The organism is Microcoleus sp. POL10_C6 (assembly GCF_036701585.1).
Taxonomy (GTDB): domain Bacteria; phylum Cyanobacteriota; class Cyanobacteriia; order Cyanobacteriales; family Microcoleaceae; genus Microcoleus.
In genome coordinates, this window is the sequence record NZ_JAUBRB010000003.1 from 131,229 (window position 1) to 188,899 (window position 57,671).

General features: G+C 46.5%; 44 protein-coding genes, 1 pseudogene and 1 riboswitch (1 of these 46 only partly in view). Of the genes and pseudogenes, 21 read left to right on the plus strand and 24 right to left on the minus strand.

Annotated features, from left to right (window positions below; all coding sequences use genetic code 11):
• On the plus strand, positions 1-4,132 hold a 4,132-nt coding region (locus tag QUA34_RS02795), incomplete at its 5' end, for an FG-GAP-like repeat-containing protein (RefSeq protein ID WP_333383947.1).
• Between the two features lie 198 nt (positions 4,133-4,330).
• Here the strand turns inward: QUA34_RS02795 and dprA are convergent.
• The 3 genes from dprA to QUA34_RS02810 all read right to left on the minus strand — a co-directional run bounded on the left by dprA (position 4,331) and on the right by QUA34_RS02810 (position 7,174).
• Complete coding sequence (gene dprA / locus QUA34_RS02800) at positions 4,331-5,482, minus strand: DNA-processing protein DprA (RefSeq protein ID WP_333084297.1); 1,152 nt, start codon at positions 5,480-5,482, stop codon at positions 4,331-4,333.
• A gap of 263 nt (positions 5,483-5,745) precedes the next feature.
• A complete protein-coding gene (locus QUA34_RS02805; RefSeq protein ID WP_333383950.1) occupies positions 5,746-6,399 on the minus strand; it encodes a YdcF family protein in 654 nt (217 codons plus the stop codon).
• A 127-nt stretch (positions 6,400-6,526) separates the two neighbouring features.
• Positions 6,527-7,174, minus strand: coding sequence for a DUF2301 domain-containing membrane protein (locus tag QUA34_RS02810; RefSeq protein WP_333383953.1), 648 nt, complete (start codon positions 7,172-7,174; stop codon positions 6,527-6,529).
• Between the two features lie 80 nt (positions 7,175-7,254).
• Here QUA34_RS02810 and QUA34_RS02815 point away from each other — a divergent pair, with 80 nt between their 5' ends.
• Entirely contained in the window at positions 7,255-7,932 is a 678-nt protein-coding gene (locus tag QUA34_RS02815) for a calcium-binding protein (protein ID WP_333383955.1), read from the plus strand.
• A 296-nt stretch (positions 7,933-8,228) separates the two neighbouring features.
• Here the strand turns inward: QUA34_RS02815 and QUA34_RS02820 are convergent, their stop codons facing one another.
• Positions 8,229-8,984: a DUF561 domain-containing protein gene (locus tag QUA34_RS02820; RefSeq protein WP_333330136.1), complete on the minus strand. Its 756-nt coding sequence runs from the start codon at positions 8,982-8,984 to the stop codon at positions 8,229-8,231.
• Between the two features lie 81 nt (positions 8,985-9,065).
• Entirely contained in the window at positions 9,066-9,869 is an 804-nt protein-coding gene (locus QUA34_RS02825) for a creatininase family protein (RefSeq protein WP_333383966.1), read from the minus strand.
• A 189-nt stretch (positions 9,870-10,058) separates the two neighbouring features.
• On the opposite strand from QUA34_RS02825, the gene QUA34_RS02830 reads away from it, so the two are divergent.
• Complete coding sequence (locus QUA34_RS02830) at positions 10,059-15,413, plus strand: PAS domain S-box protein (protein ID WP_333383968.1); 5,355 nt, start codon at positions 10,059-10,061, stop codon at positions 15,411-15,413.
• Between the two features lie 385 nt (positions 15,414-15,798).
• On the opposite strand, the gene QUA34_RS02835 is transcribed toward QUA34_RS02830, so the two are convergent.
• Entirely contained in the window at positions 15,799-16,122 is a 324-nt protein-coding gene (locus tag QUA34_RS02835) for a WGxxGxxG family protein (RefSeq protein WP_333217734.1), read from the minus strand.
• A 322-nt stretch (positions 16,123-16,444) separates the two neighbouring features.
• On the opposite strand from QUA34_RS02835, the gene QUA34_RS02840 reads away from it, so the two are divergent.
• Together QUA34_RS02840 and QUA34_RS02845 are read left to right on the plus strand one after the other, a co-directional pair.
• Positions 16,445-17,089, plus strand: coding sequence for a hypothetical protein (locus QUA34_RS02840; RefSeq protein WP_333084286.1), 645 nt, complete (start codon positions 16,445-16,447; stop codon positions 17,087-17,089).
• 20 nt (positions 17,090-17,109) lie between these two features.
• Positions 17,110-17,853 carry a pentapeptide repeat-containing protein gene (locus QUA34_RS02845; RefSeq protein WP_333330127.1) on the plus strand — a complete coding sequence of 248 codons (744 nt, stop codon included), beginning with the start codon at positions 17,110-17,112 and terminating at the stop codon, positions 17,851-17,853.
• A gap of 183 nt (positions 17,854-18,036) precedes the next feature.
• Here the strand turns inward: QUA34_RS02845 and QUA34_RS02850 are convergent, their stop codons facing one another.
• Entirely contained in the window at positions 18,037-18,564 is a 528-nt protein-coding gene (locus QUA34_RS02850; protein ID WP_333330124.1) for a hypothetical protein, read from the minus strand.
• A gap of 84 nt (positions 18,565-18,648) precedes the next feature.
• Here QUA34_RS02850 and pyrE point away from each other — a divergent pair, with 84 nt between their 5' ends.
• From pyrE to QUA34_RS02865, 3 genes are all read left to right on the plus strand, one after another.
• The gene (gene pyrE / locus QUA34_RS02855; RefSeq protein WP_333330122.1) at positions 18,649-19,224 is read left to right on the plus strand and encodes an orotate phosphoribosyltransferase; all 576 of its coding nucleotides are present in this window, start codon (positions 18,649-18,651) and stop codon (positions 19,222-19,224) included.
• A 213-nt stretch (positions 19,225-19,437) separates the two neighbouring features.
• On the plus strand, positions 19,438-20,724 hold the full coding sequence (gene dcm, locus QUA34_RS02860) for a DNA (cytosine-5-)-methyltransferase (RefSeq protein ID WP_333383972.1): 1,287 nt from the start codon (positions 19,438-19,440) through the stop codon (positions 20,722-20,724).
• 459 nt (positions 20,725-21,183) lie between these two features.
• Positions 21,184-21,666 carry a hypothetical protein gene (locus QUA34_RS02865; protein ID WP_333383975.1) on the plus strand — a complete coding sequence of 161 codons (483 nt, stop codon included), beginning with the start codon at positions 21,184-21,186 and terminating at the stop codon, positions 21,664-21,666.
• A 160-nt stretch (positions 21,667-21,826) separates the two neighbouring features.
• On the opposite strand, the pseudogene QUA34_RS02870 reads toward QUA34_RS02865, so the two are convergent.
• Positions 21,827-22,030, minus strand: a pseudogene (locus QUA34_RS02870) (Uma2 family endonuclease); the annotation flags it as partial.
• Between the two features lie 158 nt (positions 22,031-22,188).
• On the minus strand, positions 22,189-23,562 hold the full coding sequence (thiC, locus tag QUA34_RS02875) for a phosphomethylpyrimidine synthase ThiC (protein ID WP_333383978.1): 1,374 nt from the start codon (positions 23,560-23,562) through the stop codon (positions 22,189-22,191).
• A 7-nt stretch (positions 23,563-23,569) separates the two neighbouring features.
• A riboswitch (TPP riboswitch) is annotated at positions 23,570-23,666 on the minus strand.
• Positions 23,667-23,891: 225 nt separating this feature from the next.
• Here thiC and QUA34_RS02880 point away from each other — a divergent pair.
• On the plus strand, positions 23,892-24,083 hold the full coding sequence (locus QUA34_RS02880) for a DUF4058 family protein (protein WP_333383982.1): 192 nt from the start codon (positions 23,892-23,894) through the stop codon (positions 24,081-24,083).
• 149 nt (positions 24,084-24,232) lie between these two features.
• Here QUA34_RS02880 and QUA34_RS02885 read toward each other — a convergent pair whose 3' ends face one another.
• Positions 24,233-27,610, minus strand: coding sequence for a HEAT repeat domain-containing protein (locus QUA34_RS02885; RefSeq protein ID WP_333383985.1), 3,378 nt, complete (start codon positions 27,608-27,610; stop codon positions 24,233-24,235).
• Between the two features lie 328 nt (positions 27,611-27,938).
• Complete coding sequence (locus QUA34_RS02890; RefSeq protein WP_333330105.1) at positions 27,939-28,112, minus strand: hypothetical protein; 174 nt, start codon at positions 28,110-28,112, stop codon at positions 27,939-27,941.
• Positions 28,113-28,829: 717 nt separating this feature from the next.
• Here QUA34_RS02890 and QUA34_RS02895 point away from each other — a divergent pair.
• On the plus strand, positions 28,830-34,874 hold the full coding sequence (locus QUA34_RS02895; RefSeq protein WP_333383989.1) for an AAA family ATPase: 6,045 nt from the start codon (positions 28,830-28,832) through the stop codon (positions 34,872-34,874).
• A gap of 9 nt (positions 34,875-34,883) precedes the next feature.
• Positions 34,884-36,383, plus strand: a complete 1,500-nt coding sequence (locus QUA34_RS02900; protein WP_333330100.1) for a response regulator — start codon at positions 34,884-34,886, stop codon at positions 36,381-36,383.
• A gap of 263 nt (positions 36,384-36,646) precedes the next feature.
• Here the strand turns inward: QUA34_RS02900 and QUA34_RS02905 are convergent, their stop codons facing one another.
• Positions 36,647-38,869 carry a tetratricopeptide repeat protein gene (locus QUA34_RS02905; protein ID WP_333383993.1) on the minus strand — a complete coding sequence of 741 codons (2,223 nt, stop codon included), beginning with the start codon at positions 38,867-38,869 and terminating at the stop codon, positions 36,647-36,649.
• A 31-nt stretch (positions 38,870-38,900) separates the two neighbouring features.
• Between QUA34_RS02905 and QUA34_RS02910 the strand changes: the two genes are divergently transcribed.
• A complete protein-coding gene (locus QUA34_RS02910; RefSeq protein WP_333383996.1) occupies positions 38,901-39,026 on the plus strand; it encodes a hypothetical protein in 126 nt (41 codons plus the stop codon).
• Between the two features lie 158 nt (positions 39,027-39,184).
• Here QUA34_RS02910 and QUA34_RS02915 read toward each other — a convergent pair whose 3' ends face one another.
• Together QUA34_RS02915 and QUA34_RS02920 are read right to left on the minus strand one after the other, a co-directional pair.
• Complete coding sequence (locus QUA34_RS02915; protein ID WP_333383998.1) at positions 39,185-40,057, minus strand: 6-carboxytetrahydropterin synthase; 873 nt, start codon at positions 40,055-40,057, stop codon at positions 39,185-39,187.
• Between the two features lie 48 nt (positions 40,058-40,105).
• Positions 40,106-40,390: a hypothetical protein gene (locus tag QUA34_RS02920; RefSeq protein WP_333384001.1), complete on the minus strand. Its 285-nt coding sequence runs from the start codon at positions 40,388-40,390 to the stop codon at positions 40,106-40,108.
• Positions 40,391-40,468: 78 nt separating this feature from the next.
• On the opposite strand from QUA34_RS02920, the gene QUA34_RS02925 reads away from it, so the two are divergent.
• Together QUA34_RS02925 and QUA34_RS02930 are read left to right on the plus strand one after the other, a co-directional pair.
• The gene (locus QUA34_RS02925) at positions 40,469-41,968 is read left to right on the plus strand and encodes a cyclic nucleotide-binding domain-containing protein (protein WP_333384004.1); all 1,500 of its coding nucleotides are present in this window, start codon (positions 40,469-40,471) and stop codon (positions 41,966-41,968) included.
• Positions 41,969-42,037: 69 nt separating this feature from the next.
• Positions 42,038-42,178 (plus strand): hypothetical protein, encoded by a 141-nt coding sequence (locus QUA34_RS02930; RefSeq protein WP_333294785.1) that lies wholly within the window; start codon positions 42,038-42,040, stop codon positions 42,176-42,178.
• Here QUA34_RS02930 and QUA34_RS02935 read toward each other — a convergent pair.
• The 6 genes from QUA34_RS02935 to QUA34_RS02960 all read right to left on the minus strand — a co-directional run bounded on the left by QUA34_RS02935 (position 42,161) and on the right by QUA34_RS02960 (position 49,812).
• The gene (locus QUA34_RS02935; protein ID WP_333384007.1) at positions 42,161-42,841 is read right to left on the minus strand and encodes a J domain-containing protein; all 681 of its coding nucleotides are present in this window, start codon (positions 42,839-42,841) and stop codon (positions 42,161-42,163) included. The genes QUA34_RS02930 and QUA34_RS02935 overlap by 18 nt on opposite strands.
• Positions 42,842-43,395: 554 nt before the next feature.
• Entirely contained in the window at positions 43,396-44,358 is a 963-nt protein-coding gene (gene cysK, locus QUA34_RS02940; protein ID WP_333294781.1) for a cysteine synthase A, read from the minus strand.
• Positions 44,359-44,416: 58 nt separating this feature from the next.
• Entirely contained in the window at positions 44,417-44,857 is a 441-nt protein-coding gene (locus tag QUA34_RS02945; protein WP_242716025.1) for an Rrf2 family transcriptional regulator, read from the minus strand.
• Positions 44,858-45,251: 394 nt separating this feature from the next.
• Positions 45,252-47,444, minus strand: coding sequence for an iron uptake porin (locus QUA34_RS02950; protein WP_333264967.1), 2,193 nt, complete (start codon positions 47,442-47,444; stop codon positions 45,252-45,254).
• Positions 47,445-47,736: 292 nt separating this feature from the next.
• Positions 47,737-49,386, minus strand: a complete 1,650-nt coding sequence (locus QUA34_RS02955; protein ID WP_333384011.1) for an HD domain-containing phosphohydrolase — start codon at positions 49,384-49,386, stop codon at positions 47,737-47,739.
• 141 nt (positions 49,387-49,527) lie between these two features.
• Positions 49,528-49,812 (minus strand): 4a-hydroxytetrahydrobiopterin dehydratase, encoded by a 285-nt coding sequence (locus tag QUA34_RS02960; protein WP_333384013.1) that lies wholly within the window; start codon positions 49,810-49,812, stop codon positions 49,528-49,530.
• Positions 49,813-50,306: 494 nt separating this feature from the next.
• Between QUA34_RS02960 and QUA34_RS02965 the strand changes: the two genes are divergently transcribed.
• Positions 50,307-50,579 (plus strand): hypothetical protein, encoded by a 273-nt coding sequence (locus tag QUA34_RS02965; protein WP_333384015.1) that lies wholly within the window; start codon positions 50,307-50,309, stop codon positions 50,577-50,579.
• Positions 50,580-50,714: 135 nt separating this feature from the next.
• Here the strand turns inward: QUA34_RS02965 and psbD are convergent, their stop codons facing one another.
• A complete protein-coding gene (gene psbD, locus QUA34_RS02970; protein WP_333055206.1) occupies positions 50,715-51,773 on the minus strand; it encodes a photosystem II D2 protein (photosystem q(a) protein) in 1,059 nt (352 codons plus the stop codon).
• Between the two features lie 89 nt (positions 51,774-51,862).
• Here psbD and QUA34_RS02975 point away from each other — a divergent pair, with 89 nt between their 5' ends.
• From QUA34_RS02975 to QUA34_RS02985, 3 genes are all read left to right on the plus strand, one after another.
• Positions 51,863-52,105, plus strand: a complete 243-nt coding sequence (locus QUA34_RS02975; RefSeq protein WP_333384017.1) for a hypothetical protein — start codon at positions 51,863-51,865, stop codon at positions 52,103-52,105.
• A gap of 83 nt (positions 52,106-52,188) precedes the next feature.
• Complete coding sequence (locus QUA34_RS02980) at positions 52,189-52,458, plus strand: hypothetical protein (RefSeq protein ID WP_190663726.1); 270 nt, start codon at positions 52,189-52,191, stop codon at positions 52,456-52,458.
• A 23-nt stretch (positions 52,459-52,481) separates the two neighbouring features.
• Positions 52,482-53,153, plus strand: a complete 672-nt coding sequence (locus tag QUA34_RS02985; RefSeq protein ID WP_281363590.1) for an energy-coupling factor ABC transporter ATP-binding protein — start codon at positions 52,482-52,484, stop codon at positions 53,151-53,153.
• 99 nt (positions 53,154-53,252) lie between these two features.
• Here QUA34_RS02985 and QUA34_RS02990 read toward each other — a convergent pair whose 3' ends face one another.
• Together QUA34_RS02990 and QUA34_RS02995 are read right to left on the minus strand one after the other, a co-directional pair.
• Complete coding sequence (locus tag QUA34_RS02990) at positions 53,253-54,041, minus strand: DUF4058 family protein (protein ID WP_333322229.1); 789 nt, start codon at positions 54,039-54,041, stop codon at positions 53,253-53,255.
• Between the two features lie 129 nt (positions 54,042-54,170).
• Positions 54,171-54,413, minus strand: coding sequence for a hypothetical protein (locus QUA34_RS02995; RefSeq protein WP_333322226.1), 243 nt, complete (start codon positions 54,411-54,413; stop codon positions 54,171-54,173).
• Between the two features lie 129 nt (positions 54,414-54,542).
• Between QUA34_RS02995 and QUA34_RS03000 the strand changes: the two genes are divergently transcribed.
• A complete protein-coding gene (locus tag QUA34_RS03000) occupies positions 54,543-54,755 on the plus strand; it encodes a helix-turn-helix transcriptional regulator (RefSeq protein ID WP_333322222.1) in 213 nt (70 codons plus the stop codon).
• 20 nt (positions 54,756-54,775) lie between these two features.
• Positions 54,776-54,988 carry a helix-turn-helix transcriptional regulator gene (locus QUA34_RS03005; RefSeq protein WP_333322217.1) on the plus strand — a complete coding sequence of 71 codons (213 nt, stop codon included), beginning with the start codon at positions 54,776-54,778 and terminating at the stop codon, positions 54,986-54,988.
• A 184-nt stretch (positions 54,989-55,172) separates the two neighbouring features.
• Here the strand turns inward: QUA34_RS03005 and QUA34_RS03010 are convergent, their stop codons facing one another.
• Positions 55,173-56,681, minus strand: a complete 1,509-nt coding sequence (locus QUA34_RS03010) for a UbiD family decarboxylase (RefSeq protein WP_333322213.1) — start codon at positions 56,679-56,681, stop codon at positions 55,173-55,175.
• Positions 56,682-56,790: 109 nt separating this feature from the next.
• On the opposite strand from QUA34_RS03010, the gene QUA34_RS03015 reads away from it, so the two are divergent.
• Positions 56,791-57,671 carry the 5' portion of an NYN domain-containing protein gene (locus QUA34_RS03015; RefSeq protein WP_333384022.1) on the plus strand. 292 nt of this gene lie beyond the right edge of the window, so the window shows 881 of its 1,173 coding nt (coding positions 1-881); the start codon lies at positions 56,791-56,793; the stop codon falls past the right edge of the window.

The following is a 57,671-nucleotide window of genomic DNA, read 5'->3' on the forward strand; positions in this document are numbered from 1 at the left end:
ACCAGGCGGTGGTGGCACTGTAGCAGGCAACCCAAACATATTCCCGATCGGATTACCGAAATCTAATGAAACTCCTTTGGGAATGCCGATCTCTGTCGATCTGCCTCTTAGTGTGCCTCCCACGGTAAGTTTTTCCCAAGCTACTTACAAAGTCCAGGAAAGTTCCACAGGAGTCGTTCAGGCAGAAATTACTCTCACTCGCACTGGGGATCTAGACAAAATTTCCAGGGCGTACATACAACCTGTTACTGGTGGTTCAGCGACTTTGGGAACAGATTGGAAATTTGCCTCCAGTTACTCTGGTCAAGTCACCTTTAACCCAGGTGAAAATACTAAAACTTTCACAATTGACATCTTGCCGGATAGTCAAGCTGAAGGAACAGAAGAAGTCGCGTTTCGGATTGCTAGTGCGGATAATGCCAATATTGGCACTCAAAGCTCTACCACCTTGCAAATTCTGGATAAAGTTTTCACCAACGAACTCGCCGATCTGAAAATACCTGGTTTTGTCGGCCCTAATGCCTGGGGAGACTACGACAATGACGGCGATTTGGATCTGTTGGTGATGGAAGGAGGTAGTTTACAAAACAACTATTATCAATCTTTTCCCCGATCGCAATACATTCCGAAAGTGTACAGCAACGAAGGCGATCAAGGCTTTAAACCAGTTGATATAGGGCTGCCTCCCGTTTATGGAGGTGTGATTCAGGAAAATGGGAAGAATCATGATGCCAAACCTTCTGCTACGTGGGGAGACAGCGACAATGATGGCGATCTCGATATCTTGCTCATAGGCGTAAGAAAAGAGATAAACTCCTCTGGTACGGAGAGCTATATCCCCACCACAACACTGTGGGCGAACCCAAAGATTGAGAACAATCGACCCCCTAACTCAACCGGGGACACCACTAAATTTGCTCCAGCGGCAAGGCTGCCTGGTATGTTCAACGGTTCTGCTGATTGGGGAGACTACAACAACGATGGCAGAAAGGATCTTGTACTCACAGGCGATACGAGTTCAGGCTACATCGCCAAAGTGTTCCGTAACGAACGCATTGACTTTGGCGGTGGCATTCCCTTTAACTACGGCACTAGCTTTGAGGAGGAGACTGGGGTAAACTTGCCCGGTGTTATTGGCAATGCGGCTTGGGGAGATTACAACAACGATGGCAAACAGGATATCTTGCTGGCAGGCAACACCGGTTTAAAAAACAACAACGGTTTAGCAATTTACGTCGCAAAATTGTATCAAAACACTGGCAATGGCTTTACCGAAGAGAGCAACCCACTTCTGCCAAATCAAATCCCCGGCTACCCTATTGATTACGGTGCATTCGGAGACTCCAACAACGATGGCAAACTAGATATCTTGCTAACAGGTGGAAAGATTGGGTCGTCGCCCTATAGCTTTACCACGGTGCTCGTGAACAGCAGCTATGGGGAGACTAAGTTTGGGGGTGGTCAGATTCCATCAAGGCCTGGTGCTGGTTTCGGTACTTGGGGAGACTACGACAATGATGGCGATTTGGATATCCTGCTGACAGAAAGCGATGAGTCGGGTAAAAGTGTCGCCAATGTTTACAAAAATGAGTCAGGCTATACATCGATCGCGGATTCAGGGCTGCCTAATAATGTTGCCAGCCCTAGTTCTTGGGGAGATTACAACAAAGACGGCAGACTCGATATTGCACTCACGACAAGAGATGATTCATCTTTTCCGGGTGGCAGCTTTGTCAAAGTCTACCGCAGCAACACCCCTGATGCGAACACCCGACCCTCTGCACCTCAACCTCAATTTTTACAGTCTCATACTATTTCAGAAGAAGGAGTTGTATTAAGTTGGCGGCCAGCACAGAGTAGTACCTCAATCGACGGTAAAACTCTGGACTCTAAAACTCCTGATCGGGGTTTAAGTTACAACCTGCAAGTTTGGACTACTCGTCCCAATCCCAACGGTGGTGATAAGCCCCCCATTAAAGAGTACATTGTTGGCCCCATGTCCGGTGATGACGGAACTCGGCAAGTAGTGCAGTTGGGGAATGTCAACCAAGCCAAGATCAACCAAAACTATGGGGAGTACAATTGGCTGCTCAAGCCAGATTACTTAATCCCTGGACAAACTTATAACTGGAGTGTACAGGCGATCGACAGTGCTTGGGCGGGTTCACCCTTTGCCCAAGGAGAATTTAAAGCCCCCGATATCAAACCAACCCTCACTATCACTGCTACAGATCCAAATGCGGCGGAAACAATCCCTGCAACCGAAGAACCCAATCCTGGAAAATTCACTATTACCCGTACTGGTGGCAACCTCGCTAAGCCGCTGGATGTCTATTACAAAGTGGATAATCGGCTCGATAATATAACCTACACTCCCATACCTGATACTGCTATACCCGGTATAGATTACCAATTGCTTTCCGAGTCCGGTAATTTCTTGCAATCTAACGAGTCCGGCAACTTTGTCACCATTCCAGCCGGTAAACGCAGTGTCAACATGGTTGTCAAGGTCAACGACGATAACCTGGTAGAAGGCGACGAGAAAGTTTTTATTACCTTACATTCTGACTACTCCCAAAAGGTAGGCGATCCCTCTCGTGCTATTGTGACGATCGCGGACAACGACCCCAATAACCCGCCTGGAGGTACTGTTATTGACGGCTATATCTCCGGTGCCACTGTCTTCCTCGATGCCAACAAAAACGGCATACTCGACACCAACGAACCATCCACCACAACCGATTCAGGCGGTAAATTCAATCTCAACATTCCCTTCGACATTTTCGACACCAACAACAACGGAGAAATCGACCCATCAGAAGGCAATCTAGTAGCCATAGGAGGCATTGACACCGCCACCGGATTACCCCTAGAAACACCAGTCACCGCACCCCCAGATGCGAGTGTAGTCACCCTCTTAACCAGCTTAGTCGCCGACTTAATCGACAAAGGAATTGAACCAGAAGAAGCCCAATCTTTAGTCAAAGCCGGCCTTTCCCTCCCCGCCGATGTTGACCTAACTAGCTTAGACCCTATCTTAGCCACCAACAACAACCAACCAGCGGGCGTCCAAGTCTTATCCGAAATGGTGAAAGTCCAAAACTTCATCACCCAAACTAGCGGTTTGATTGACGGTGCTTCCAGTGCAGCTAACAACGATATTGTCAAAGCTGTTGTCAGTTCAATTACGGCTCAAATTCAATCCGGTACAGTCTTAAACCTGAGTAATCCAGCAGCCTTAGAACCAATCATTCAGCAAACTGCCGCTAAAATCCAGCAAATAGACCCCAGTTTCAACAGTCAACAACTCAGCCAAATTACATCGCAATCCGCGACAGTAATGGCAACAGCCAATCAACGCATTGATGCGGCTGTCTCCAACCCAACAGCAACATCAATTCCTGAATCACTTGCCCGCCTCCAACAAGTAGCCTTGGGCCCAACAACTCAAGACTTCAAATCAGTTGGTGCAGGAAATAAACCTATTTCCCAGGTAGTTGCTGACAATACTGGTACTGCTTTAGATAGCAGAATTGAAGCTGTCATCTTGCCTGTTGGGATTGCCACTCCTGTTGTCAGCGGTGATGCAGATTTGGGCAGCAATTCCCCGAATGCAATTCTCGGTACCAATGGCGACGATATCCTGACTGGCGACAGCGCGAATAATGTGTTGATGGGGATGAGGGGCAATGATTCCCTTGATGGCGGCATTGGAAATGACTCGGTTTTCGGTGGCAAAGGTAGCGATACAATCCTGGGAAGTAGCGGTGATGATGTTTTATTTGGCAATCGCGGTGCTGACATTTTGAATGGCGATGATGGTAATGATATTCTCTACGGAGGTAAGGGAGATGATTTGCTCACGGGCGGTTTAGGAATTGATAGTTTGATAGGAGGAAGGGGAGTAGATAAGTTCTTACTCTCTACCAATTCCGGTACTGATACGATTACTGATTTTGAAGTCGGTAAAGATTTGTTAGTATTGGGTAACGGGTTGAGTTTCTCGCAATTGGCGATTGCTCAAGATAGCGGTGCAACATTAATCCGGTTGGCACAAACAGGGGAGATTTTAGCTTCTCTCAATGGTGTTTCTGCTAGCAGTATTAGTGCGGTCAATTTCGGATTGATTTAAGAGCGATTTCGGGTCAAGCAATTGTTCTAATAGTTCGCTCGATCCCCCCTAGCCCCCCTTAATAAGGGGGGACAAGAGTATTCAAAGTCCCCCTTATTAAGGGGGATTTAGGGGGATCTGGCCTCGGCGGTAAACGAGAGATAAAGAGGGTTTTAGACTTAAGTTGACACCAATGCCCTAAACCGTATTACTTACAAATCAGCACCGCTGATATCGCATTCCTGGTAACTGCGAAACTAATCCCAACAATTCCAACTGCAAAAGTATACTAGAAACTCTTCCCGTTTCTAATCCCGCTGCTTCCACAATTGTATCAAAAGAAATCGGCCCCGATTCGATCGCACTTAACACCTTAGCCAATTCCGGCTCCAACGGCGGCCCTTGCTTCTCAACCGTCGGATTTGGGGGAAATAGCGACAACTGCTCGGCTCTATCCAATTTTGGCATAGCTCCGAGCATTTCCAGCAACCTGTCTTCGCTTAACAGTCGATCGCTACTCGGCAGAATCGGATGAGCACCTTTACTCAGCAACTCCAAACAACCAAAAGAACGCTCATCATCCAATCTTGCCGTCAAAACATACACATCCCGGCAAAAATCATTTGCTTGATAAGCAGTAATTAAAGCCCCAGATTTATGCGGAGCTTCTATCACGATTGTAGCGCGACTTAAGCCAGCAATTATGCGATTTCGGCGCGGAAAATTAGTTCTATTCGGTTGAGTCCCCGCCGGATATTCACTAATTACCAATCCCTGCTGCAAAATGCGATCGCACAACCTCTCATTTTGTTTAGGATATACAATATCTACTCCCGTCCCCACTACTGCGAAAGTCCTTCCTCCCGCCTCCAAACAGCCTGTATGAGCCTCTGTATCAATACCAGCCGCCAATCCCGAAACCACAGTAAAACCGCTTCTAGCCAAAGCCGTACTAATTTTGCGAGTCCACCTTCTGCCGTATTCCGAAGGGCTGCGAGTACCAACCATTGCCACTGTCGGTGTAATTCCTTGATTCTCTTTTACATCAACTAAACCGCGATAATACAACACTGGTGGCGGATTGGGAATTTCCAATAATAAGCGGGGATAATCTGGATCGGCGGGCGTCCAAAAACAGGGATTTTTTATAAGATGTTTTTCGATAAATTCTTGGGGATTGAGTTTAGTGCGTTCTTGCACAATGGTTTCAATTATCTGCTTGCCGAACCCTTCGATTCGCATTAAATCTACTGGTTTTGCCATCCAAGCTTCTGCCAAACTCTTGAAATTTTGGTGCAATCTCTGCAACAAAATCGGTCCGATACCGTTAATTTGCGACCATGCCAACCAGTAAGCGCGTTCTTCTAGCAACGAGTTACCCTCAACTTATCTGAGAATAATTTTATCATCTTCGGTGGAATGAATATAGTAGGGAAACGGCACGGCCCTGTCCTGTATTCCTTGGGTAGGGAAATGGCACTGCCGTGTCCTGTATTTTCACAGATGTCCGGGTAAAGAAATGGCACTGCCGTGTCCTGTATTTCCACAGATTTAAAACTGTTATATATTTTTTTACGAACCGCGAAGGCGCTAATAACGCGAAGAGAATTAAGAGGGAAGTTGACAATTACTGGCTAGGTTTTCCAATCAACGAAACGGGCGTAAATATAAGCAATAATTTCTCCGATCACAGTCCGAAAACCTTCGCTCGATTTCCACCATTCTTGTGGGTTGTAATCTTGCGATTCAGCAGCTATAATCCCGACTTTAATGTCAGGATTCAGGACTTCTTTGAAAACAATCCAACTTCTGCGGGCGTGAGGGCCAAAGGAATAAAGATTAATTGATTCAACTTTTATGGCAGAAGCAGCCAGCCAATCGCGAAGTGCGATCGCCGAAGCAGCAGTGCGGTGTTTGACAACACTCGCTGCTGGTACTGCTACTACTTGGTTTGTATCAAATCCTAGCGCAATAAAAGTCGCGGCAGTTAGTTCGGCATAATTTTTATATTCAGCAAGATAGAAGCCTTTACTTAAAGGAACTCCTGTGGTAATTAATTGGCGGTATTCGCCTTTTTTGAATTCGGCGATCGCACTTTCGATCGCATAATCCGGCAACCAGCCTTCGACAACCAATATATCTGCTTTAATCGGCGCATTTACAGCCAAAAACGGATGGATATTTGTGAGAATTAAGAGCATTAAAATTATCAATCCCGTGCTTGCAATTACCCAACCTTCCCTGGTAATTACCCACATTTCTTGACGACGGATTAGACGAATTCTCATTTTAACTCGATCTAGATGTTTTCAGGTATGGAGGCAGATTCGGCGAGACTGGGGAAGAGGGAAATAGTGGGAAAGTGATAGAATTTCCCAATGCCCCATGCCCCATTCCCAATCCCCCATTCCCAAATTATTGGTGTTTCAGATACTCAAAAACGCTTTTATCCCCAATATCCTGCGACATCGGTTGAAAAAACTTACGTACAGCAAAGATGATAAACAAAGCCGCCCAAACTGCCAGCAAAAATTGTTCATTTTCGGCTGACAAAAATCCAAAAATATGTCCTAAAATTAACAGAGGAACTCCCGGAGTCAAAAACTTAGTTTCGAGGCGATTAAAGCAGAATGCTTCCTTAAAATAAATGCCATTTAAGGCGGCAAAAGTAAAGCCAATTCCCCACAACGTGGCGGGATGTTCGTACACTGCTAAAGCTAGAGGTTGGCTGCTTTGTAGGGCGACAAACAATGCTGCCGCGCCGCCGATCGCCCAAAACGCCTGTAGTGTTCGATGCAGCGCAATCATGTAAATGTGAATAGTTGCCAAGCTGACGCCTAAAGCTATCCAGAAACAAGCAAAAACAGGCGTTACAGCTTGGATTGCCATCGGGTTGTCGCCCTGTTGTAGCACCAGAGTAGTGCCGACCGCAAAACACAGCGCCGCCACCCCCAATCCGGCACGGTAAATCAATACTCCCGTGCGATCATTTTGAGTAATCGTAAATTCGCCGAATTGTCCTTGATAGACTGGCGATTCATCAGGTGATTTCAGTAGTTGCATAATAGCTTCCTCCTATCAGACACGAATGTACTTCTGCCAAGATATACTTTATTGATAAACCGAGCCAGCGAGACCGAGCGATGCCTAAATTTAACAAGCCTAAACTTAACCAGCCTAAAGTTAACAAGTCTAAAGTTAACAAGTCTAAAGTGGACGATCGCCCAAAGCAAAGCCAATCCCTTCCTTCACAATCCGAACTTCCTCCAGTTCAGCTTGATGAAACCATTGTAGCAGGCAGAAGACCGAAACCGGTCAACGACTTTCAGAGCCTGCTGGAGGAATTATCCGAATTGAGAGCGGGGTTCGATCCAGAAATGTTAGCGCATCTCGATAAAAATATGCCATTTAATACCAAGCAATTTGAAACTAAAATCAGTAAGATTTTGGGGTCAAAAAATATTGATTTCAACCTAAAAAATTCACTCAAATATCTAGATTACATCAAGCAAAATATTCAACTCCCCTGCCACGTTACCGGCATAGAAGAGTTTGAATGGGAAGAAGAATATACAATGGGTTCGGGCAGCAAAAAAGAATATGCACGGCTCAAAAAAACTCAACCTTCTTATACTGATAGATTCACAATTAATCAGTTGGAGGATTTGGTGCTTCAGGAAGAAGGCATATTTGTGGAAGTGCAGCGCGTCAGCGATCGCCAAAAGTTTATGTTGCCTTTATCAGAGTTAGAATCAGTTGATGTAATCTCCCGCAACAATCAGTTATTAGATGATTATGCCGTGTGGTTTATCAATTATTAAGGAAGAGTGGGGGATGGGAAGATGGGAAGAGGGGAAGAGGGGGAGAGGGGAAGAGTGGGAGAGTGGGCGATGGGGAGAGTGGGGGATGGGAAAAATCTTCCTTCTTCCTTCTCCCCTCTTCCTTCTTCCGACTTCCATCGGACTGACATCCGTTACATCCGTTACATCCGTCGAGCGAATCCGTTGCCGAACTTCCTTCTTCCTTCTTCCTGACATCCGTTACATCCGTCGAGCGAATCCGTTGCCGAACTTCCTTCTTCCTTCTTCCTTCTTCCTTCTTCCTTCTCCCTTCTTAATTAAATGGAAGCTGGCAAGTGCGAGCGCGAAACCAAAGCCAAAGCTTCAACCAAACTGCGAACAGCCGCAATCATCGCCACTTCGCTATTAAGTTGGCTGACAGCAGAACCAACACCAACACCAGCAGCACCGGCTCCAATAGCGAGGGGTGCGGTGACGCTGGAGATACCGGAAGCGCAGAGTACGGGGACGGATACGGCGCGGGAAATTTCAAAGGCTGCAGCCAAAGTAGGCGCTGCTTTTTCAATTAATCCCAAGGTGCCGGCGTGAATTGGTTGGGCGCTGGTGCCACCTTCGGTTTGGATGATGTTAGCGCCAGCTTTGACTAATTCAATTGCTAACTGCACTTGTTTGTCGAGTGCCAAAATGTGCGGAACTGTCACAGAAAGAGTGATGTTCGCAAATAGCGATCGAGTTTCGCGAGTCAACTGCAAAACTTCCTCAGCTTCAAAGCGGCGGCCTACTGCGTAGAAAGCATCAAAGTTACCAATTTCAATCAAATCAGCGCCAGCTTCTACCGCAGGCACAAACTTTTCCGGTTCCACAGCCGATACACAAATTGGCAAATTTGTCAACTGTTTTGCCATCAAAACCAAATCGCGATCGGCAGCAATATCGACAAAGGAAGCACCGCCGAGATCCGCTGCTTTGACGACAGCAGCAACGTTGGCGGCATCAAAATTATTTAAACCGCTGATAATTTTCAGGGCGCGACCTTGCTCAAATGCGCGCTGCAATTTAGAATTTACACTCATCGTTAGTTTTCCAACTCAAAAAATTTCTTAGACTCATTTTGACACGAATTAGAACAATTTTTGATTTTTAATTCTTAATTTTTAATTACTACGCGGCTGGCGAAATTTGTAAACATCTTTGATAACTTGTGCCCAGCCGTCAGAGAGAGATTCGAGAATCCGAGATCCCTTTTCTTTCGTCGCCGCCGTCGCATCGCCCAACACACCACTTTCAGTCAACTCTCGCGTCAGCCAAGCAAAAGGTAAATTCCCTTCCATACTCAGCAAACTGTCTGTTGGTAAACCCTGCGGGTACTCGCAAACAGCCAGTTCCATTTTCACCTGTTCGGGCAAAATTGACAACATCAAACTCGTTTCTGCATCGCCCGCGTGAATTCCGAACTCCAATTCCTTCGCAGTTAATAATTCAGCAGCCACATTCGGAACGCCCCAAACAAACAGCGGAAAAACAGAAAGATCCTGATATTTTTGATGAATATCCCGCGCCGCAATTTCCATTACCTGTGGCTGTCCGCCGTGACCATTCATTAACACTAATTTTCTAAATCCAGCTTGATAAATACTGTCCGCAATTTCACTGATTACTGCTAAAACAGTCTGAGCACTGAGCATAATTGTACCGGGAAAATGGCAGTGTTCGTTCGACTTGCCATAGTACAAAGGTGGCAAAGCATACGCGGGAATATTTGCCTCTAACTTTGCCAGCGCTTTGCCTGTCACCGCCGCGCTAATTGCCGCATCTACAATTAAAGGCAAATGGGGGCCGTGTTGTTCGATCGCACCTAGCGGCTGAATTATCACCGTGTTTTCCTTATCCAGCATAGACTGAATTTCTGTCCAAGTTAGATAGGGAAAAAAGCGCGATTGTGGAATAAAATTGTGCATATTGTGGCGACAATAGTAAAAGTAAGCAAGGCAATCAATTAACCTGAAAACTAAAAATAAATTCCCTAGATAGCTAGTAGATAAATGATGCTGTCTCTCCGTAGATGCTATAATTTATAGCAGATGCTTTAAGAGGGCGCTGATGTACGCTCGCCAGCTCAGACCGAAAGACATAGATACCACTAATTGATGGAAGCTTGGCCAACCCCACAAACTAATTTAACCGACATTCCGATCGCCGAGGAACTGTCGCGCCGCATTCCTCGATCGCACGATCACAAAGCAGAAAACCGAGCGCTGCAAACGCTTGCCCGACAATTGGCAACCTCACCCCACAGGCTGCTCAAAACACTGGTGGCGATCGCTAAAGATTTGTGCGACGCAGGAAGCGTCGGAGTCTGCTTACTAGAAGAAAATGCCAGTTCCGAACAAATATTTCGGTGGGAGGCATTGGCGGGCGCGTGGGAAGCAGCAGAAGATACAAACACACCCCGCAAATTGCGTTTGTCGGGAACCCCGCTCAATCGCCAAACTCCTCAGCTTTACTTCGCTCCCGAACAATATTTTACCGACTTACAGCAGCTAGAATTGCCGATCGCCGAAGCATTAGTCGTGCCACTGGAAGCAGAAAATCAATCGCTGGGGGCAATATGGATTGTATCTCACGATGCCGATCGGCAATTCGATGCCGAAGACTTGCAGATCGCCATCGCCCTAGCAGACTTTGCCGTTGCCGCCGTACAAATCGATCGCGCCCATCAAACCAAAGAAGCTTTGCGAGAAAGCGAAGAACGCTGGCAGCTAGCCTTGCAGGGCAACAACGACGGCATTTGGGATCAGAACCTGCAAACAAATTGCCAGATTCTGAGCGATCGGTGTTTAGAGATTTTGGAACGTCGGCCCGAAGAAGTCAAAAACTTCAGCCAATATTTGAGCTACATTCATCCCGATGATTTGGAGATGATGCAAAGCAATTGGCAGCAGCACTTAAATCGAGAAACCTCACATTACTGCTGCGAGTACCGCGTTCGCTGTCCCGACGGCCGCTACAAATGGGTTTTAGCCAGAGGGCGAGCAATTTGGGACGAGTCAGGCAATCCCCTGCGGGCTGTGGGTTCCGTGACAGATATCACGGATCGCAAACAAACTGAAATTGCCTTGAAACAAAGCGAAGAACGTTTGAGCGTCGCCATCGAAGGCTCAGGCATGGCAACCTGGGATTTAGACGTGCGAACAAATCGACTAATTTGGTCGGCGACCCATTTCAGCATTTTGGGCTGCGAACCGCTACCGGGTGGCGAAGCAAGCGCGGCTTTGTGGAAAAACTGCGTGCATCCAGACGACTTAAAGCAAGTCCTACAGGCAATAGAAACAGCTCGGCAAACCCGATCGCTCTACTCCCCCGAATACCGCATCATCCGGGCAGACACACGAGAAATCCGCTGGTTGAGCGCGTTCGGCCGCTATCTCTACGACGAGGCAGGCGAAGCAGTGCGGTTTATCGGAGTATTATTTGATGCTACCGATCGCAAAAAGGCCCAACTCGCGCTGCAACAGAGTGAGCAAACCGTGCGCCGTCAACTTGTAGAGATAGAGTCGCTCTACCAAACAACTCCCGTGGGTTTGGCCGTTTTAGACACAGATTTGCGGTTCGTGCGGATCAACCAGCGGTTTGCCCAAATGAACGGCCTGGCCGTCGAAGCGCACATCGGCCGCACCCTGCGCGAAATTGTCCCCGACTGGGCAGACACAGCCGAACCTTTGTTGGGCCACCTTCTAGACACCGGAGAACCGATCCGGAATTTTGAACTCACGGGTAAAACTAGGGCTCAACCTACTGTCGTTCGCACTTGGCTCCAGAATTGGTGGCCGCTCAGAGACAGGGGCGGAGAGATTGTCGGGATTCATATCGTGGTACAGGAAATTACCGCTCGCAAAATGGCCGAACTCGCCTTGCAAGAAAGCTACAACCGTTTCCAATTAGCTACAAGGGCGATCAACGGCATGGTGTTTGAGTGGGATTTGGCAGCAAACTCAGTTTACCGTTCCGAGGGACTGTTCTCGATCGTCGGTGTCAACCCAGAGGATGCACCGGCAACAGCAGAGTGGTGGAGAGAACGCATCCATCCCGTCGATGTGGCACGCATCCAAGCCGGGGGGCAATCAATCTTTAATATTCCGGATCGCTATGAAATCGAGTACCGAGTCCGGCACCAAGACGGGCGCTGGATCGATGTTTCGGAGCGCGGCTGTTTGATCCGCAACCAGCAAGGTGAAGTGACCCAAATAGTCGGCTTCACCAGCGACATTACCCAGCGCAAACAAGCAGAAGCAGCACTGTGCGATCGTGAAACCCACCTGCAGTTGATTCTCGACAGCGCCAAAGACTACGCCATCTTCACCCTCGACATCGGCGGACACATTACCAGTTGGAACGCAGGGGCCCAGAGATTGCTGGGCTATTCCGAAACTGAAATCGTCGGGCAGCACGGACGCATCATCTTTACTCCAGAAGACTCAGCAGCACGAATGCCGGAAGCAGAAATGCACATCGCCCTGACTCAGGGAAAGGCAGAAAACGAGCGCTGGCACCTCCGCAAAGACGGCAGCCGCTTGTGGGGCAGCGGGCTGGTGATGCCCCTGCGCGACGCAGACGGCGAGGTGCAAGGTTTCCTGAAAATTATGCAGGACAAAACCGAGCGCCGGCAAATAGAAGAAGCACTGCGGCACAGCGAAAATCTCTATCGCACCCTCGCCGATGGTGTCCCGGAATTAATGTGGATCAACACCGCCGACGGCAGGTTAGAGTTTTGCAACCAACACTGGAAAAGCTACACCGGGATGATGCCAGAATTGCCGATGCCTGCGCCGGTGCTGCAATTATTTCATCCTGATGATCTGCCAACAGTTGTCGCCACGCGCACTCCTGCGATTGAAGCAGGGGAAGCCTACGAATTCGAGTGTCGGGTACGCAGGTTTGATGGTAATTACCGCTGGCATCTAGCGCGACTTGTGCCCGTCAAAAACAGGGGGGGAAAGGTGGTGCAATGGGCTGGTATCGGCATTGATATTGACGATCGCAAACGAGCCGAAGAAAGCTTAGCAGAAAGCGATCGCCGCTTCCGCTTTCTGGCTGAGTCGCTGCCTCACCTGATTTGGAACGTAAGCTCAGCCAGGGAAATTCGCTTTACCAATAAACAAAGATGGTTGGAATATCTGGGAATGTCTTACGAGGAAGCCGCTCAAAGCAATTGGGAATCGCTAGTCCCGCCCTCGGATTTGGCAGAATCTTGGGCCCGCTGGGAAGAATGTCTAATCAGGGGAGAAGTTTATCAAATGGAGCTGCGCCTGCGGCGGGCAGTAGACAAGATGGAACGCTGGCATTTGTCCCGCGCCGTGCCAATTCGCGACGCAGCCGGCCAGATTGTCGAGTGGATCGGCACAAACACCGATATTCACGATCGCAAACAAGCCCAACTTAACGAGCAGTTTCTCTCTGATCTCGAAGTTCGCTTGCGGCAGCGCTTCAACCCCGCAGAAATGTTGTCGGAAGCGATGAACAGTCTGGGAGAATATTTAAAGGTCGATCGCTGCATCTGGCACGAAATTGATGTAGAAGCCGATCGGGCAATTGTCGAGCAAGACTGGCATCAGTCCGACCTTGCCAGCACCGTCGGCATCTATAAAATCTCAGACTTTAAGATGCCAGAACTTAAAGCTCTCTCTATCGCAGGTCAAACAGTTGTCATCTCAGATATCGCTAATCACCCCCATACAGCGCATTTGGTCGATAACTACGGTGCCGTGTCGGTTCGCGCTTTGGTCGATGTTCCCTGCCTTCAGGAAGGGCGCTGGGTGGCTCTTTTGGTGGTGACATCAAAGGTGGTTCGTCACTGGCGGCCCGATGAAGTTTGGCTGATGCAAGAAGTGGTGGCCCGCCTCTGGACGGTGATCCTGCACGCGCGAGCCCTGCAGGATCTGCACGAAAGCGAGGCTCGGTTCCGCGCTCTAGCTGACAACATCGCTCAGTTGGCCTGGATGACAGATGCCACCGGCTGGATTTTCTGGTACAACCAGCGCTGGTTTGAGTACACTGGCACAACCCTAGAGGAAATGCAGGGCTGGGGCTGGCAGCAGGTGCACGACCCGGAACACCTCGATCGCGTTGTCGCAAAATTTAGGCGCTGCATTGAAATAGGCGAACCCTGGGAAGATACTTTCCCCTTGCGCGGCAAAGACGGATCTTACCGCTGGTTTCTCTCCCGCGCCGTGCCGATTCGCGACGAGCAAGGCAAGGTGCTGCGCTGGTGCGGCACCAACACTGACATTACAGAGCGAAAAGTTGCAGAAGCGGAACGGGAACGCCTTCTAGCGCGGGAAAAGGCAGCCCGGGAAGAAGCAGAACAGGCTAACCGCGTCAAAGACGAATTTTTGGCTGTTTTGTCCCACGAATTGCGGACTCCCTTAAACCCGATTGTGGGCTGGACGAAGCTGCTGCGATCGAACGTTCTGACACCGGAAAAGCAACGTTATGCCTTAGAGACGATCGAGCGCAACGCCAAACTGCAAACCCAGCTTATCGAAGATTTGCTCGACGTGTCGGGGATTCTGCAAGGCAAGGTTAGCTTGAATATTGCACCTGTGGATTTAGCCGGGGTGATCGGCGCTGCTATTGAAACGGTGCGTCTGGCGGCCGAAGTCAAGTCGATTCAAATCAGCACTCAATTTGCACCGCATCTCGGCCCGGTGTTGGGCGATGCGGGCAAACTTCAGCAGGTAGTCTGGAATTTGCTGTCAAATGCCGTCAAGTTCACCCCGCCAGGAGGCAAAATCCAAGTTGTTCTCGATCGGGTGGACAGGAACGCCAAAATTACTGTAACTGATACTGGAAAAGGTATCGAACCTGATTTTCTGCCCTATGTATTCGACTACTTCCGGCAAGCGGACAGCACGATGACGCGCAAGTTTGGCGGATTGGGTTTAGGATTGGCGATCGTCCGCCATCTCGTCGAACTCCACGGCGGCACGGTGAAAGCGGAAAGTGCAGGCGAAGGACAAGGCGCAACCTTGACCGTCTGGATACCCCTGATGCCGGTGCAATCTCAGACAAGTCCTGCGGGAACTGCGTCGCCGGATCAATCCTTCAATTTGAGCGGGCTCAGGGTGTTAGCGGTGGATGATGATGCCGATGCGCGAGATTTGGTGGTTTTTCTGCTTGAGGATTGTGGGGCAAGTGTTACAGCAGTTCCTAACGCCGCCGATGCCTTGGCGGTTTTAACCCAGTCTGTGCCGGATTTGCTGTTGAGCGATATTGGAATGCCCGACACCGACGGTTATATGTTGATGCGAAAGGTTCGGGCTCTGGCGCCCGACCAAGGGGGACGGATTCCGGCGATCGCCCTCACGGCTTATGCTGGAGAAATTGACTATCAGCAGGCCCTGGCTGCGGGGTTCCAGCGGCACATTTGTAAGCCTTTAGACCCCGACAGGTTGGTGCAGGCGATTTGGGAGGTACTCGATCGTTCTGGCGAAAATATTTTTTAAGGTCTTTTTGTGTCTGAAAAGTCTTTATTTAATGAACCGCGAAGACGCAAAGAACGCGAAGGAAGAAGGGAATAAGAAAGGAAGAAGTTAATAATTTCAAGTCCGGTTATATCTGAAATATTGCACCATTGTCAATAATGATTTTATTGACTGGCTAGGAGCAACGGCCCGCAAGAAAATTCACTCTTTGTGGAAGCGGGCGGAAAGCCTGTTCCTGAAAATGGTGCAATAGGTCAGATGTAACCAATTTAATCGTGGTTCGATCGCGCATCATCTCAAACAAAAAAACCTCACAGATGGAGGTTTTTTGATGATTATTTGGGAGCGTCGGACAGGTTAAAACATCCTGTCCCTGCATAATGCCCACAGCACTAAGACTCAATTCTTAGCGGTAGTCAGTGCGCGCAGCAGGCTCGCGATCGCTCGTTGTAGTGGTATAGCGGACATTTTCTTCGCGTTTGCGCGGAATCAAACCCAACAAGCCAGACAAGCCTAGCAGTCCCAACCATCCCCAATCAAAATCGCGATCGGTCTCAGCATTGGAGACATCCGAGCGAGGAGTGGTGGTGGTTGTAGTGCTGTTAGTACCGGAAGTTGTACCGCCAGTTGTATCTGTCTGAGCTGAAGCAGGGAGATGAGCAGGTGCTAGGGCTAAACCAGCAGCTATAATACCTGCACCGATTGCTTTGGATAAATCAGAACGTTTCATAATTCAAATGCTCTCTGTTGGCTAAAATCTTTAACTATCAAAACTATATCAATGGGCTTTTAAAGTTAAATCCATCTCTAGCAGTAAAGATGGTTATGTTCCACCTATAACTACAGATTGATATCCAATTTTTAGCAGGCACACAAAATGAAATATTGTTCGCGGAGGCACTCCGGTACTAGAAATAGGGGGTCTGGCACCTCACTCGGTTATGAGGCACTCCGGCAGTCCCGACAATAGACAAGGTGTTGTTTACAAAAAAAGGTAAACTCAGATATTGCACAGACAACTGTTGGAAGTCGATCGACGGAGATCAAAACTTTTGGGTATAGAGTTACGCAGCTACGTATTTCTAGACAACTTGCAGCCACAGCACGCAGCATACATCGGCACAGTCGCCGCCGGATTCTTGCCGCTGCCAGGGGATGCGTCGCTGTGGATAGAAATCTCGCCCGGTATCGAAATTAACCGAATTACCGATGTCGCCCTCAAATCTGCCTCCGTGCGCCCAGGAGTGCAGATAGTCGAACGCTTGTACGGCCTTCTGGAAGTACACTCGAGTCAACAGGGGGAAACGCGGGCCGCAGGTAAAGCAATTCTAGAATTCATCGGAGTCCGCAGAGAAGAATGTATCAAACCGCGAGTGATTTCCAGTCAAATTATTCGCAATATTGATGCCCACCAAACACAATTAATCAACCGCACCCGGCGCGGACAGTTGCTGCTGGCGGGACAAACGCTTTACGTCTTGGAAGTAGAACCGGCGGCCTATGCAGCGCTGGCGGCTAATGAAGCAGAAAAAGGCGCATCTATTAACATCTTAGAGGTTCAGGCTGTAGGTAGTTTCGGACGGCTTTACCTCGGCGGCGCAGAACGAGATATTATAGCAGGTTCCCAGGCAGCAATTGCGGCGGTGGAAAGCGTGACGGGTCGAGAAAATCCAGCAATTTTTGGTCGCAAGGAATAGCCGTTAAAGGAGATGCAATTATGGCAAATACACAGCATTTAGCGCTGTTAAAAAAAGGTGCAGTCACTTGGATTAAATGGAGAAGTCTCAACCCAAATATAGAACCGGATCTCAGCGAAGCTAACCTCGCGGAAGCAAATCTCAGAGGTGCACATCTTTGGCGCTCGAACCTTTTTAAAACAGATTTGTTTAAGGCTAAATTAATTGCGGCAAACCTGGCAGAATCTAATTTTAGTTTAGCAAATCTTGCGGGAGCGCAACTGCTGGAATCTAATTTAATTAAAGCTAATTTAACGGGAACCAACCTGCAAGCGGCTGACATCAGGGGAGCTGATTTGAGCGGTGCTAATTTAATTGGGGCTGACCTCACCGCTGCTAATCTCCAACAAACCGATTTCGGTGATGCGAATTTAATCGGTGCGGTGATGTCTGGAGTTAATGCGATCGGCGCGAACCTCAACTGTGCTAATCTCAGTCAAGCTAATCTCACTCAAGCCGAATTGATTGAAGCACATTGCTATGCAGCTAATTTCTCTAAAGCTAACCTCGGAGAAGCTCACTTCACGGGAGCATATCTTTTCCGGGCAAATCTCTGTTTTGCACAGTTGAGCGCGGCAGATTTCCGGTGGACAAACCTTGGCAAAGCTGATTTGAGAGGGGCTAATTTGACCGGGGCAAATCTCAGGGGAGCGAACTTGGCGGGAGCTAATTTGGGTGAAGCTATTTTGAAAGGAACAATCATGCCTGATGGCAGCATTGTTTGATAAATATTGGATAATATTTAGTCCTGTGAAATAACGGCGATAGTTAAAAAAAGCCAGTTGCGGGTTTACCGAAAGGATTGCCAAAACATGAGCTTTTGGGGCGGGTTGAGGCTTTCTCTCGAATACAACAAAGCCGAGATTTAGTAAACCCGCCTCGGCTCAAAACTCGCAACTGTCGATCGATTAATTTTGGCCAGGGGGCGATATTTGATAAAGTCCTCTAACGGGCCCTTGATCACTCGGTGAATTTTGCTGCTGCGTTGGAAGTGTAAACTGATCTTGGAGTCCGGCGGGAGTGGGGAAACAGCCGCTTGGTTGAGGTCCTAGCTGGCAAGCTGCAGGCAGTGCCATGATTGAGGCATCGAAGGGATTGACGGCATCTGGCACGCGCAGAATCGGGTCGCTGGAAACTTGCCGCTGCATTACTCGTCGGTAGAAGCCGTTGACGCGACTAGCATCCCGCTCGATTTCTTTTTCGGGAAAGGCAACGACGCCGCTGGGGGAACCGATGCCTAAATAGTCGCCCAAGTAACCTTGCAAGCTGACGTTGTGGTAAAAGTCTCCTGAAGCTTCAAAGAATTGTCGGTTGAAGTCGTCGGCAATCGGGTGAAATCGCTCTGTTTGTGCTTGAGCTGGTTTGACTGATGCCAGTGCGGCAGAGGCGACAGCGAGAATCAACGCGCCGCTCAGGCTTTTTAACTTTTGACTCATATATTTCAGCCTCCTTAATTAATTCCGATTCCACTATAAACTGATTATCGGCGGATTATTTGTGTTTTTTACACGGTGTGACTTATGAATGCTGCGGATTTAAAGGTGTTACGCGATCGACTTTTAGATTTGTTGTGCGAGTTTGCCTATCGCGAAGGCGATTTTGTGCTGTCTTCGGGACAGAAAAGTTCTTATTACATTAACTGTAAACCGGTGACGCTGCACGCTGAAGGTGCTTTGGCAACGGGACGTTTGCTGTTGTCGATGCTGTCGTCGGATGTGCAAGCTGTGGGCGGTTTGACTTTGGGTGCTGACCCGATTGTAACTGCTGTGAGCGTGGTTTCGGCTTTGGGCGATCGACCTATACCAGCTTTAATTGTCAGAAAGGAGACGAAGGGACACGGGACAATGGCGTATATTGAGGGGCCGCTGTTGCCAGAGGGCACGAATGTGGCGGTTTTGGAGGATGTGGTGACGACGGGTAAGTCGGCGATGCAGGCGGTGGAAAGGTTGCGGGCGGCTGGTTATAAGGTCGATCGTATTTTGTCTCTGATTGATAGAGAGCAAGGTGGAGGGGAATTATATCGCGAGGCGGGATTGGATTTTCAAGCCATTTTTACCATTCAGGATCTTAAGGAATGGATTAGTAGCAAAAAATAACCGGGCGCGCATCTAATTGTGACAATCCTATTTCTTGAAACTCTTTCTTGTGCGCTGGGCTAGAAGCCAACCCCAAAAACTCCTCTCGTTTCTCTCGTCTCTCGTTACCAGGTTCTCTCGTTACCAGGTAGAACCTGGTAACGAAGATCCAGAGGCTCTGGCTCATGTTAACAATGGTGCAAGATATCAATCTTAACCAGCCAGTTTAAGGCTATGAAAACCATCCGTTTTATTGACTTATTCTCAGGAATAGGCGGCATGAGATTAGCGTTTGAATCCGCCGCTCGTTCCTTGAATCTGGAAACAAAATGCGTATTAAGCAGCGAAATCAATCCCGACGCTCAATTAGTTTACCAGAAAAACTTTGCCGACACACCTTTAGGCGACATCCGATTAATTGACAAACTGCCTGAACATGAAATTTTACTAGCGGGATTTCCCTGCCAATCTTTCTCCTATGCTGGCAAAAAAGAGGGATTTGGAGACACCAGAGGCACCCTATTTTTTGAGATTGCAAGGTTAATTGATACCTTTAAACCTCAAGCATTTATTTTCGAGAACGTGCGGGGGCTTGTCAGCCACGACGGCGGCAGAACCCTCGAAACTATTAAGGGCGAAATCAAAAGCCGAGGTTACAGCTTCGATTATTTCTTGCTCAACAGCTCTAACTTTAGCTTACCTCAGAACCGTGTCCGAGTTTACCTAGTAGGACTTTTAAATGCTTCGCCCCAATTTGCGTTAATTTCTGACTTAGGCCCAAAAGATTCGCATTCCTCTAGTCATCAACAGCTATCGTTATTTTCCCCGTTAAGTCAACCTGTCACAGTTGCAGATATTTTGGAAGACAATCCCGATCCCAAATATGATTGTTCGCCAGAATTTGTTAAGGCATTGAAGCAAATAGTTAACAATGATTTCAGTCGCTTGCACGGTAGGCGGCTAATTGACTATCGCGGTGGCAATTCGATTCATTCTTGGGAACTGGGTTTGCGAGGCGAGTGCAGTTTAGACGAAATTGAATTAATGAATCTTTTTATATTGAAAAGGCGCAATAAAGAATTTGGATCTGACCAAGATGGCAAGCTATTAACTAAAGAGCAAATAGCTACTTTTTTTCCTCATCCCAATCTCGGTAAAATGCTGGATTCCTTGGTAACAAAAAAGTACCTGCAACGGAACAACAATCAATACAAACCTGTATCCGGTAACTTTTCCTTTGAAGTCTATAAATTTCTCGATCCGCAGAAAATCTCGGTAACAATTGTTGCCAGTGATGCTAATAGATTAGGCGTTTACTATCATAACCGAGTCCGCAGGATGACTCCCCGCGAGGCGGCGCGCTTACAAGGTTTTGCCGATAGTTTTATTCTGCATCCTAATGATGATAAAGCTTATCATCAACTGGGTAATAGTGTAAGTATTAATGTAGTTAAAGCTGTTGCTCTTGAAGTTATCCAGAATGTTTTGTGCTCTACCAAACAAAAAGTTAGCGCCTGGTGAATTGGGAAGGGTGGGCGGAGTGTTTCCGCCCACCCTAACAACTAACTTTGCACTACAGGTTCCTTAGCCAAAAACTTCTCTAATTCCGTCAATCGATTTTAGATTTTAGATTTTAGATTTTAGCATTTACCCCATGGATAAATGCGGGGGCTTGAGGATTTTAGATTTTAGATTTTGGATTGATTTCACGGATAAATCACGTGGCGGGTACCATCTAGAAATTCTTGGTCAAAGCATCGGCATCAACCTTAGAGCGGTGTTTTATTGGGTGGCATGAGAAACTATGCCGACTCTAATTCTATCAAAATCAGCTCAGGTACTTGGAGCACAAGGGAAAATAAAGTTTTCGGCGCTAAACAAGCGCAAGCTTTCAGGTTCAGAATCTCTACCAATCGGCTGATTTTAGCAGAGGGAAATTATAACCTGAGTGAGACATTAACTAGAGAATACTGTTTTAATATGTTAGATGACGCGCAAGGAGAAGCAGTAATGATTTTACCTGCATCTATTAAAAGGAAATGGAAACTACTGGCAACAGCCTTTATTTGTCCTCTAACACTAATTGGTGTTGGCGTTCAGCAACAACCGATTCAAGCACAACAAAATCCATCTAAGACTAATGTTGCTGCTTTGCCAGATGGTATTTACCTCTACGGAGATTCGCCACAGCCCAACCAAGTTCTTCAAAACTATATTGTGTTTCAGCGCCAGAACGATCGCGTGGTTGGTGCAATCTACGCGCCGCGATCAGACTTTGCGTGCTTCACTGGTAAAATTCAGGGAAATACACTTTCCGGGAAGGCAATCTCAGCCGGAAAAGTTCAAACAGTTGAAATCAATACTCAGCTAAGCAATCTCCATCCTATTCGCACAATTAGCTTAAACGATCGGCGCATTCTTTCAAAGTGCCAAGAAACAGCGCAAGCTAATATCTTTAGGTAAATCTTTTATTTAGCTTAAATGGTGCATGAGGCTGGCGGTGCGTTACACGGCGTTAACGCACCCTACAAATTGAAAATTTCTCGTTACCAGGCAGAGCATGGTAATAAATATATCGGTAAGTATTAATGTAGTTGAAGCTGTTGGTCTAGAAGTAATCCAGAACAATAGCTCTATCTTCTGGTAATCGGTGAAAAAGTCGGTTAAGTCGTCTCACAGCAGTTGCGTGACGAGTTCCAATAGCAGCCATTTGAATAATTTCTCCTTCAATGAGTTCGACGCGCTCAGCTTCAGAAAGAATCCCTGTCTCACCCATCAAATGATATTCTTTCACCGTGAAAAGCCGTCTTTGAAGTTGAAGGGACATCGCAATTCTCCTTTTAGGAAACTGCTTTTAATATAACCTTAAGTAAGGTGCGCCATCAGCACCCTAGTTTTGGGCGGGCCGGATGCCCGCCCCAGAAAAAACGCAACAGCTTTACGATTAAGTAAGGTGGACAATGCCCACCCTACAAATTAATCCAATTAGCTTTGCGCCACAGGTTCCCTAGCCAAAAACTTCTCTAATTCCGTCAAAGCATCGGCATCAACCTTAGTCTGCATCGGACAGAACTTAGGCCCGCACATTGAACAGAATTCAGCAGTTTTGTAGATATCCGCTGGCAAAGTTTCGTCGTGATATTCCTTTGCCCGTTCTGGATCTAATGACAGCTCAAATTGACGGTTCCAATCGAAATTGTAACGCGCTTTCGAGAGTTCGTCATCGCGATCGCGCGCACCCGGACGCCGGCGCGCAATATCTGCAGCGTGAGCCGCAATTTTGTAAGCAATCAGCCCGTTTCGGACATCCTCAGCATTCGGCAATCCTAAGTGTTCCTTCGGTGTCACGTAACACAGCATTGCAGTACCGTACCAACCAGCCATCGCCGCCCCAATTGCTGAGGTAATGTGGTCGTACCCAGGCGCAATATCTGTCACCAACGGCCCCAAAACATAGAAGGGTGCTTCGGAACATTCCTCCATTTGTTTCTTGACATTAAACTCAATTTGATCCATCGGCACGTGGCCTGGGCCTTCCACCATTACCTGCACGTCATGTTCCCAAGCTTTGCGAGTTAATTTTCCCAAAGTTTTGAGTTCAGCTAATTGAGCTTCATCCGAGGCATCGTGAGTGCAACCTGGGCGCAGAGAATCTCCCAAACTAAACGAAACATCGTATTTTTTGAAGATTTCAATGATGTCGTTAAAGTGAGTGTAGAGGGGATTTTGTTTGTGGTGGTGCAGCATCCACCGCGCCAAAATGCCGCCGCCGCGAGAGACAATCCCAGTCAACCGATTTTTTACCAACGGCAAATGCTCGATCAGAATTCCGGCGTGAATTGTTTGGTAATCAACACCTTGTTGAGCGTGTTTGTCAATGATGTGAAGAAAGTCATTGGGGGTCAGACTTTCCATATTACCGTGAACGCTTTCTAGTGCTTGGTAAATTGGTACAGTACCGATCGGCACCGGTGAAGCTTTGATAATAGTAGTGCGAATTTCATCCAAATTGCCGCCGCCGGTGGACAAGTCCATCACGGTATCAGCGCCGTATTTCACTGCTAGTTTAAGCTTGTCAACTTCTTCTTCCATATTGGAAGAGTTGGGAGATGCACCGATATTAGCATTGACTTTGCATTTAGAGGCAATGCCGATCGCCATCGGTTCTAAATTCGTGTGATTGATATTAGCGGGAATAATCATCCGTCCCCGCGCTACTTCCGCGCGGATAAGTTCTGGCGGGAGATTTTCTCGCTTAGCAACAAAGTGCATTTCCTCAGTAATTACACCTTGGCGGGCGTAGTGCATCTGAGATACATTGGTGTGCCCGCTACGCTTAGCGATCCATTCGGTACGCATATTTAATTTCCTTGATAAACAGCTTCCCTCCGCTGGTATTACCCAGACTCAGGTTCTAAGGGTGTTTTCTCAGCCCGGATATTCGGGCACCCCTAGCTAAGCTGTTGATTGTATCACCGATTTCTGTGCGCGACGCCAGCAACTAAGGAAATCTTAATATTGAGATATAGATGAGGGGAGCGATCGCCCTTTTGGGGCTTCTGATATTTCTGCTGTTTAAAAAGTGCGATCGTACCCCCTTTAACAATCTAAAAACCATCACACCTCATCAGGATTAATTCCCATTTGCCGCAATTTTGCTGCTAGGCGATCGGCGCGTTGTTTGTCTTTTGAAGCTTTTTCAAGACGATAAAGTTAAAGATCTGTCAGGAGATGAAGAACCTGTCGTGAATTTATCTGAGATTTTGAGACAAGTTTATTTGGAGGCGACTCTAGATTTTGCGTTCGATTATTCAGTGCAGCCTGTTCCGCCCTTGAGCGAGGGTAATTTTCAGTGGGTGCGATCGTTGATGGAATCGTAGGAGGGCGACAAGGAGTGCGATCGCAGGCTATGGTATCGCCTTATAGCAGTTGGCAATTGGATTAAGTACACCTAAAGTTGCAACCTAATAAACGGTGCATTTCTAAGGCTATGCCTCACGCGATCGCCAACCTCTATATTCTTCTTTGGTTATGGTTGATTGTGACGTTCTTCCACAGCTTGGTAGAGACGACGTAACATTTCAATAGGGATTCCCACAGCGGGATGAAGAATTTTTAGCCCTTCGATACCACCTGCAAGGAGAACTTTGACGGAACCAGGAGTAGATTTGCTCCGTTCTAAGAATTTTTGGATGAAGGTCTGCTTCTCAGCTTCAGTGGTAATGGGGCAAGTCTGTGCTAGTTGAATCAGAAGACCTTCGAGTTCAGTGCGGTCTTGATTGGTTACATTTTTAACGTTTTGTTGAAATTTGACATTGCTGCCGTCAGCAGCGTAATTAACGCCGATAGTCGGATTAGATTGATTGAAGTTGATAATTGGTGGTTGATTAGTCATAATAGTTAATGTGGTTTGTGTATTAAAATCTGCTAACTGCGGACATGATATCACTGGTAGCGGAGATTGTGCAATTTCATCTTTGTAGAATCCGCAACGTGATTGGATAGCCGCGATCGCCTCCAAAGGTCTTTCAACAACTGTAATTGTTTCTGCAAGTTGTCTCAAACGAGATAGGATTTCAGCATTACCTAATATCTTAGCAGCATCCATCGCGTTTCTACAAATATCTTCATTTAAGTTGTTAAGCGCCTTCTTGAGTTCATTGACTATTTCTTTAGTCTCTTTAAAAGCTTCTAAAAAGTCAACTGCCTCCTTTCGTATAGAGTATTCATCATCTGTGAATGCTGTTGAAATAATACTGGAAAAACCCACTTTTCCATGAAAGTTTTTCAGTCCAACAAGCGCCCGCTCGCGAGCATCTTTATTTCCAGTTTTTAGGGCATCTTCTAAGATAGGTAACCCCTTGCGATTATTTAATTTAGTTAATGAGTAAGCTGCATAAAGACGGATAGAGAATTCTTTGTCCTTCAAAGCTTTATACAAATTGGGTAAGTCTTTAGAGTCACCTAGAAATCCAAGACTGAATATTACTTCCCCCCGAACCTTAATTGCTTTCCTTTGCAACAATTTTCTTAGAGCAGGCAATGATTCTACTGCATTAAGGATGCGTAATGATCTAATAGCTGCTTCACAAACATAATCCTCATCTTGTAGAGATCGGATAAGTTCGCTAATAGCTGAACGATCCTGAAGCCGACCCAAAGCATAAGCAGCAGAAGAACGTACACCCGGATCATCCTTAGATAAAGCCTCGATGAGAACTGGTACTGCTCGTATGTGACCCATCACTCCTAAATAAATTGCAGCACTAGAACGAACAGAGCTTTGTGGATCGCTTTGCAGAATATGGATAAGAGCCGTTACACCATCCTCTAACACATCGGAATCTAGCCAGATTCCTAGTGAACCTATTTGGGAAACTGCTTCTGAGCGAACGATCCAATCACTCTCTGATAAAGCACCGATCAAGATAGGAATAGCTGCGGCATTCTTTGTTTCACCTAGAAGCTGTAGAGTATCTCTTTTGGTATCGGCATTGCCATTATTAAACTCTTCATTCAGTAATGCAATTACTTCTTGAGGAACGCGCTGTCCTAGAAATTCAGCAGCCTTAGTTTTTACAGTATAATCGTCATGCTTGAGCGCACTCTTCAAACAATCAATCGCGGCTCTTCCTTCTAATTTTCCTAAAACATCTATAACAAAACTACGCACTAAAAAATATTCATCATCTAGCAGTTGACAAAGGTTGGGGACGGCTTCTAAATTACCTAATTTTCCCAATGACTCCACTGCTTTCTGACGAACAGAAGAATCCCGATCTTTCAATGCTTCAATCAAATACTTTAAAACTTCAACATTTCTAAAGTTACCTAATGCTCGCGTAGCACGCCAACGGGTATCAGAACATCCATTTTTATGAATATCAAACAGGAAGGGTAACGCATACTCCGACTGAGTTTGTTCTAAAAGCCAGATTATAAGCGATGGCTGGAAACCTTGTTGAATAATGATGTTTACAGTAGCTTGTTGTAGAGATAGGGTAGCTTCCCCAGCTAACCTTGCTCCCAAATACAAATCTACCTCCAGTGCCAGTTGCACCATCCGCACTGCTAACGCCTCAGAGTCCACAAACGACATCGCCATTGCTAGCGGTTCCGTCCACTTTAGATAATTCAAGTAGTAATATCGCAATTTCTCATCACTCAACTTTTCCAACTGTGGCGCTAGCCACTCCGCCGCATAATATTCCTGAAACAGTTGATGGTGAAACTCTATTTGGGTTGGGTCACTAGCTACTTGGAGTAAATGCCATTCCACTAAATCCTCTAACCACTCTTTTGCTTTTGTCCTATCCTCCAAAGTTGGTGTGCGATCGCCTGCCAACAACGTGGCTAGTATTTTTTCTGCCTCAGTTTTAGGAATAGCAATCCAGGAGACACTAGGTTTGGAGGAATCGATATGCGGCTCCCCTTGAACCATCGTAAAGGCGAGGTAGGTTAATAGATCGAACGCAAAGCGACGCGAGTCCTTAGAAACATTGCGAAGTCTTTCAGGCTTAAATTCCTCATACCGTCGCGCAAATTCTTTGCGGAACAAATCGCCTCGGTTTTTAGGAATCTTTCCCTTCTGTTCAAAAACATCACATAACATCTTCAGTAGCAATGGCGTTTCTGCCAACTCCCGAAGCTTCCCTTGAATTTGCCGCCACAGTTCCTCACCCGTTTCCGGCAAACGCTTGCGGACAAACTCCTGCATCTGAGGCTCAGTCAGGGGTAGCATTTCCAGCTTCTTAACATTTCCCTGAACCAATCCTGAACCCAGTTCCCGTGTTGTAATGATTAAAGAAACTTTTAAATCAACACATACCTGTCTAAACTCATCTACTGCTTGCCAAGCTTGTTCGTTAGGTAATTCATTCAACCCATCTAAGAACACGAACAATCGTCTATCACGGAGGAAAGCTATCAAGGTTGTCTCATCAAGGTAAAGCCACCACTTCAGCTTTTCTTGAATCGCTGCTAACACTGAACCTTTAAGACCGCGCAGTTCAATCAGTATAGGTATGGGGGGAATCTCACTCTTACCCTCCTCGATCGCCTCTAAACACTGTCTTGCTTCTTCCCACAACAACCGCCGCAGCGAAGTCGATTTCCCCGAACCAGGTTTACCCACTAACAGCACATGATCTGTGGCATACTTTCGCAATCCCTCTAGCACTGCGAACTGCTCTCGCCTCTCCTGTTGTTGTTCCTGTGAGTCTGGCTTATCTCGCCTCTCCTGTTGTTGTTCCTGTGAGTCTGGCTTAGATGATATAGCGGTTTGTACCCGCAAGGGTAACTCTGCTAGCGTTGGAATATAGCGATCGCTTACCTCACGCTTGGTGTCCTCCCGTGAAGTATCTAGAACCGATTGTAAGTAGGGCTGAAACTCACTAGGGGCAATCATGCAAGAGTGAAGTTATATCTATAACCAAAGCGTCTTTTCTATAATAAACAAATTATTCGGCATAATGCCTAGATGATTAGACTTTAAACTTGACTGAGCCTCCTCATTGCTCATTTTTTTCGCTAATAGCTGTAACAACTCAAGCCGCAGGGCGTTCCTAACCACAATTTAGTCTCACCAGAGTCACCCGTGCCGATCGCACCCACCCAATTTTCCCCTAAGCCACTATACCGATTCTCAAATAAGTGATGTACGCCCCGATCGCATTCCAATTCCCAGGCGTACCTGATTTTACTGAAAAGTGCTATGTAATCATCAATTCTTACATCTAATCTGCTGACTTAGGTTGCTCGACCTTGCTATCGGAGGCATTTGTAATATCAGATTCCCCCGAGTCAATTTTGTCTGTATCCTGTTTTAATTCTGATACAACTGCGCCGCGAGCACGCCAAGCTTCCGCATTCTCCGGCTTAATGGCGATCGCTCGATCGTAAGCAGCCATTACTTATTCATACTAACCCAATATAAAATCAACGCTCACTTCTAAATCGGGAAAAGCCAGCGGCGCAACTTGTTGACCGCGCTCAAACTTTTGCATCGAACTGTAGGCATTGGCCGTAACTCTGAGCGAGAAGACCTTGCAGTTCTGATTCTGTTTCCCCCATTTGAATCTTGACAACTCCTGACATTTGCGCTCTTTATATTTGGGTAGTAACTTACAAAAAAGACATCTACTAACTGTAGCACTCTTTTAGAAACTTGGTATAATTCCTGAAACTCATTTGAAGCTTTGTGAATTTATTTTTTTATTTATTTTAAACTTGTTAAGTTTTCTTTACTGATTGATACAAAATTATAATTAAAGGATATCCGTTTGAGCGCAATCCGATGGAGCCAAGGAGAGTAAAAGCCAATAAATTAATAAATTACACTTTATTAAGTTTTAATAGGTTTTAATATTTTTAGTGCATCCTAGATAGACCGGCATAGTTCGCTAAAAGCAAGCATAGCCTTTCTAACATAGTAAACTTTTGGATGTAGAAAAACCCTTTCTGACTCGCTGCCCTTGGCTCCTCTACGCTTTGTAGAAAAGTCCCGGCAAAAACTGGGCTAACTTTTGTTGAGTAAATTACTATGTTACAATCAGCTCTAACAATAATTAAGTTTTAAAACCGGCCTTAACCTTACGCTCCATTCCATTGCGATCTGTAGAATAACAATGACTATCAACTTAGCTGGCTATCAATTCGTTGAAACCCTCCACAGCGGAATAAGAACTTCAGTCGATCGCGCTCGGAAGGATTCGGACTTTTCCAGCGTGATCGTCAAGACGCTAAAGGCTGAGTATCCCACTCTTTCTGACATCACCCGCTTGCGACACGAATATCAAATTCTGCACAGCTTAAACGTAGAAGCGATTATCAAAGCCATTAGTTTAGAAACCTATAAAAACGGTTTAGCACTGATATTAGAAGATTCCGGCTCCGAGTCTCTCAACGATTGGATGAAGGAGAAAAAAATCACAATCATTCAATTTCTTTCTTTGGGTCTCCAGCTTGTCTCTGCCTTAGCCGAACTCCATAAACATAACATTATTCATAAAGATGTAAAGCCCCAAAATATTATCATCAACCCAGCCACTGAAAAAGTTAAAATTATTGACTTCAGCATCGCTTCGCGCCTGGAGCGAGAAAATTCGACGCTCAGCCATCCAGATTTGCTCGAAGGCACACTCGCCTATATGTCGCCAGAACAAACTGGCCGGATGAATCGGTCAATTGACTACCGCACTGATTTTTATTCACTAGGCGTTACCTTCTATGAAATGCTCACAGGCGAGTTGCCCTTTAATTCCACAGACCCGCTGGAATTGGTACACAGCCATATTGCCAAAACACCCATTCCCCCTCACCAGCTAAATCCTGAAATCCCACCACAAATTTCAGCGATTGCGATGAAGTTATTAGCTAAAAATGCTGAAGACCGCTACCAAAGCACTGAAGGACTAAAATTTGACTTAGAAACTTCCTTGCTCAAACTACAGGCTAGCGGATATATTTCCAACTTTGTTGTTGGAAGTGCGGATAAAGCAGGGCAATTAAACATACCGCAAAAGCTCTACGGTCGCGACCAAGAAATTGAAAAAATTCTAGAAACTTTCGATCGCGTTGCCAGTGGCACCAGCGAATTAATGCTGGTTTCCGGTTATTCCGGGATAGGCAAAACAGTTTTGGTCAATGAAGTTCACAAACCCATTGTGCGACAACGAGGCTATTTTATTGCGGGGAAATTTGACCAGTTCAAGCGCAATATTCCTTATGTTTCCCTGATGCAAGCATTCCAATCCTTAACTCAGCAACTTCTAACCGAAGGCGAAGTAGAAATCCAAACTAGGAAAGAAAAACTTTTATCCGCTTTAGGCGATAACGGACAAGTCATCATTGATGTTATCCCTGAAGTCGAATTAATTATTGGCAAACAGCCACCCGTAGCAGAACTAGGGGCAACTGAAGCTCAAAACCGTTTCAGTCGCGTCTTTAAACAATTCATTGGCGTATTTACGACTATTGACCACCCCTTAGTTATCTTCCTCGATGACTTGCAGTGGGCGGATTCGGCATCGTTGAAATTAATTGAATTGCTAATAACTGATTCTGATAGCAAGTATTTATTGCTGATTGGGGCATATCGAGATAACGAAGTTTCTCCAACTCATCCGACGATTCAAACAATTGACAAGATTCGCCAAACTGGTGCGACGGTGAATAATATTGTCCTTCAACCATTACACCTGGTTCATGTTGAAGAATTAATTGCGGATACTTTAAATGAATCTGGCGGTTCGGAAGCCCTGTCTGTAAAGACGCGAAATTTCGCGTCTCTACTTTTTAATAAAACGCAGGGCAATCCTTTCTTCTTAAGTCAACTCCTCAAAACTCTTTATCAAGAAGATTTGTTGACTTATGATTTATACTCGGGCGCATGGCAATGGAATATCGAGCAAATTCAAGCGATCGGCATCACCGATTACAATGTTGTCGAACTGATTGCTAGAAACATACGCAAATTGCCCGAAGATACACAAAAAGTATTAAAATTTGCTGCTTGTATTGGCAACACTTTTAACTTAGAAGTTCTGGGGATTGTCAATCAGGAATCATCTTTAGTCACGGCAGCGCAATTGTGGGCAGCACTTCAAGCTGGGTTGATTTTACCTTTGAGCAATGAATACAAAATTCCCCTCGTATTTAGTCAGGAAGAATCGGGCGGTTTTACCTTAAGTGATGTGAAAGTTGACTACAAGTTTCTACATGACCGCGTGCAGCAAGCTGCCTATTCTTTGATTCCGGATGAGCAGAAAAAAGAAACCCACTTAAAAATCGGTCAACTGCTGCTGCAAAGTACAACGCCTGAAAACCGAAAAGAAAATATTTTCGCTTTAGTTAACCAACTCAATTATGGTACTGACTTACTTACAACTGAATCCCAAAAATATGAACTAGCCCAATTGAATCTGATTGCAGGTCAGAAAGCGAAAGCTGCTACAGCCCACGATTCCGCCGTCAAATATTTGCAAGTAGGTTTATCTCTGGTAGCGGTAGATAGCTGGGAGAATCGGTATGAACTGACATTAAGGCTGCATGAGGAAGCAGCAGAATCAGCATATTTGAGTGGTGATTTTGACGGAATGCAGAGATTCGTTGAGATAGTACAAAACTGCGCCAAAACGCTGCTGGACAAAGTGAAAGTGTATGAAATCCAGATGCAGGCTTACATAGGGCAGAACAGGCTGCTAAAAGCGGTTAATACAGCGCTACAAGTTTTAAAGCTATTAGGGGTCGAGTTTCCCTCTGAGCCGAAACCGTCCGATATTGGGCAGGCACTAGGCGAAACTGCGGCAATTTTGAGTGGAACGCGAATTGAAGATTTAATTGACCTGCCTCAAATGACCGATCACTATAAACTCGCAGCCATCAAACTTTTATCAAGTATCTTTGCTCCTGCATATATTGCTGCTCCTACACTGTTGCCGTTGACGGTGTGCAAACAAGTAGATTTATCCGTCCAATATGGTAATGCTTCTGTTTCTCCCATTGCTTATGCCAATTATGGTCTTCTGCTTTGCGGAGTTGTGGGAGATATTGATTCGGGTTATCAGTTTGGTCAATTAGCTTTAAGTCTGCTGTCAAAGTTAAATGCTCAAGAAATCAAAGCCAAAACAGTCGTCATAGTAAATATATTTATCCGACCTTGGAAAGAGCATTTGAGACAAACATTAGAGCCTTTGCTATCAGCTTACTCTAGCGGATTGGAAATGGGGGATTTAGAATTTGGTGCTTTTGGTATATTGGTGTACTCTTATTTCTCTTACTATAGCGGCAAAGAACTGACTGCCCTTGAAAGAGAAATGGAAATTAACAGAAATGCTATTCATAAAATTAAGCAAAAAACAGCGCTTAATTATCACGAAATTTATTGGCAGGCTACCTTAAATCTGCTCGGAAAAAGTGAAAACACCTGCCGTATCCAGGGTGAAGCCTGCGATGAGCAGATAAGATTGCCCCTGCACCAGCAAGCAAACGACAAAGCGGCAATTGCCTACATATATTTAAATAAAATTATACTTAGTTATTTATTTGAGAATTACTCAGAAGCGATGGAAAATACTGAGATACAAGAGAAGTATTTGGACGCAGTAGTCGCAACACCTCATCTTCCTCTCTTCCATTTTTACGATTCTTTAGTAGGTTTGGCGGTGTATGCCCCTAGCTCCGCGTCTGGGCAACATAAAATTCGCGATCGCGTACAAAGTAATCAAGAAAAAATGCAAAAATGGGCGCATCATGCCCCAATGAATCATCTACACAAATTCTATCTAGTAGAAGCAGAACGGCATCGGGTTTTAGGCGAAAAAGTAGAAGCGATGGAGATGTACGACAAAGCGATCGCTCTTGCCAAAGAAAACGAGTACATCAACGAAGAAGCACTAGCTCACGAACTCGCTGCTAAATTCTATTTTTCATGGGGTAAAGAAAAGATTGCCCGCACCTACATGACCGATGCTTATTATGCCTATATGCGCTGGGGAGCTATAGCTAAAGTTAAACATCTCGAAGAAAAATACCCGCAATTAATAGCGCGATCGCCTGCGCTCACCGAAACCCCTTTCAACCCTACGATGACAATTCCTCCTTTGACCATTACAGGCGGTCAACCAGAGTTGCTAGACTTGGCAACTGTAATGAAAGCATCGAGTGCCATTTCTAGCGAAATTGTTCTACCTAACTTGCTCAACAAGTTAATGAAAATTTTGATAGAAAACGCAGGCGCTGAAACTGGATCGCTTATTCTCTCAAAACAGGGTCAACTTGTTATAGAAGCGGCGGGGACTAAAGATGAAGTCCGAGTGCTGGAATCTTTACCAGTATCAACTTTTGGGCAAGTGCCTATATCGGTACTTAATTACGTCACCAGAACTCAGAAAGATGTGGTTTTAAATGATGCCAGCAACGAGGAAATCTTTAACGCCGACCCCTATATTACCCACCACAAACCACAATCAATTTTGTGTGCGCCTATCCTATATCAAGGTAAGTTAAGTGCCATCCTGTACCTAGAAAACAACGTGATTGCTGGCGCTTTCACGCCGAAGCGGGTAGAAGTGTTGCGGATGCTATCGGGACAAGCTGCGATCGCCTTAGAAAATGCCAACCTCTATCACACTTTAGAAGTCAAAGTAGAAGAGCGAACCGAGGAATTAAAAGCCAAAAATACGCGCCTCGAAGTAGAAGTTCAAGAGAGACAGCGAGCCGAGCAAGCAGCAGAAGCCGCAAACCGCGCCAAGAGCCAATTTCTCGCCAACATGAGCCACGAACTTCGCACGCCACTCAACGGCATTTTAGGTTATACCCAAATCCTCAAACGAGACATAGATTTAACCAGTCAGCAAATTTCTGGTATTAATATCATTCATCAGTGTGGCGAACACCTCCTAACTCTGATCAATGACGTTTTAGACCTCTCCAAAATCGAAGCCGGAAAAATGGAACTCTACCTCACCGAGTTTCACCTGTCAGACTTTCTCCAAGGCATTACTGAAATTTGCCAGATTCGCGCCCACCAGAAGGGAATCTCTTTGATTTACGAACCGCTAACTCAACTTTCCACTTGCGTCCAAGCCGATGAAAAAAGGTTGCGGCAAATTCTCATCAACTTACTCGGCAATGCCATAAAATTCACCGAAAAAGGAGGCGTTAGTTTTAAAGTAGACAGACTGGATATTCAGCAATCTTTGTCATCACCGATCGCCAATTCCCAATCCCTAACAGCGAAATTTATTTTCCAAGTAGAAGATACAGGCATTGGCATCGCGCCGGACGAGCTCTCAAAAATATTTTTGCCCTTTGAGCAAGCCAGCGGTTCAGTTCGCCAGATAGAGGGGACAGGATTAGGACTGCCAATTAGTCGCCAATTAGTGGAAATGATGGGTGGCGAACTGAAAGTACAAAGCTCTTTAGGTAAAGGCAGTATTTTCTGGTTTGAGTTAGAGTTGCCTATTACCGAACGCTGGGAAGGGTGTCAAAAAGAACCTGAAAAAATTATCAGGGGTTTCTCAGGCGAGCGACGGAAAATTTTAGTCGTTGACGATCGCTGGGAAAATCGTTCTGTACTCGTTAATCTTTTAGCTCCCATTGGGTTTGAATTAATGGAGGCAACGGACGGTCAAGACTGCGTGAATAAAGCGCTGTTATTTCAACCGGACTGTATTATTATTGACTTAGTAATGCCAGTCATGGACGGCTTTGAAGCGGTGAGGCGGCTCAGAAAAATCCCTCCATTGAAGGATGTAATCGCGATCGGAACTTCTGCTAGCATTTTATCTGGCGATCCCGACAGTATTTTCCAGGCTGGTTGCAACGCTTTTCTCCTCAAACCAATTCGGGCAGAAAAGTTATTAGAATGCTTGGGCAACCATTTAAGTTTAGAATGGATTTATGAGGAGCGAACAACTTTCAGTTCAGAAGGTATCTTCACCGAACTCCCTTCCCAAATCCAAGACCAACAACTGATTGCTCCCCCTTCTGAAGAAGTTGCAGTCCTGTTCGATTTAGCCATGAAAGGTGAACTCCTCAGTATTGAGCAGCGAGCCAGCAAGCTGAAGGCAATAGATATGCGTTATGCACCTTTTGCCAATCAGTTGCTTGAATTAAGCAAAAACTTTGAAGAAGACAAATTAGTAGAATTTGTTCAACAGTTTAGATGAGGACTAAAAATGACTAGGGAATCTTTAGACAGAGGCACCATTTTAATTGTGGATGATACGCCCACTAATCTGGGTTCAGTATTGGATTTTTTGACCGCATCTGGCTTCACTGTTTGGGTAGCTCGCAGTGGGTCTAGCGCTCTCAAAAAAGTGCAATATTCCCAGCCGGATTTAATTTTGTTGGATGTGCTGATGCCAGAAATGGACGGATTTAAAACCTGTCAAAATCTGAAAGCGAATGACTTAACTAAAGATATCCCAGTCATTTTTATGACCGCGCTGGACGATACAGAAAGCAAAGTCCAAGGCTTTAATGTGGGGGGAGTTGATTATATCACTAAGCCCCTTCAACACGAAGAAGTTTTAGCTCGCGCAATCACGCACCTGAATCTGCGAAATCTAACTAAAAAGCTTCAGGCGCAAATTGTCGAGCGCGAGCGAGCGCAAGCCGACCTACAAGTTTTAGCACAAGAGCTAGAGACGCGAGTAGAACAGCGCACCGCTGAACTTTCCCAAACGAATGAACGCCTCAAGCAGGAGGCTGCTGAACGCAAGCTTGCAGAAGCAGCTTTGCAAGCATCGGAAGCGCGAGAGCGGCACAAAGCCCTACAGCTCGAAAATTCCCTGCACGAACTCAAGCACGTGCAAAGCCAGCTCATTCAGAGCGAAAAAATGTCCGGGCTAGGCCAACTCGTGGCTGGCGTAGCTCATGAAATCAATAATCCAATTAATTTTATTTATGGAAATCTTTCCTATGCTCTGGAATATTCAAAAGCTTTGGTCACTATCCTTGACCTCTACGAAAAGCACTATCCTCATCCGCCTCAAGATATACAAGCAGAAATCGTGGCAAGCGAGCTAAATTATCTCAAAGACGACTTGCCTAAATTGTTCAAATCTATGTACTTAGGAGCCGATCGCATCCGCGAAATTGTTTTATCTTTGCGCCTATTCGCACGGCAAGAAGGATATGAAATGAGAGCGGTCAACCTTCACGAAGGCATGGACAGCACGCTGATGATTTTACAGAGCCGACTAAAATTTAACTCAGACCGCCCCTCGATAGAAGTGGTGCGGGACTATTGCCCAAACCTGCCCGAAGTGGACTGTTATGGGGGAGAAATGAATCAGGTATTTATGAATGTACTTGCAAATGCGATCGATGCTATTGACGAGTGGAACACGCAGAGAGCGCTAGAAGAAATTAAAGCGAATCCTAGCGTGATTCGGATTAGCACAGAAATAACCAGCAGCAATTGCTTAGCTGTCCGAATTGTGGACAATGGGCCAGGGATCTCGGAAGAGGTTCGTCGCCACGTATTTAACCCGTTTTTTACGACAAAACCCCCCGGTAAGGGCACAGGGATTGGGCTGTCGATTAGCTGGCAAATTGTAGTGGAAAAACACCGGGGAAGATTGGAGTGTATTTCTGCACCAGGCGGGGGAACAGAGTTTATTATTGAGATTCCGATTCGGCAGGAGTCTCCTGTCTTGTCGCTGTCAGCTTGATATAATTTCGGGTATCTTCATCCATAATTGTGCGCGGTGATGGGCAATCGCGGGGTTTCTGCGATTGCCCATCACCGCGCACAATTACCAACAAGAAAATTCGGGTGTGTACGTAGCGGTGTAGGCTACACCTAATATCATTTCCGGTTACACTCCTTATGATGTTGACTGTTGACGGTTGACTGTTGACTGTCAACCGTCAACCGTCAACAGTCAACAGTGAACTCGAATTTACTATTCCGGCGCAACCGGAATTGATATAACTAACTGTCCGAAGAATCATCGGATTGTGGCTGTTTTTGAGTATCTTTTTCCCCGGCACTAAATCCTTCTGTATCCTGCTTTAATTCTGATACAAGTGCGCCTCGATCGCGCCAAGCTTCCGCATTTTCGGGTTTGATGGCAATAGCTCGATCGTAAGCTGCCATTGCTTCCTCATACCGCTTTAATTCGGACAAAGCTATCCCCACATGACGCCAAGCATCGTAGGAGTCTGGCTTAATAGCAATCGCTTTCTCATAAGCTGCGATCGCTTCTTCATGGCGCTGCAATTTTGCCAATGATTCACCTTTACAAAACCAAGCTTCGTAACACTCGGAATTAAGGGTAATTGCGGATTCGTAAGAGGCAATTGCTGCTTCATGCTGCGACAGTTTGTCGAAAGCTGCACCTCGGTTGTGCCACACTTCAAAATCCTGCGGTTTAATCGCTATTGCTTTGTCGTAGGATTCGATCGATTCTTGATATCGCTGCATTTTTCCGAGCACAGCGGCTCTATTGTACCAAACTTCGTATTTGTCGGGCCGGATGCCGATCGCCCGATCGTAAGAATCAATAGCATCACTGTAGCGGAGCAGTCTCCACAGCATATTGCCTCGATTGTACCAAGTTTCATATCTCTTGGAATTGAGTTCAAGAGCGCGATCGTAAGAATCAACTGCTGCTGCGTACTGCTGTACTTTGGCCAGCATCGCACCTCGGTTGTGCCAAATTTCGCTGTCGGTTGCTTTGATAGCGAGGGCGCGATCGTAACTGGCGATCGCTTCTTCGTAATGCTGCAATTGACCCAACAAAGCCGCTATACTGTGCCAACAACCGTATTTTCGGGATTCGCTCGAACTTGCTCGTTCGTAACAGGCGATCGCCTCTTCGTACTTCTGCAATTTTGCCAGCAAACTCGCTTTATTATACCAGGCTTCGTAGTTATCCGGTTTAATTAATATTGCTTGGTCGTAACAGGCGAGTGCTTCTTCCATGCGCTGCAATTTTATTAATACATTTCCGCGCCAATACCAAGCCTCATGCAAAAATTTATTCGCTAAAACAGCTTTTTCCAAGCAAACTAATGCTTCATCATAATTGCCTTGAAAATAAAGCCCTTCGGCTTGCTTGATATAATCGTCAGCAATCAAATTTTCGTTGTTAGTAAGTGCTGTTTGCGAATTTTGGGAATTGTTTAAGGCCGGTTGAGGTGCATTTTTGAGAGCTTCTTTGGCAACAACTGCGGGAACTTGGGAAATTTCTTGAACAATTTGAGATTTTTTCTCGTCAACTTCTGTCCGCAAAACTTGCAAGTGCATGATAAATTGCGATTTGAGAGTCTCAATTTGCTCGACAGAAGATTTGGAAAGTTCAGTTTCTCTAGTTAAAAAATCAATAGAGTGTTTAGCCGCACTCATTTGCGCTTCTAATTCATTTCTCAACTTTTGAGTCAGTTGGCTAGAATTTATGAGTTCTGATTCCAATACACCAATGCCTTGCAATCGTTTATTGGCATCAGCAACCAAGTGTTTGATGATCAGCCGTCGCATCATCCAAAAAAAGGCAATTGTTACTGGTGGAAATACGGTACCAAGAATTAGTAAAATATTCAGCAGAGTTATGGTAGTATTAAAACCATATCCAGATTCAGAACTGGCACCAGACGGGGAAATAAAAGCGAAAACATCGCGAACTTGAGGATTGCTTTCAACCCCAGTTTCGATTAATTTAGACAGCCAGGTTTCTTGTAAAGATTTTGTTAGTTCATCGCCGGATGCAGCAGGAGTATTCGCCTTGGTTTTTGCAGTAGCAGATACATCGGGTTGAGCGGCCGCTACCAGCAAACCTGTCGGCGATTTTACAGCAATTCGCGGGGAAAATTGTTCGTAGGCGATCGTCTCAGGCTCACTAATTGGCTCAGCCCGACGGGATGCGGTAGTATTTGGGAAAAATTGTTCGTGGGCGATCGTCTCAGGCTCACTAATTGACTCAGCCGGACGCGATGCGGTAGTATTTGGGGAAAATTGTTCGTGGGTGATCGTCTCAGGCTCACTAATTGACTCAGCCGGACGCGATTCAGTATTATTTACCGCATCAACAAAGTTGCTAGCCTGCGGTGTCTCAGGAGAAATAGGATGTGCAGCAGGATTGGCGCTAGTATTAGCAGTTAAATTGTGGGATGCGAGGGCAGCCAGAGTCAAGAGAGCTAGATTAGAGACGCGCATAAACGTCAACTCATTTAGGAGAAATTAGTGCTTGATTGTCAGCGATCGGGCGATCGACCTCATCGTCTCAGCAGTTAGAATAGCTGACATGAGGAATGCTGACTTACTATCTCCAAAATACGCGCGCAGCCTGACTTTTCAGGAAAAGTGGCAATAATTCTGGCTGTGGAACTTTGGTGAAAGAATATATTCTCCCAACTAATGGGGTTGGATAACTCTCGCAATCATCATTAGGCTGGTAGGGCGGGCTTCACCAATCTGCACAATTAGCCAACTATCCGGGTGAACCCGCCCCAACCGACCCGATTTTTAACTCTAAACCCCAGCTAAAATCGCTTCCGGCTGCTGACGTTCGGCCGCCACTTCTTCTAAATCAGCGCCGTAAATTTCACAGCTATTATTCGGACTTTCAATCAGCTTAATCTTGTGCAACTCTGCGCCCAATTCCCGAACGGGCGATCGCAATAATTGCCCGATCCGAACCGCAATATTTTCCGCAGTCGGCACAACTTTCTCAAAATAAGCAATATCCTTATTTAAAAAAGTGTGATCGAAGGGTTCAACAACATAATCGTCAACGGCTTTTTGCAAAGCTCCCAAATCAGCAATCATGCCAGTCCGCGCATCAATTTCCCCTTTAACAGTCACCTCTAAATGATAATTGTGACCGTGACCGTTGGGACGAGCACATTTGCCGTAAATTTCCGAGTTTTCTTCAAAGCTCAAATCGGGACGAGCCAACCGATGGGCGGCGCTAAAATGAGTGGACAAAGTTAAATAAGCTTCCATTCCGTTTCCTAAATATTCAGCCCAAAGTTCGGGATGTTCAAACAATTGAATTTTGCTCAGAGGTAAATGAGGGGCTAGCCGCAGCCAAATTTGCCGTGCTATGTTTTCGGTAGTTGGCAGAGTCTGCTCAAATTCCGGCCACGCTTCGTTAAGGTAGGAAAAATCTAGATCCTTGATAACTTCCCGCTTGATGACGTGCTTGACATCAGACAGGTTGAGCACCATGCCGTACTCGTCTAGTTCGCCTATCATGGAAACGTAAAGGACGTAATTGTGTCCGTGTCCCGGTGCGCGGGCAGTTGGGCCAAACCGCTCAAAGTTCTCGGCTTCGCTCAACTCCGGCAGCCAGTACCGATGACTCGCCGAAAACTGTGCCCGACGATTGATGATGCACTGCATAAAAGTCAAGTAGGGTAAGCTTGTTAAGTTCTGTAAAGGACTTACTTCTTAAGGATAAACTAATTTTTGCTGGAATTTTTCGATAATTTGAGGGTGCTGTAAATGAATTTCTACCAATTTTCCAGATATTGGCAACAAGTCGCTATTCGATCGAGCCGCAGGGCCCATTTTACGCCACAACACAGATATCCGGGCGAAAATATCGCTACAAAACAGTTTCTCGCCATCAGTTGCTAACCCATCAGTTACGAGTCTTTGAGAGAGAGTGCCACTGACCCGCACCTGTAACAGCGCGCGCCGGAAATTTCGAGTTTTTAGTCTTGGCCCTGCCATCGTTAGCAGTTTGCGGTTCAGTTGCGGCCAAAACTAATCACTCCTTACCAATCACCAATTACCCATTACCAAATATTAATGAATTCGATTACTGCAGGAGCCGATCGCTTTTTTGAAAATTTGTCTGGTGCGACAACAACCCCCCTCTTCTATATCGGGGACGCTCATCTGTCCATCAGTGCGATCGTTAAACTGATAATTTTAGCTATATTTGCCTTGATTATAGCTAAGATTATCAGCGAAGGAATCAAGCGCAGCGTGCTAGTTCGGATGAGATTGGATCGCGGCAGTAGAGAAGCAATTTCCACCATCATTAGCTATATTTTAGCAACTATTGGCTGTATATTCGTCCTGCAAAGTGCCGGCATCAACCTCACTTCTCTCACCGTCTTGGCTGGGGTTGTCGGCATAGGTTTTGGCTTCGGCTTGCAAAATCTCGCCAGCAACTTTATCAGCGGTCTCACCCTGCTATTCGAGCACCACATTAGAGTCGGAGACTTTATTGAAATAGACAAGTTCTTAGGAACAGTAGAAACAATTTCGATACGCTCTACTATCATTAAAACTATTGACGGTCTATTTGTAATTATACCAAATATTAAATTTGTCGAAACTAACATTATTAACTGGAGTTACAAAGACGCTAGATGCCGCATCCACATCCCCGTCGGTGTTGCTTACGGATCAGACCCAGTAATAGTTACGGAAGCGCTGCTAATTGCGGCGCGGATGGAATCAAATGTCTTGTCCCATCCTTCTCCTAAAGTATGGTTTTGCGGTTTTGGAGATAACGCTTTAAATTTTGAACTTTTAGTTTGGATTGATCAGCCACAGGAAAGCGATGCTATTAAAAGCGCGGTCAATTTTTTAATTGATTACGAATTGCGCCACCGAAATATCGAAATTCCCTTTCCCCAGCGCGATTTGTGGCTGCGAAATCCACAAGAGTTAACAAAACTTTTTCACAATAACAAAGACGATAATCCCAACGGCAAACTTTTTCCGCACAATGCAAAACATTCAGCCGATTTGAAATCTAATTCCACTGTTTCTGAGCCTAAAAATACAGCGCCTAAATCCCCTAATAATTGGACGCTGCGAGATTTGTTGCGGCGAGTAACTTATTTTGAACAGTGTACGGATTTAGAACTCCGACAGTTAATTGAATATGGCTACCGACAACTGTTTCCAGCGGGACAGGTGGTATGTAAAGAAAATGACCCTGGCGATTCTTTTTATATTATTCTGTCGGGTACTGTAGAAGTTCTTTCTCAAAAAGCTGGTCAGTATATTGCTACGCTTCATGAGGGCGAGTTTTTTGGGGAAATATCTTTGCTGTTGGGTACTCCGAGAACGGCGACTGTTAAAACTAGCGAAGATGCAATTTTGTTTGTGGTGGAACGTCACGATTTGCAAAAACTTTTAAGAGAACAACCCAATTTAGCCGATCAGATTGCTCAAAAATTATCGGAACGCCAGCAAGCTTTGAGAGATTTGGGATTGTTAGATGGCGACTCTCTGGAACAAACTCCTTTTATTAAAATTCGCAAGCGAATTCAAGTTCTTTTTGGAATTTGAAAGAAGGCAGTTCGGCAACGGATTCTGTAATGGATGTAACGGATGTAACGGATGTAACGGATGTAACGAATGTCAGGAATAAGGAAGAGGGAAGAGGGAAGTTCGGCAACGGATTCTGTAACGGATGTAACGGATGTAACGGATGTCAGGAATAAGGAAGAGGGAAGAGGGAAGAGGGAAGAATCTGCTTTTTTAACTTTTAATTTTTAATTCATCCTGCGCTTCCCGCCGCAGTCTAGCGGCAATTCTAAACAGTTCTTGACCAGTGTGCAAGTGGCGATCGTCATAATTGAGGGTAAATAAATACAATTCTTCTATGCCGTCTCCGACTTGGTTGATAGAGTAGTAGAGATGGGCTGCAACTCCGGCTACATTAGATGGATTGGGCATTGATGTAAGAAAGTTATGAGCTTTTTTGAGGAACTCGCGGCTGGTTTCGATATAAAGTTGAAACTTTTCTATCAGTTCGTCATCAAACGGATCTGCTGACAATTCGTCTATTTCTTTTTTAAGCGGCTTCAAGATGCTGTTGAGCATTCTATTGACTGGTTTGTATACTTTAATCAGCCACTGTTCCATTAGTTCATCCGCGTCCCTTGCTGTTTGTGTTTGCTGGCGGCTGACGTTTGGTGCGGCTGGTGATTGCTGTTCGGTTTGCTCGGAAAGTTGGCGATCGTAAGATTGTCTGTGCTGGGCGTCTCCTAATATTTCATAGGCTGCATTGAGGCGGACAATTTCTTCGTGACCCGCTGTGTCGCTGCGGCTGTCTGGATGAAATAATTTGACTAAACGGCGGTATGCTTGTTTAATCTCGGCTTGTGTTGCGGTTGGGCTAATCTTTAGGGTTTTATAGTGATTGATAACGGAAGACACGCTGTTATTTCCTTGAAATCTGGATAATCTGTGAAAAAGTGCTTGACAAAAATATCATGATTTGCTATTTTTTTAAGTATTTATCTGATATAAATGTCAAAAATTGTCAGTAAAAAACCTCAGTTTTCAACTTATCATAAATCTATTTTAGAAAAACATTGAGGCTTTGGAAGTGGTAAGCCGATCGACATTGAAGACTTCTATAGCGCTGCTCCCGCCCACAGTTAGCTCATTCTTTTCTTTTCTCTTCCTTCGCCACAAGAGCGCTCAGCGCCCGCTTCGCTAAAAGGCCGAAAGCGGTTCAAAAAAAAGTGCCTTCAGAAATTAGGCATCATATCAAATCCGGTAGCATCGGAATTATTCCTCTCTGTATTCTCTCCCTCTGCGTTCTCTGCGCCCTCTGCGGTTAAATCATTCCTATGCAACCGGAAACGATATCGATCGCGATCGAGGGAACTGCAATCTATCGCCATTCTTTAATCTACTAAAAAGCCAAGCAGAGCGTACAGTCTACGCCCTGCTCTCTATTTCTGCGACTTAGGCCGGAGGCTAGCCTAGTTGAGGGCCATCGCCAGATTGAGTTCTGGATCTTGGAACAAGGGAGTGCTGAGATAGCGTTCGCCGAAGCTAGGCTGAATCATCACAATCAATTTCCCTGCATTTTCGGGACGCTTAGCGACTTTCACCGCTGCACATAATGCTGCACCGCTGGAAATACCGGACAAAAGTCCTTCTTCTCTAGCCAAGCGACGGCCATAGGCGATCGCCTCGTCATCCGTAACAACTATAATTTCGTCGATCGAATCTACATTCAGCACCGGCGGCACAAAACCAGCACCGATACCTTGAATTTTGTGAGGCCCAGGCTTTCCGCCCGACAGTATCTGACTATTGGCCGGCTCAACGGCGATCGCCTTAAACTCGGGTTTCCTGGACTTAATCACCTCTGCCACACCCGTAATCGTACCGCCAGTGCCGACTCCCGAAATCAGGAAATCCACCTCGCCGTCTGTATCTTCCCAAATTTCCTCAGCCGTTGTCGAACGGTGAACCTGCGGGTTCGCTGGATTCCGAAACTGCTGCAACATATACGCATTGGGAGTTTTGTCCACAATCTCTTGAGCGCGGCGGATGCAGCCACTCATGCCCTCAATTCCGGGAGTCAGTTCTAGTTGGGCCCCGTAAGCTCGCAGCATCGATCGGCGTTCCGTGCTCATCGTATCCGGCATGGTCAAAATCAACTGGTAGCCCTTAGCCGCTGCCACCATTGCCAGAGCAATTCCGGTATTGCCAGAAGTCGGTTCCACTAAAACCGTTTTGCCTGGACTAATCAGCCCTTCGGCCTCTGCTTGATTGACCATATTGACACCGATGCGGTCTTTCACCGATGCTGCCGGATTCATGCCTTCGAGTTTTACCACAATCCGAGCCACGCAGCCTTCAGCTTGGGGAATGCGGTTGAGTTGCACCAAGGGCGTCCGCCCTACCAATTCTGTAATGTCGCCAGCAATACGCATAATCTTTGTCAGTTTGTGGTTGAAAGTAAATGTTAATTCCTAGTTGGCAATATTTTAACTAGATGTAATACATGATATCGAGCTGCCGTCTGCCATTGCGCTTTTCGCACAGATCCTGTAGCGTATATTTTTGCAAAACTGAGTTGGCAATCGATCGAGCTTCTTGCCAAACTTCCCAAATCACCGCACTTTCTACAGTTTGAGCAGGCGAGTCTTTTTCAGAGCGATCGAACTCTGAGCCTTCGAGACAGTTGATAATTTCTAGGAGGGTAATTTTCCACGGTTCCCTCGCCAAGATATAACCTCCCTTAGCTCCTCGCTGGCTGCGAATCAGCCCGCAGCGTCTCATGGTAGCCAACAACTGCTCTAAATATCGATCTGGAATATTTTGCTGAGCCGCTATCTGGCGAATTTGCAGAGGCTCGCCTTCTTCGTAGCAATCGGCAAGCTCCAGCAAAGCTAAGATTGCGTATTCGCTTTTACAGGAGAGTTCTACCATAATTGCTTCCAATACCAGAATTATCAACTCCGAAGTCAGATGTTAAAATTCTCCTCAATGTTGAGTTCCCAATTCTAACTCCTAACTTTACCTTTTATTATACCCCGGTTTTCCACTGAACTTAATCGACTTTCATCACTTCATCGTTGGAACGATCGGCAATCTGAACCCAACAAACCCAGTTTCTCGTTTCGACTTCCTCCCCTTCCACCACAGCCTTACCTCAAGAAACCTGGTTGTCTGCCTCTCTGACTGATAATTTTTAATTTTTAATATATTCTTGGCGCCCCCTTCCTCCCGCCAACAAAAAAGCCCTGCGCTAGGCAGGGCTAAACTTGGCCTTTAGAGTGGCCAGCAGAGAGGTTATAACCTCCCTGCCTCCTCTAACCCGCTCTTAGAACGTGAAAGTAGTTCTCAGAGTACCAATGATGATGTCATCATTACGGTCATCTTGATTAGGATTTGTCACCCAAATCACGCCCGGAGTAACAGAAATGTTGTCCGAGAGCTGAAACTTGTAGAACCCTTCAACGTGATAGGAATCATCGTTGCGGAAGCTCCGCAAACTGCTTGCAGCTTCAAGTTTATCCAAGTAAGGCTCACGACCTACCACGAACCCTAGCAAGTTGCCTTCTTTCCCTAAATCAGGCAAAGCCAAGGTGACAGCGTAGTTCCAGATTTTCGCATCGCCGATGCCGAGAATGCGGGCATTGGTTAAACCTGCCCAGCCACCAAGGATAAATCTCGGGCTCAGCCGCAACGAAGCCTGAGCACCGTAGGAGTTGCTGACAACTTTGCGAGCGCGGAAGCCATCAAAGCCTTCGTTCAAACCGTTGAGAGAATTAGCCACGCCGGTACCCGTGAAACCGCCGGGGACGCTGGCCCCGAAACCGTTGTCAAACCCAAAGTTACCTCTGTTAAAGTAACCGTGGTTGTAGTTGAAAGCAACTTGCAAGTTGCGTCCGGGGGTAAAAGTCAACTGACCCATCGCCGTGTAGTCGCCGTTCGTCAAGCCTGCACCCCTAGCCGGACTGGCTGCATTTGACGCCAAATAGCCAAAGGACAAAGAAGTTGGGCCGAACACCCCGCCCAGCAAGCCCCTGCCGCCGAAGGCATAGTCAAAGCCAATACCTGCGCCACCGCCCAAGCGGTAGATGGGGTTGCGCTGTCCAAAGGCACTCAGTGATCCGTTGCCACCGTCAAAGTCTTCAAAGTAAGGGTTGACAGTCGGCATAATGTCGTCCCACACAACATTGTTTGCTGCAAGGGTAACGTTCAGTCGCTGACCGACGGGGAACTTATATAGCAAGGTGTCGAGGGCAACAACGTTGTCGGTTCTGCCGACTACGTTCCAAGTTTGAGTGCCTTCGCTTGTAGCCCCAAGGTTGAAGTTGCCACCGTTGCCGACTTGAAGCCTGGTCAGCAGCAAGTCTCTGCCGGTGAAGCTAGTGTTTAAATTCAGACGCACCCGCTGTTGGAAGACAGCTTCGTTGTTGTCGCTGCCAATTCTTCTTTCGTCTGTGCCAAACAAGCCAACGTTACCACCAAAGTCGTCGCTGAGAGCGAAAATAGCTTCCCCAGTCAGCTTAGTAGTGGTGGAGAATTGGTTGGCTTCGAGTTCGGATGTCCGAGCTTCCAGAGCATCGACGCGACCGCGCAGGGTTGCCAGTTCCGCTGCAAATTCTTCTTGGAGCCGTTGGAGGGCTGCCAAGTCATCTCTCGTAGCGAAGTTGCCCGTGCCGCCTCTAATTAGCTCGCTCACCTTGTCTAAGCAAGCATTTAAACCGGCTGCGAATTCGTAGCGAGTCATTGCCCGGTTGCCGCGGAAAGTTCCGTCGGGATAACCGGCAATACAGCCGTAGCGCTCGACTAGGGATTGCAGTGCTTGGAAGGCCCAGTCTGTGGGCCGCACGTCGGAGAGTTGGGAAACTGAGGTCACTTGACCTTGAGTTTCGCCACCGGCAGCACCTTCGCTGCTGTACTCGTTGAGCTGTTCTAATGTGGCGGCTGGGTTTTGCTCTTGTGGTGCGGCAGTTTGGGCTAAAGATTCAGCCGGTTGTGGCAAACTTTGTTCTGCCGACTCTGCCACTGCCGGGGCTGGAGTTTCTAATTGAACTGCACCGATTTGCTCTGGGAGAGCGGTAGCTGCCGGGGCTGGAATTTCTAGTTGGGCTGCCGGGGCAGAATTTTCTACTGGTTGAGCTACTGTTGGCTCAACTGCGGCTAAAGATTCACTTGTAGGTTGTGATGCCGCTTGGGGCTCTGCCTCAGCAGGGGCTGTGTTTGCTCCGACGATCGCACTTTCAGTTGCAGCCGTGGCCGAATCTTCAATCGCTGCGTGGGTTTCGCTGCCAGCGACTTGGGAAATTTCTTCTACTGGCTCGGAGGCTGCAGTTGTTTCGGAAACAGCAGCTAAAGCATTTAGTTTCGCTTCGGAGGTTTCAGCGGTTTCAGCTTTTGCGACAGCGGGATTGACCGCATCAGCAGCCTGCTGAGCGTCTGCTGCCATCGCGCTCGAAGAAACTACTAGGGTAGCTCCTAAGACTGCTGGGCTGATTAGTAAGTAACTCCACAAAAATTTCGACATATTCACTCTCATCCTCACACCGATTACAGAGAAACTTTTCTAGTCTTCTATGTGGTCAGTCGTTGCTCAACTAGCATACTCTAAAAAGAGACCTAAAATTCACTTTTTCTTTGGATTCTTTTGGGCTGACCGAGTATATAGATGTGACTGACGGCTGCATAAAGCCTGTTTTTAAACCTTTACTCAACGGCGTCAAAACCCTACCCGGCTTGGGCTGTGGATTGATTTGACTGCTGACACTAGACAGCACCCGATTGCCTATTTACTTTTTAGCACAGCACGCCCGACTCGTCTAGGCTGATTCGACTTTAACATCCAAGCTGTGCCCGAGGACGCTAAAGACTTGGCGATGATCGAACAATTCTAACAAATCAGCGTTGATTTTGTTGTGAGCTGCTTCTTGCCGCAAAATTTTCATCGCTGCCTCTGTTCGCAGAGCTCGCTTGTAGGGGCGATCGCCTGCTGTCAGGGCGTCGTAAATATCGGCGATCGTCATCAATTGTGCTTGAATTGGAATTTCTGACTTGTTTAAACCTCGCGGATAGCCTGTGCCGTCGAGTTTTTCGTGATGTCCGTAGGCAATGTCTGGAACATTTTTTAAATCCTTTGTCCAAGGAATTTGTTTGAGAAACTCGTAAGTGTGAGTTACATGAGATTCTATTTCAGATCTTTCTTCCGGCGTCAGGTTGCCCCTCGACACCATCAATTGCAAGATCTCGTCTGAGTTCAGCAGGGGTTTCTTTGCCCCATCTATATCTCTGTAAGTTTGTCGAGAAATCTCTCGCAGTTGAGCTAGGGGTTCTGCTGCCAAAATGTGAGGCTCGTTTGCCTCTAGCAGCACTTCCCAGTATTCTGCTAATCTGGTTTTGGCCTCTGCTAGCTTAGTGTCTAGCTGTTCGATTTGCTGGCATTGAGCGCACTCTGGCTCTTGGCTCGGGTGTTTTCGGTAGGCTGAATGCTCCAGCAAGTATTTATATTTAGACTGGACGCATTCCATTTCCATCGTCCGTTGAGCTAAGCCAAAGCGGTGGCGAATGATTTCTAGCTGTGCGGGGTAGAGCTTTTTCTGTTTGGTCAAAACTGCTTCGGGCACTCCAATTTTGCCAAAATCGTGCAGCAGGGCGGCGTAGCGAAGTTCTTGAATTTGGCGGTTGTTAAAGTAAATAGAGCGCAGTCCTCCGCTGCTGACGGTGTTTACTTCTTCTGAAAGGCGTACTGTGAGGGCTGCTACTCGTTCTGAATGGCCGTAGGTACAGGGGTCTCTGGCTTCTATGACTTGCACCGAGGCTTTGACGAAGCCCTCGAACAAATGTTCTATGCTGTCTTGGAGTTGATTGCGCTCGATCGAGATTGCTGCTTGAGAAGCGAGCGAGCGAACTATCCTTTCTTCCCACTCCGAATACTGCTGCGTCGATTCCCAGGCATTGTCTGCTGTCAGCACCGTATCTGCCTTTGTTTTGCGGTTGATCAGTTGCAGTACACCTATTGTCTCCCCCTGTCGGTTTTGCATCGGCAGTACCATTACCGAGCAAGTGCGGTAATCAATATCCCTGTCAAAACTGGTATCTAGCCGATAGGGTACGCCGGGGGGTAAGTCGTAGGCATCAGACAGGTTCAAACTTTGACCTGTAATTGCCACGTATCCCGCCAAGCTTTTGTCTGTCAGTGGCAGGGCAAACTCTTTAAACGACAGGCTCGGTTTAGAAGCGTTTTGGGCTACCTTGAACAGCAGCTTAGATGTTTCGTCGCTGTGATCTACTAAGTAAACGCTGCCAGCATCGCTGTATGTAATTTCCCTACTTTTGGATAAAATTAAGTTTAACAAATCGCCCAAATCTTGGGCGCTCGACAGAGCCGCGCCAATATCTAAAAGCTTTTCTATCAGATCGGTTTTTTCGGCAGCAGACTCGTTCTTGAACTCTGGCTTTTCAAATACGATCATGGTGGGATGATGGGGAATAGCCTTTTATACATTGAACGTTTGGCCTCTCGACTTTTTAGCACCCGATTCTAACCCCAAGTCGATTTTTTATTTGCGAGCTTTTCTCTAGCGGGGACTCTTGTTGGGCCAGCGGGTACTTTTTTAATCTAGCGTAGAAGAAATCTCTTGGGCTAGCGCAAAGTCTTTCTCAGTTAAGCCTCCGGCATCGTGAGTTGTCAAGTTAAGTGTAACTTTGTTGTAGGAAATTTCTATATCGGGGTGATGTGCTGCGGCTTCTGAGGGGGCGACCAACTTATTCACAAAGGCGATCGCTTCGATAAAATCTTTAAATAAACGGGTAGAGCGCAGTTGTTTACCTTCAATTGTCCAACCTGACAATTGACTGGCGCGCTCTTGAATTTCAGTATTATTAATTAGCTCAGCCATATTTTTTTTTCTTTGGGATTAGCAATGGCAGATTAACTGCCAACGTTTAGAAACCCTGACCAAAAACTATCCGCTCTCACCAATAGCATTTAGTCTCAAGTTTTAATACTTAAGATTTAACACTATTTGAGGTGAGAGCGGTCTAGCGGGTCTTCAGATTAGAACCTGACTGCCGGGAGAATCCCTAGCTCAGCCTGGTTCCCCGTGGAAGTCGTTTCCCGTTGGAGACGACGGCTGACTGCTAGTGAGCGGCCCCGGCGCACAGCCGGTAGTTTCCAATCTGATGACCCATGCGTTTACTACTTTCTATCATGGGCATCACCTCCAGGTTTAGCTAAATGGCTTAATATTGGAACGCACATCACCTAAATACAAGATTTAAGGTGATGATTTGTGCGCTAGCCATTGCCAGCGTTACCAGAAGAACTTGCGTTCTGAGTATCGTTCTAGTATTCACAATTATTAGAATAACACAAGGAATTAGAAGTGGGGGGATGGAAATTGATATTTTTGCAAGATTGGGGGAATTTACTGCTGCTGCAAGCTCTTTGATCGATCTCTACAGCAAGCGGACGATCGCACTTTCCGCCATTTGTTTATATTTTCTTCAGAATCCGGGCTGTGCGGTTATTAGGCGCATGGCAACTCTGGCGGCGGGGAAAGGTCGATCGATTTCTTGCCAGATAGGAGAGTTCGCCAGATATAAAGACACAAGTTGTTCTAGCTACAGGCAGAGTTGGTTTTTGTACAAAATCAACTTTTTTTAGGGCGCTAATTCGATCGAATCCTGGAAACAAAAAGCTCCTGCCTGGTGGCGGGAGCTTTTTGAGCATTAAGGGTAAAGCCTAAACTGCTTTATCTTACCCTTTTAAAATGTTGGAAATTTTGATATTTCGCGCTGATTACAGAGCGTTACCGCGAGGCAGAACTTCTTCAGGGAAGATGAAGTTTTCGTGGGGTTGGTCAGTAGGAGCCATCCAAGCACGAATGCCTTCGTTAAGCAGAATGTTCTTAGTGTAGAACGTTTCAAACTCAGGATCTTCAGCAGCGCGCAATTCTTGGGATACGAAGTCATAGGCGCGCAGGTTTAATGCTAAACCGACGATGCCAATGGAGCTCATCCACAAGCCTGTGACAGGTACGAACAGCATAAAGAAGTGCAACCAGCGCTTGTTGGAGAAGGCAATTCCGAAGATTTGCGACCAAAAGCGGTTAGCTGTCACCATCGAGTAGGTTTCTTCTGACTGAGTTGGGTTGAAGGCGCGGAAGGTGTTTGAGCCTTCGCCGTCTTCAAACAAGGTGTTTTCTACGGTTGCACCGTGGATGGCGCACAACAGCGCACCGCCCAAGATGCCTGCAACGCCCATCATGTGGAAGGGGTTGAGCGTCCAGTTGTGGAAGCCTTGCAGGAATAGCAAAAAGCGGAAAATTGCTGCGACGCCGAAACTGGGGGCGAAGAACCAGCCTGATTGACCCAAGGGGTAAAGCAGGAACACCGACACAAACACGGCGATGGGGCCGGTGAATGCTAGGGCGTTGTAGGGACGGATGCCGACTAAACGGGCGATTTCAATCTGACGCAGGCAAAAGCCGATCAGTGCGAAGGCGCCGTGGAGGGCGACAAATGTCCACAAACCGCCGAGTTGGAACCAGCGGGTAAAGTCCCACTGCGCTTCGGGGCCCCACAGGAACAGCAGGGAGTGTCCGAGGCTGTTGGCTGGGGTGGAGACTGCTACGGTGAGGAAGTTGGCTCCTTCAAGGTAGGAACTTGCCAAACCGTGGGTGTACCAGGATGTGACGAAGGTGGTGCCTGTTAACCAGCCACCGATGGCTAGGTAGGCGCAGGGGAATAGCAGGATGCCAGACCAGCCTACGAAGACGAAGCGATCGCGTTTGAGCCAGTCGTCGAGGACATCAAATATGCCTCTTTCGGTCTGGGCGCGTCCGACTGCGATTGTCATTTACGCAAATCTCCAAATGGATATAATTACAACGGATCTGTCTCTAGTCATGAGTCTTCCACCGTTGCCTCTGCTTAGCAGAAAACAAGTTGGATTATGAACAGACTTTACTTTTCTTTACCGTATTGACGATTATAGAGGTAATTCTTTACAAGAGCAAGTTTTTCTTAAAAAACTTTTGGCTCTTGACTTTTGACTTGTGCGAAGTCCCCGAAGCCCTCGAAGTCCCCGAAGTCTTTGCCCTGCATTTGGGAACTTCTACTATATATGAGTCTCTGCGCTTTGCGTCAGAAGCCCGGTGGCTTGGTAGATATATCGGCCTCAACCTCTGATTTTTCTAAGAAACTGGGTTTCCGTGGGTAAGTCCTATATATATACTGAGGATAGAGCTCCAAACTTAGGTTTTTAAGACTATATGTTCAGCATTGACATCATTGTGAAGAATACGCCCGTCTCGCTGTCGGTGCAGCGGAAGTTGGAGGAGGACGCTGAGACTGTTTACCAGCAGGTACTGGCGGCGATTCGCAACTCCCAACCGCAAATTTTGGAACTCACCTGCGAGAAAAATCCTGAGAAAAAGGTGGCTGTACTCAGCAGCGAGATTTCTGGGGTGGTGGTTTCTCAGAAATCGGGGGCGTCATCTACAGGCAGATCCCCTGGTTTTGTCTCGATGACAGCAGAATGAGGGCTGGGGGTGTTGGTGCCGATATGAGCCAGTCAGCCGTTGCTGTGCGGGATTTGGGTTTTTGCTGGCCGTCGGGCGATCGAGTGTTGCAAGGTTGCTCTCTGGATGTACCGAAGGGCGAGTTTTGGATGCTTTTGGGCACTAACGGCAGCGGCAAGTCTACGCTGTTGAGGCTGATGGCTGGGCTGCTGCACCCCCAGTCGGGGGAAATTGACCTCGGTGGGCGGGTGGGTTTTGTGTTCCAAAACCCGGATCACCAATTGGTGATGCCGACGGTTGGTGCGGATGTGGCTTTTGGTTTGGTGGAGGAAAAGCTTTCTAACGTTCAGGTGCGGGAGAGGGTGGCGGAGGCTTTGGAGGCTGTGAATTTGCTGGATTTGCAGCGGCGGCCGATTTATGCTTTGAGTGGGGGCCAGAAGCAGCGAATTGCCCTGGCTGGGGCGATCGCCCGTCACTGCGAAATTCTGCTGTTGGATGAACCGACGGCTTTGTTAGATCCTGATTCTCAGTTGGATTTGGTGGCGGCGGTGCAGCGGTTGGTGAAAAATCGCGGGATTACGGCTTTGTGGGTGACTCACCGTTTGGATGAGTTGAATTATTGTGATGGGGCTTTTTTGTTGGAAAAGGGCCAAGTTGTCGATCGGGGAGATCCGGCGCGTTTGAAGCAGCGGTTGATGCAAAGTCAAGATGTTTAGCCCTCAAGCAATTTGATAATTAAGTCATTCTGCGAGGGAAATCGCTTCTACAAAAACGAAGTCTGCCTCCGCAGACTAAGAGAATTGCTGCACGCCAAATCAATCTCGCAATCCTCGATCGCGCAACCAAGCATTTGCCCAAATTGTATCGGCTTCTGACAGCGGTGGTATGACTTCCCAGTTGCGATAATCTATCTTCAGGTCGTAACTTGCTATGTCGTAAATTTGAGTGAATAATTCCTGCAAATTGATTATAGGTTCGGTATCGCCCGATCGCAGTGGTAAAGGAAAGGCAGGCAGCGGGTTCTGCACGTTAAAAGCATACAAATCGGCTCTGGGACGGCGATTTCCCCGACACACCAAAACGCTATAGTGGCTTTCAATGTCATTGCCAATAACTGGCATTTTTTGACCGCGCCGCAATAAATCTATTTCAATTAAATGAGTGCGGCTACCTAAAATTTCTTCTCGCTTTTCTTCGTACATTTGTCGTCCTTTTCCTGGGCGCTTATTGCTAGGCGAGAGGATTTCAATCAGGGTGATTAATTCTTGGTTTCCTCTTTCTCTAATTTCTAAATAGCCTTCCCGAACCTGGTATGGCATGGGAATATTTACTGTCAAGGGTTGTGTTGGTGGCGCTGCAACGGCTACGTTTGATGTTATTAATTCGGTTGTGGTTCTTGGCTGAATTATGTTTAGATCAGGAATGCCAATTGATAAATTGTCGTCAGCGGTTTCATACATTCTCACTTCTACAGACACTAAATACTTAGGACGTAGTTGCGGAGATAATAATCTGGCAATTTCAATAATTAGCCAGTGGTGTAGAGCAGGCCAGAGTTCGGGATGCTCTAAATACGGGTCCATACCGGGAAAGGGAGATGGCATTGATGTGACTCCTTGACTTAAGTCTATTTACAGTTTAGCAATGTTGTTTTGGGAAAATTAGGGGCGATCGCACTTCCTGTCAAATAGAATAATTCCTATTTGTGGAAGGGCGATCGCACTTTTCAACAATTAAACTTCGATAGGCAATTGTGTTTGAATTGGAACGCTGTTTTCATCCAACACAGACACCGCATTTACGAACACAATTGTATGCGGGACTGCGGGCATTAAACGGCGCAGTGCATTTAGGTAAGATTCGGCATCGGGGCGGCGGGCGAAACGGGCGACTGTTAACCGCTGACTGTTGGGGAGGTGGCGAATTAGATGCCAAGGTTGAAGTCGATCGCGATATGTCGGTTGTTTTGGTATCATAGGAAAATCCTTCCCACTTTTGTGGGTGGTGAATGAAAGGCGATCGCTCTAGATTTCTCAGGTCCGAGGGCGATCGCTATATCTAACACTTTTATTAAAAGCTAAATACGTAGCTTCTGTCAAGCATAAATGGGGTTAATACGGTTGCGAGTTCGAGAACTGGCTGAGGAGAAGAGTTGGACGCTGAAAGAAGTTTCGGAGAGAACGGGTATTCCGTACAGCACGGTCAAAAATTACGCGCAAGCTCCTAAGCTGGCAACGGTGGACTACACGGCTTTGCAGAAACTTGCTGAAGTCTTCGATGTGATGGTGGAAGACTTGGTTGAGGTTTTGGAACGGTAAACTGATTTGTCAGCGGGAAGATGGGTCTAACTCGGTTGCGCGTTCGAGAACTAGCTGAGGAGAAGGGTTGGACGCTTAAAGAAGTTTCTGAGCGATCGGGCATTCCTTACAGTACCGTTAGAAGTTATGCCCATTCTCCCAAGCTGGCAACTGTAGATTACACAGCTTTAAACAAAATGGCTCGCGTGTTTGATATTGCGATCGAAGATTTAGTTGAGATTTTGGAACAGTAAAGAAAAAATAATGCTCGTGAAGATTCAAAGAGAGTTGATGGTCTAAGGACATAATAATGTTGTGTTTCTAGTATTTTACTCAAAAAAACCAGGACACAACATTGTTGTGTCCCTACTGTATTGTCAGCAATTGAGGAATTGTATTTTACTCAAAAAAGCCAGGAGACAACATTGTTTCGCTTCCCTACCTCATCTCATATCCAAACAAATTAGGATCGACTTCACCCAAATTCAAATCGGCCAAACCATACTCTGCCCAACGCCTTTCTACCATCGCCGCCACATCCGGATCTGACTCCAAAACTTCCCCCCATTCGTGATCCGTTTCCGGCGGCATCTTCGTAGTAGCATCAATCCCCATTCGGCCTCCCAAACCAATTTTTTCACTGGCAAAATCTAACGTATCAAAAGGCGTATTCGGCAGAATAAATACATCCCGAACCGGATCGACTTTAGAACTAATTGCCCAAACTACTTGACGCGGGTCGCGAATGTTGATACTTTTATCGACAACAATCACAAACTTAGTGTATGTAAACTGCGGTAATGCACTCCAAAATGCTAAAGCAGCCCTGCGCGCTTGACCGGGATATGCTTTATCAATCGAGATAATTGCCGCTTTATAACTAAGCGCTTCCATCGGTAAGAAGAAATCGACAATTTCCGATACTTGCTGCCGCAAAATAGGGGTATAAATACGGTTAAGCGCGATCGCCATCATTGCTTCTTCTTTCGGTGGCCGCCCGCTAAATGTGGTCAGATAAATCGGGTCTTTGCGGTGCGTCATGCAGTTGAATCGAACCAGCGGCGAATCTTCCACGCCGCCGTAATAACCCATGTGATCGCCGAAGGGCCCGTCGGGCAGAACTTCCCCCGGCGTAATCGTTCCTTCTAACACAATTTCCGAGTCCGCCGGTACTTCCAAATCTACGGTTTTGCACTTGGCCAATTGCACGCCGGAACCGCCATAAAGTCCGGCAAATAACCATTCCGATAAATCTACAGGAATTGGTGTTGCTGCGGCGAGAATGATTAAAGGATCGACTCCAAGGGCGATCGCAACTTCCAACTTTTTACCAGCCTGCGCCGCTTTCCGCAAGTGCCTCGCCCCGCCCCGCACCGATAACCAGTGTACAGTCATCGTGTTTTTTGACTGCAACTGCAACCGATAAACCCCCACATTCGGCGTACCGGTTTCGCAATCTTTGGTAATTACCAAACCCAGGGTGATAATTTTGCCCGCATCTCCCGGATAAGGGCGAATCATCGGGATTTTGTTCAAATCCAGCCCTTCTCCCTCAATTACCACTTGCTGACAAGCTGGGAAAAAGTCGCGGCCGGGTTTGGCTTTCACTACGTCAAACAGCACTTTGCCGAACTCTATTGCTTGGGAAATCTTTTTCGGCGGTTTTGGCTGTTGCAGCATTCCTAGTTTTTTGCCGAGCTCTTCTAGTTCGATCGGCTTTTCCATGTTCATCGCCCAGCAAACGCGCTGTTCCGTACCCAACAGGTTGATTGCAACGGGGAATTCGGCCCCTTTGACGTTTTCAAACAGCAGTCCAGGGCCGCCTTTTTGCAGCATTTGATTGGAAATTTCGGCAATTTCGAGGTCGGAATCGACTAAGGCACTAATTCGGCGCAGTTGTCCCCGTTCTTCGAGTAGTTTGAGGAATCCCCGCAAGTCTCTAGCCATTTTTTTAAGAATTGTTAACGTTCTTTTGTTATTATGAGCCGATCGACTGCCACAAGTTAAACTGCGATGATAAGTTAATCAAAAATTCCCGATACTCGTTCGATAGATTGTGAAAAATCCCCGACGATCGCCTGAGCGATTTCGTAAAAACGGTCGTTCTCGCAGCCAACAGTTTTATCCGCGTCAGCCTAACGGTCAAGAATTGTTTGAGGCTTTGCTACCGCCGTCTAGCAGCAGGTGCGGGGAAGGTGCGTTAAGCGAAGCTATCCCGAAGGGAATCGCTGACAAAAGCTCAGAGTGCGATCGGGGCCTAGCTATTTTGCTCCTAGACGCAGAAAACTTGAAACTGGACGTTAATGCTGAAAAATTTTTAGCCAGTTTGTATGGCTCTCCCCTACAAGTTAAAATTGCTTTTGCTAACTGGAAAAAGCCGACTACTGGCAAGTTGGATGCTGAACTTTATGATCGCGGTTACGAACTGATTCACGTTCCGGGTGGTGCTAATAGTGCTGACGGTAAAATGATTGCTTTTGGCGCTGCTATTTTATACCGTTATAGGGATGTAAAACAAGTTTTTGTCTGTTCTTCTGACGGTTTGTTAAATCACCTTTGCAATCAGTTGCAAAATCAGGGATTGACTGTGTTTCGGGTGCGACGACAAAATGCTGTGTTGTCTGTAGAAAATCTTCGGACTGGTGATACTAATCACTATTCTTGCAAAAGGGAACAGGAAGTCCCTAGTTTTGAAGAATTGGCTAATCAAATTGGTGAGTTTTTGAAGGCTGAACACAAATCTATTGATGAGCGGATAGCTAGATTTTCTAGTGTGGCTGAGTTTTTTCAAGATCGTCGTACTATTGTTTTCCCTTCTACAACTTCCCCTGCCACAGCAGTGTCGGAATCAGGAGAAAACGAAGTGACACCGGTGGCTGAAGTATCTTTGGCTTCTGTTGTTGTCAATCAAAATTTGCCAGAAATAATTCCCGATCT

Bases quoted from the DNA above. Each gene is read 5' to 3' on its own strand.
- QUA34_RS02925 (WP_333384004.1), top strand. From the start codon at position 40,469: ATGAATTCGATTACTGCAGGAGCCGATCGCTTTTTTGAAAATTTGTCT.
- QUA34_RS02930 (WP_333294785.1), top strand. From the start codon at position 42,038: ATGTCAGGAATAAGGAAGAGGGAAGAGGGAAGTTCGGCAACGGATTCT.
- QUA34_RS02965 (WP_333384015.1), top strand. From the start codon at position 50,307: ATGGAAATTGATATTTTTGCAAGATTGGGGGAATTTACTGCTGCTGCA.
- QUA34_RS02890 (WP_333330105.1), bottom strand. From the start codon at position 28,112: ATGGCTGCTTACGATCGAGCGATCGCCATTAAGCCGGAGAATGCGGAA.
- QUA34_RS02920 (WP_333384001.1), bottom strand. From the start codon at position 40,390: ATGGCAGGGCCAAGACTAAAAACTCGAAATTTCCGGCGCGCGCTGTTA.
- QUA34_RS02915 (WP_333383998.1), bottom strand. From the start codon at position 40,057: ATGCAGTGCATCATCAATCGTCGGGCACAGTTTTCGGCGAGTCATCGG.
- QUA34_RS02850 (WP_333330124.1), bottom strand. From the start codon at position 18,564: ATGAGTCAAAAGTTAAAAAGCCTGAGCGGCGCGTTGATTCTCGCTGTC.
- QUA34_RS02980 (WP_190663726.1), top strand. From the start codon at position 52,189: ATGTTCAGCATTGACATCATTGTGAAGAATACGCCCGTCTCGCTGTCG.
- dcm (WP_333383972.1), top strand. From the start codon at position 19,438: ATGAAAACCATCCGTTTTATTGACTTATTCTCAGGAATAGGCGGCATG.
- QUA34_RS02955 (WP_333384011.1), bottom strand. From the start codon at position 49,386: ATGATCGTATTTGAAAAGCCAGAGTTCAAGAACGAGTCTGCTGCCGAA.
- QUA34_RS03005 (WP_333322217.1), top strand. From the start codon at position 54,776: ATGGGTCTAACTCGGTTGCGCGTTCGAGAACTAGCTGAGGAGAAGGGT.
- QUA34_RS02825 (WP_333383966.1), bottom strand. From the start codon at position 9,869: ATGCACAATTTTATTCCACAATCGCGCTTTTTTCCCTATCTAACTTGG.
- QUA34_RS02815 (WP_333383955.1), top strand. From the start codon at position 7,255: ATGCCTAAATTTAACAAGCCTAAACTTAACCAGCCTAAAGTTAACAAG.
- QUA34_RS02830 (WP_333383968.1), top strand. From the start codon at position 10,059: ATGGAAGCTTGGCCAACCCCACAAACTAATTTAACCGACATTCCGATC.
- pyrE (WP_333330122.1), top strand. From the start codon at position 18,649: ATGAATGCTGCGGATTTAAAGGTGTTACGCGATCGACTTTTAGATTTG.
- thiC (WP_333383978.1), bottom strand. From the start codon at position 23,562: ATGCGTACCGAATGGATCGCTAAGCGTAGCGGGCACACCAATGTATCT.
- psbD (WP_333055206.1), bottom strand. From the start codon at position 51,773: ATGACAATCGCAGTCGGACGCGCCCAGACCGAAAGAGGCATATTTGAT.
- QUA34_RS02995 (WP_333322226.1), bottom strand. From the start codon at position 54,413: ATGATACCAAAACAACCGACATATCGCGATCGACTTCAACCTTGGCAT.
- QUA34_RS02945 (WP_242716025.1), bottom strand. From the start codon at position 44,857: ATGGTAGAACTCTCCTGTAAAAGCGAATACGCAATCTTAGCTTTGCTG.
- QUA34_RS02865 (WP_333383975.1), top strand. From the start codon at position 21,184: ATGTTAGATGACGCGCAAGGAGAAGCAGTAATGATTTTACCTGCATCT.
- QUA34_RS02820 (WP_333330136.1), bottom strand. From the start codon at position 8,984: ATGAGTGTAAATTCTAAATTGCAGCGCGCATTTGAGCAAGGTCGCGCC.
- QUA34_RS02990 (WP_333322229.1), bottom strand. From the start codon at position 54,041: ATGCCATCTCCCTTTCCCGGTATGGACCCGTATTTAGAGCATCCCGAA.
- QUA34_RS02960 (WP_333384013.1), bottom strand. From the start codon at position 49,812: ATGGCTGAGCTAATTAATAATACTGAAATTCAAGAGCGCGCCAGTCAA.
- cysK (WP_333294781.1), bottom strand. From the start codon at position 44,358: ATGCGTATTGCTGGCGACATTACAGAATTGGTAGGGCGGACGCCCTTG.
- QUA34_RS02985 (WP_281363590.1), top strand. From the start codon at position 52,482: ATGAGCCAGTCAGCCGTTGCTGTGCGGGATTTGGGTTTTTGCTGGCCG.
- QUA34_RS03010 (WP_333322213.1), bottom strand. From the start codon at position 56,681: ATGGCTAGAGACTTGCGGGGATTCCTCAAACTACTCGAAGAACGGGGA.
- QUA34_RS02845 (WP_333330127.1), top strand. From the start codon at position 17,110: ATGGCAAATACACAGCATTTAGCGCTGTTAAAAAAAGGTGCAGTCACT.
- QUA34_RS02900 (WP_333330100.1), top strand. From the start codon at position 34,884: ATGACTAGGGAATCTTTAGACAGAGGCACCATTTTAATTGTGGATGAT.
- QUA34_RS02905 (WP_333383993.1), bottom strand. From the start codon at position 38,869: ATGCGCGTCTCTAATCTAGCTCTCTTGACTCTGGCTGCCCTCGCATCC.
- QUA34_RS02805 (WP_333383950.1), bottom strand. From the start codon at position 6,399: ATGAGAATTCGTCTAATCCGTCGTCAAGAAATGTGGGTAATTACCAGG.
- QUA34_RS02835 (WP_333217734.1), bottom strand. From the start codon at position 16,122: ATGAAACGTTCTGATTTATCCAAAGCAATCGGTGCAGGTATTATAGCT.
- QUA34_RS02885 (WP_333383985.1), bottom strand. From the start codon at position 27,610: ATGATTGCCCCTAGTGAGTTTCAGCCCTACTTACAATCGGTTCTAGAT.
- QUA34_RS02950 (WP_333264967.1), bottom strand. From the start codon at position 47,444: ATGTCGAAATTTTTGTGGAGTTACTTACTAATCAGCCCAGCAGTCTTA.
- QUA34_RS02810 (WP_333383953.1), bottom strand. From the start codon at position 7,174: ATGCAACTACTGAAATCACCTGATGAATCGCCAGTCTATCAAGGACAA.
- QUA34_RS02895 (WP_333383989.1), top strand. From the start codon at position 28,830: ATGACTATCAACTTAGCTGGCTATCAATTCGTTGAAACCCTCCACAGC.
- QUA34_RS03000 (WP_333322222.1), top strand. From the start codon at position 54,543: ATGGGGTTAATACGGTTGCGAGTTCGAGAACTGGCTGAGGAGAAGAGT.